Below are 57,457 nucleotides of genomic sequence, written 5' to 3'. Positions count from 1 at the left end.
GGACGGAGGCGGCCAGCCCCGCCAGTGCCTTCGAACGCGGGTCGTGGAAACGGGGAGGATCACCGATCGACAGCGACGCGGTCCCCTGCCCGCTCGAAGCCGTGCAGGTCACCGTGTACGTGCCGGTCGGCCTGGCGGCAATCGTCAGCACCGCGCGCCAGCGTTCGCCGTCCGCCTCCAGAGAGAGATCGTCGAGGCGCGCCGACACCGCGTGCCACTCCCCAAGCCCCTGGTCCTCCGCCCGCGAGGGTGCGCAGTCCACACCTGGTGCGTCCGGGCCGCTGACCTTGGCCCACACCATCTTTCCGCCCTCGGGAAGGTGCATCGTGACCGGTTGCCCGGACGTGACCCGCTGTCCGAGGTCACCTCCGAACGGAACCAGGAACAGCACCGCGACGGCGGCGAGCACACCGCCGGCGGCGATCAGCGCCGCGACGGCGTACCAGATTCGACGGGGCCGGAGCGGATCGACGGAGACGGCGCCCGGGGCAGGATTCATGGAGGCATGATCGCCGGTTGCCGATGGCCGTGCCATCCCCTTCGCGGGCGGGCAGCGGCGGCACCAGCCCGGGTTCTGCCCGCTCTGCGCCTTGACTCGTGCATTGGTAAGTCGTAGCTTACCGTTCGTGGCTACTTACCGAGCTGGTGATGGTTGGGACGCGCTGGGAGACCCCACCAGGCGCGCCATCGTCGCGTGCCTGGCCGAACGGCCCCGGGCCGTCGGCGAGCTCGCCGACGAGTTGCCGATCAGCCGACCGGCGGTGTCCCAGCATCTGAAGGTGCTCAAGGACGCCGGGCTGGTCACCGACCGCGCGGCGGGCGCGCGGCGGGTCTATCGGCTCAATCCGGCGGGCGTGGCCGCGCTGCGAGATCAGCTGGAGACGTTCTGGAACCGGGCACTGGACAGCTATCAGGACGTCGTCGAAGAACCGACCGAGGAGGAGCAATGACCCAGGCAACCGACGTGGTGATCCGACAGATCGTCGTCGAGGCGTCGATCGCGCGAGCCTTCGCCGTGTTCACCGAGCGGTTCGGCGACTTCAAGCCGCCCGAGCACAATCTGCTCGGCGCACCGATCGCCGAGACCGTGTTCGAACCGAAGGTCGGCGGTCACATCTACGACCGGGCCGCCGACGGCAGCGAATGCCGCTGGGCGCGCGTGCTCGCCTACGAACCGCCGAACCGGGTCGTGTTCAGCTGGGACATCAGCCCGCAGTGGCAGGTCGAGACCGAGCCGGACAACACCAGCGAGGTCGAGGTCCGGTTCGTCGCCGAGACCCCGCAGCGCACCAGGGTCGAACTTGAGCACCGCCACATCGACCGGCACGGCCCCGGGTGGCAGGCCGTCAGCGACGGCGTCTCCCACGACGAAGGGTGGCCGCTGTACCTCGCGCGCTACGCCGCGCTGGTCACGCAGGACAGCTGAGCGGGCCGGATGATCCGTAGCCGGCCGCCGTCGCCGAGGCGCGGCTGAGTCTCGCAGGAGCGGACCGACTGGCCGGTTGTCGCCGCGATCCCGGCCGAACCGGCCAGTCGGCTCCGTACCGCCCATCGCGGCGTTCGACACCCGGATTCGCGCAACCGCCAGTCGCGGCGAACGCGGCGGGATGAGTTGCGTGTGACCGGGAACCCGGTGCGCTGACATCAGGCGGCGGTCTCGGCGGGCAGCGGCCGCGGCCGGCACGCATCGACAACCTGAGGAGGTGTGGGTGACCGCGACATCACGGCGGCCGACGCCTGCGGATCCCCGGCCGGACATGTCCGTGAGACACGGGGTGTCCAGCGGCGCCTCTCGAGACCTGCCTCCCGAGTTGGGGCCCGACGCGGTCGGTGTGCTGGAAGGCCGGACGTTCATGTTCTCCGACGCCGCGGGGAACGTGCCGAAGGGCTCGATCGGCGGTCTCGTCCATGACGACACCCGGTTCCTCAACCAGTGGGTGCTGACGATCGACGACGCCCCACTGCTGGTGCTCTCCTCCGGGACCGTCGACGCCTACTCGGCGGCGTTCTTCCTGGCGAACGGCGACCTGCCCCACCTGCCCGCGAATCGGGTCGGCGTGCGCCGGCAGCGCTTCGTGGGCGACGGCCTCTACGAGCGCGTCGAACTGCGCTACTTCGGCACCGAGCCGACCTCGATCCAACTGCGCCTGGCCGTCGGGACCGACTTCGCCGACCTGTTCGAGATCAAGGGGTCCGGTCGTGACCGCACCCCGGACATCATCCGCCAGGACGGGCCGGACGGCTCGGCACTCGGATTCCACTACCGCAACGGCAGCTACGCCGCCTCGGTGAGCGTCGAGGCCGACCCACCGGCCGACCTGATCGAGGGCGATGCCCTGGTGTGGAACCTGCGCCTCGAACGGGGACAGCAGTGGGGCTGTGAGTTGAGTGTGCCGCTGCGGTGCGGCGGTGAGGACCGCCGACCCGTGGTACGCGGGTTCGGCGAGGCCTTCGATCATGGGCCGGAGGACCCGTCGACGCGATGGGGCACGGAGAAGCCGCGTCTGCACGCGGAGACGGATCTGCTGCGCGACGTCTACCACCGGTCGGCGATCGATCTGGTGTCCATGCGGCTCGAGAAGACCATCGCCGGCGAACCCGTTGTCCTCCTGTCCGCGGGTCTGCCGTGGTTCCTGACCGCCTTCGGCCGCGACACGCTGATCACCGCCTACCAGACCATGACCTGCGGCTCGGAGGTTGCCCGGGGAGCGCTGATCGTGCTGGCCCGGCATCAGGCCACCGTGTTCGACGACTTCACCGACCAGGAGCCGGGCAAGATCTTCCACGAGTACCGCTCGGGTGAGCTCAGCCGGCTCGGTATCAAGCCCTACCGTCCCTACTACGGCGGCGCCGACACCACGGCGCTCTGGCTGATCCTGCTGTCCGAGTACTGGCGCTGGACGCGGGACGCCACGCTGGTGCGCCGGTTGCGCGGCAACGCCGAGGCCGCGCTGCGGTGGATCGACCACCACGGCGACCGCGACGGCGACGGCTACGTCGAGTACGCCACCCGCTCCACCCAGGGCCTGGGCAACCAGTGCTGGCGGGACTCACCCGACGGTGTGCAGTACGCCGACGGGACGATTCCGGTTCTGCCGATCGCGACCTGCGAGACGCAGGGCTACACCTACGACGCGAAACTGCGCGTGGCGGAACTCGCCGACGGGCCGTGGGACGACCCGGCGCTGGCCCGGCGCCTCCGCGCCGAGGCCGCGCAGCTGCGCGAGAGGTTCAACCGGGACTACTGGATCCCCGAGCGGGGCGGCTACTACGCCATCGGCCTGGACGGCGACAAGCGGCCCATCGACTCGATGACCTCCAACATGGGTCACCTGCTGTGGAGCGGCATCGTCCCCGACGATCGCGCCGGTCAGCTCGCGCGACACCTCATGTCTCCGGAGATGTTCTCGGGATGGGGCGTCCGCACCCTGTCGACTCTCGACGTCGGCTACAACCCGATCGGCTATCACGTCGGCACGGTCTGGCCGCACGACAACTCCATCATCGCGGCGGGGCTGGCCCGTTACGGCTACCGGGAGGAAGCGAACCGGATCGCGATGGCGATGCTGGAGGCCTCGCAGCACTCCGACCACCGGCTGCCCGAGGCGTTCTCCGGCTACGACCGGTCCTTCGGTCGTCAGCCCGTGCCGTACCCCACCGCCTGCAACCCGCAGGCCTGGGCCAGCGGGGCACCGTTGCTGTTCCTGCGCACCATGCTCGGCCTCGAACCGGGCGAGGACCACCTCCTGGCCGACGCCCACGTCCCCGTCGAACTCGGACGGGTCGGCCTGCACGGCGTGCCGGTGGCCGGCCGGCGGTGGAGTGTCGACGCCACCGGTTCCGATTTCCGCATCTCGTCCGTCGACTAGGCCGCATACGGCAGCACGGAATACGCCAGCATCGACACCGCCGCCACCACCGAGAGAGTGCGCTGCCCGCCGGCCGCAAAATCCGACGACATCGGCGGCCGTCCCCGCCAGGATGGCCGGTATGGAGGAGGTGGAAGTCGTCGTCGCCCACAGCCAGCGCGCGACGCTGCGCGTCGGCGACGTGTTCCTGAAGGTCGACGGCGACCCGGCGCACGCCGACGTCGAGGTGCGGGCGATGGCCATGGCGCCGATACCGACCCCGGCGATCCTCTGGCGCGAGCCGCCCGTGCTCGCGATCGCCGCCGTGCCCGGCAGGGCGCTCGGCCTCCTCGGCGAACCGTCGGCCGCGTCGCCGGCGGCGTGGGCTGCGGCGGGTGCCGCCATACGGAGGCTGCACGACGCGCCGTTGCCGCCGTGGCCGGGGCCCAGCCTCGACGACGTAGCAGCGGAGCTCGACAGCGAGTGCGCGTGGCTGCTCGCCCACGCCGTTCTGCCCGCCGAGGTGATCCGGCGGAACCGGGAGATCGCCGAGGCCGCGCTCCGGCCGTGGAAACCGGTGTTCATCCACGGCGACCTGCAGATCACCCACGTGTTCGTCGACGGCGACAAGGTCACCGGCGTCATCGACTGGTCCGAGGCCGCCCCCGGCGACGCCATGTTCGACCTCGCCACCTTGACGCTCGGGCACGAGGAACGCCTGGACGACCTGCTTGCCGGCTACGGCGCCGGCGCGGACCGGGACGTGATCCGCGCCTGGTGGTCGCTGCGCAGCCTGGTGGCGTCGCACTGGCTGATCGAGCACGGCTTCGATCCGGACGCGCCCGGGTGCGAATTCGACGTGCTCAGATCCCGGATGCAGGAACCCTAGGCAGACTTTGGAGCCGTTGGGCCGGTCCACCTCGGACCGTGAAACCGTGACGCCCCGGGCACGGCTCCGCGACGTGGCCAACGTCCCGTCGGCCCACTCGTCTCGCCGGATCGGTAGTCAGGGCCGTTACGGGGTAACCCAGCGACATGAGCATGCCCCGCGCGGTGGTGATCGGCCAGCTGGCCCGCGACCTGGTCCTTCAGGTCGACCAGTGGCCGGAGGTCGGTCACGCGGCCGACGTCCGGGGGCGGCGCGAGATGCTGGGCGGCAAGGGCGCCAACCAGGCGGTGGCGCTCGCTCAGCTCGGCGTGACGGTGGCGCTGGTCGCCGCGGCCGGCGATGACGACGTCGGCGACAGCCTGCTCGCGCAGGCCAGCCGGGACGGGGTGGACGTCACACAGGTGGCCCGCCGCCGGGACACCCCCACCGGGCTGATCGTGGAGGCGCTCGACGGGGACGGGCGGTGGCGGTACCTGCAACACCTGCCCACCGAGGTGCTGCTCACCGTCGCCGACGTCGACGCCTCCGCCGAGCTGCTCCGCGCCGCGGACGTCGTACTCGTGCAGTTGCAGCAGCCACCCGCGACGGCCCTCGCCGCCGCGCGCCTGGCCCACGACGCTGGTCGGCTCGTGGTTCTGGACGGTGCGCCGGCCAGCGAGAGCGACCGTCCGGCGTTGCTCGCCGCGGCGGACGTCGTCCGCGCCGACGCCCACGAAACACGCTTGTGGACCGCGGCGCCCACCGACGACATCGACCGGGTGCTGACCGCGGCCGGTGACATCCTGGCGGCCGGGCCGGGGCTGCTCGCCTTCGGCGTGGACGCCGGGAACCTCTTCGTCTGGCGCAACCAGCGGTGGGGCGACGGACATCTGCTCGTCCCCCTGACCGATCAGACGGTGGTGGACACCACGGGAGCCGGCGATGCCCTGGTCGCCGCTCTGACGGCGGCGCTCCTGCGCGGCGACCCGCCTCCGGCCGCCGCCCGATACGCCGTCGCCGCGGCCGGGGCGACCGTCGGACATCCCGGCGGCCGGCCGAACCTGAACGCGGACGCGTTGCGCGCCCGGCTCGGCGACCGTGCGCCGGGGCCCGCATCGACAAGCCGGTGAGATCGCGGACGCCACGCGGCCGGTTGCATCTCGTTGAGCAGGCGATACGGCCCAGCCCGGTGACCTATGGTGAAAAGTCGGCGCGGCCACTGTCCGATGTTGGTACGACGCCGGCATCCAGATCAGGATCTCAGACCTTTCCCGTTGGCCAGCCGAAGGACGGACCGATGACCGAGAGAACGTCGCGGTGCCGCGTGCCGACGGCTCGGATCCACCGTTGAGATGGACTGGGCCGGATGGGCGTTGTTCGGGTTGGTCGCCACCGCGGTGCTGACCGCGGTGCTCATCACCGCTCAACTGGCCGGCCTCACCCGCCTCGACTTTCCCCTGGTACTCGGGACCCTCGTCACCGAGGATCCCGACCGGGCCCGGGTCGTCGGGTTCCTCATCCATCTCTGCGCCGGTCAGGGCTTCGCCCTCGGCTACGCGGCCACGTTCGCGCTGCTGCACCGCGCCACCTGGTGGATCGGGGCGCTGCTGGGGACCATCCACGTCGGGATCGCGCTGACGGTGCTCCTGCCCCTGCTTCCGGGTGTCCACCCGCGCATGGCCTCCCAGCGGGCGGGCCCGGCCAGCACGGCAGTGCTGGAGCCGCCGGGCCTGTTCGCCGTCAACTACGGCATCCAGACTCCCGCGGTCGTGGCTGTCGTCCACGTCCTCTACGGGGTGGTCCTCGGGGTGCTCCTGCAAGCCGATTGAGCCGCGTCGGACGTCTGGTGAGGAAGCGATCCCCATGAGCGGTGGGCACGACACGCCGGCGGCGATCAGCGACTACGGGCTGCTGGGTGACACCCGCACCGCCGCCCTCGTCGCCGGTGACGGGGGGATCGACTGGCTCTGCGTGCCCCGCTTCGACGGCGAGTCGCTCTTCGGCCGGCTGGTCGGGGGCCTCGAAGCGGGAACGTTCCGGGTCGGCCCGGCCGGACCCGCCACGATCGTCCACCGGCGCTACCGGCAGCACACCGCCACTCTGGAGACGACGTGGGCGGTAGGCGACAGTCGACTCACCCTCACCGAGGGGATGGTGGCCGAGGTCAGCGGCCGCCTGCTGCCCACGACACTGATCGTGCGGCGTCTGTCGACCGATGACGCGGCGGTCGACGCCGTCGTCGAGTTCGACCCCCGCTTCGGTGTACGGCACCGTCGGCCCCGGATCCAGCATCGGCGCGAGGCCCTGGTGTGCGAGTGGGGGTCCCTCGCGGTCTCGCTGGGCAGTGCGCCCACCGTCAGCGTCGAACCAGGTCGGCCTACCCGGATCAGGGTCAGCCCGGGCCGTCCGGTCATCCTCGTGCTGGCCGTGGCGCACCGCGAACCGCTGATTCACGTCGACCCGGCTGCGGCCTGGGACCTGCTGACCGAGGACGAGGACCGTTGGCGGGCCTGGACCGCCGAGATCGACCGCGCACTGCCCTTCCGGGAACACGTCGTACGAAGTCTGTTGACCCTGCGGCTGCTGACGTACTCGCCCTCGGGGGCCCCGGTGGCCGCACCTACAACGTCGTTGCCCGAGGATCCCGGCGGGATACGGAACTGGGACTACCGCTATGTCTGGCCCCGGGACGCCAGCATCGGCGTCAGTGCCTTCCTCAGCGTGGGCAAACCCGACGAGGCGCACGGTTTCCTCGCGTGGCTGCTGCACGCCAGCCGGCTGGAGCGGCCACGCCTGCCGGCGGTGCTCACCCTGCACGGGCGCCACGTGCCGGCGGAACGGGACCTGTCCGGCTGGCCCGGCTACCTCGGCAGCGTCCCGGTACGGATCGGCAACGGCGCCGCCGGGCAACACCAGCTCGACGGTTACGGCTGGGTGATCGACGCCACCTGGGCGTTCGCACAGGCAGGGCAGAGGCTCTCCAGCGAGACGTGGCGGGCGGTGCGCGGCTTCGCCGACGTGGTGGCCCGTTGCTGGCGGGAGCCCGACGCCGGCATCTGGGAGGTCCGCGAACCTGCCCAACACGTCCATTCCAAGCTCATGGGCTGGCTCGCGCTGGACCGCGCGCTGTGCATCGCCGACACGCACGCCCTGCCGGGCCGCCAACGTCGACGCTGGCAGAAGGCACGAGACGCCATCGCCAACGAGGTCCGGGCATCCGGCTTCGACCCCACGGCGGGCAGCTACATGCGCAGATACGGCTCGGAGGACCTGGATGCGGCCCTGCTCGTCCTGCCGCTGCTCAACATGGACAGCGTCGAGTCACCCCTCGTGCGGGGCACCATCGACGCCATTCGGGACCAGCTCTCCGCCGGCGGCCCGCTGCTCTACCGCTACCCGCCGGGGTCTGACGGCTTTCCGGGCACCGAAGGCGCGTTCCTGCCCTGCTCGTTCTGGCTGGTTCAAGCCCTCGCCCGCACCGGGCGCCGCACCGAGGCGGTCGAGTTGTTCGAGACCATGCTCGATTACGCCAGCCCACTCGGCCTCTACCCCGAAGAGCTGGACCCCGCGACCGGCGCACACCTCGGCAACTACCCCCAGACGCTGACCCACGCCGCGCTCGTCCAGGCCGCGCTCGCCATTCGCGACGCCCCCACGGAGCTTTGAAGGTTCGGCGTCACTTCCCTGCTGAAATCAGCGGTAAGTTTGCATTGGTGGTTCAACGATACGGTTTATGGCATGACTGCTGGTATCACCGACGCCGCCCACGTCGTCGACGCTCCTAACGTCCTCGGCCTGCTCCCGACCCGGCCACGGCTGCTCGCCCTGGGTGAGCCGACCCACGGCGAGGGCGATCTGCTCGAACTGCGGAACGATCTTTTCCGGCAGCTCGTCGAGCAGGAGGGCTACCGGACGATCGCCATCGAGAGCGACTGCCTGATGGGCCTGGTCGTGGACGGCTACGTCACCTCGGGCACCGGCACCCTCGACGAGGCCATGGAGCGCGGCTTCAGCCACGAGTGGGGCGCCTTCGCGGGCAACCGTGAGCTGGTGCGCTGGATGCGCGCGTACAACGAGGGCCGGTCACCGGCGGAGCGGCTGCGCTTCGCCGGTTTCGACGGCCCGCTGGAGATCACCGGCGCCGCGAGCCCCCGGCAGGCCCTCGCCGCACTCCACGCCTACCTCGCCGCCTGGGTCGACGCCGACCTTCTTCCCTGCGCCGCGGAGACGCTGGATCGCCTGCTCGGCGCCGACGACCGGTGGACCAACCCCGCCGCGATGATGGACCCGTCCCAGTCCGTGGGGCGGACGCCCGCGGCCGCCCAGCTGCGGCTGCTCGCCGACGACCTCGTCGCCCTGCTCGACGCGCAGACACCACACCTGGTCGCGGCGACCGGCCGGGAGGACTGGCACCGGGCACGCCTGTACGGGCGCACCGCCGTCGGCCTGCTGCGCTACCACGCCGCGATGGCCGACCCGTCACCCAGCCGCATGGCGAAGCTGCTCGCCGTACGGGATTCGATGATGGCCGGCAACCTGCTCGCCATCGCGGAGCGGGGCCCGGCGCTGGTGAACGCCCACAACGGCCACCTCCAGCGGGACAGGAGCAGCATGCGGATGGGCGGCCTGCCGGTCCAATGGTGGAGCGCCGGCGCGATCGTCAGCGCGCACCTGGGCCAGGAGTACGCCTTCCTGGCCACAGCCCTCGGCACGATCCGTGACCATGGCGTGGACGCGCCGCCTCCGGACAGCATCGAGGGGCTGCTGTACGCGCTCCCGCAGGAGCGGTACATCGTCGACCCCCGCCGTCTGGCCAGCGCGCTCGCCACCGTGACGCCCGCCGCCCGGGTCTCCCCCTGGTTCGGTTACTCCCCGCTCGATCCGGCCCACGTCAGCAGCACCGACGGCGTCGTCTTCGTCAAGGACGCCCGACGGAACCCGGCTCCCCCGGCGGTCGACTGACCAGGGCCGGTCCGGTCGACCTCGGTCGACTGGCCGACCCCGCCGTGCCGCTGGACGAGTTGCCGCCGCCCGCGTCGGCACCCGGGGCTCCGATCGGGTAGCCGGCGGCACGAAGCGCGGAGCCGGCCGACACCCACCGGAGCCGGCCGACACCCACCGGAGCCGGCCGGCTCCGACTGGGCCGCCCCTCGACCACCCTCGCTAGTTGCCCCGGTCGTGTGGGACGGTGACGGTGACGGTGCAGCCGACCGGCCGCCCGATCTCGTCGTGGCCGGCATACGTGAGGTGGTACACCCGGTCTCCCCCGTTCCCGGCTCGTTCGGCCCGGAGCCTGCCACTCGTGTCCGGCGTGCCGATGGCGAAGTCGGTGACGTCCGCGGCGTCACCCCCGCTCACGCCGGTCAGGGCGAACGCGTTCGGTCCGAGTACGCCGTCGTGCAGGTCCACGTTGACGTTCACGTCGACCAGCTTGTGGTTCGGCGGCCACAGGACCGGGCGGTCCGCCACACAGTCCAGCTGCCGCGCCGGCAACGGGTTCGCCAGGGTGGCGGTGGCGTGTCCGATGGTCGCGGTGAGCCGGCCGCCGGCTTCGTAGTACATGTGCGCGGTACGCCCGTCGAAGTAGAACGTCGGCGCGGCCGAGCGGCCGAGGTCGGGCGCGGTGGCCATCGAGTCGTGCACGACGCCGAGGTGGATCTCCTGGTCGAAGTCCTGCCCGACGTCCACCGCGTGCATGTTGCCGTCGGCGGCGTGGTAGATCACCAGGTTGTGGTCGTTCCAGCGCAGGAAGAACGGTCCCGAGGCGTTCGGGCCTTCGACGCCCTGCGGGGTCACGATCGGTTCGGGCTGCATGCTCCAGGTCCGCGCGTCGTTGGAGACCGCCCAGCGGATCCGCCGTGACACGGGCCCGGTCGGTCCCGGCAGTGCCGCGGTCGGGTTGTCCATGAAGAGCATCAGGTACCGGGTGCCCAGGCGCGGCACGGACTGCTCGAACACCCGGGCGTACGAGGTCTCGCCACCGGTCGTGTCGTTCCGGCTGATCGCCGTCCCGCCGTAGCTGAAGTGGATGCCGTCGTCGGAGGTCGCGTACCGGGTGATCGAGTTCTCGCCGTGGAAGTAGAGGAAGAGTTTGCCTTCGCCCTCGATCCACACCGCGTGCGGCGAGGAGACATGGCTGACCGTCGGGTAGTTCGGCAGCCAGGTGTTGCTGATCAGGGGGTTGTCGGCGTACTCGGTCCACGGACCGTTGATCGAGTCGGAGTACGCGAGGGCGATGCCGCCGGGGCGCTCGTGCGGCGCGTAGTACAGGTAGTACGTGCCGAGCGGGTTGGGGAAGTAGTCGGCGGCCCGGATGACGCTCGGGAAGATGAACTCGTTCGTCGGGTTGTAGGCGAGGGCGCCCTTGTCGAACGCGGTGCCCTGGTAGGTGAACTGGGGGAAGTCCAGCCCTGGTTCGGCGGCTGCCGGCTGGGCGCCGGCCACGGCGGCGACGAGCAGGCCGGCACTGGCGGCCGCCAGGACGGCGCGTCGGGACGATGGGGCGGGTGGTCTCGTCATGCGGCTTCCTCTTCGGTCGGTCGGATCGGCGGCACGAGCGGCCCGGGGTGACGCTCAGTAAGAACACAGGGGACACCGCTCGACGGATGCCCCTTGGCGTCGTCGAGCTAATACGTATTAGCACCTATGTTTCTCGAATGTTGCTCGCCGGGCGCCGGTTCTGTCAAGAGGCCGCTCGGTGTCCGCCAATCCGGCCGGGCCACCCGCCAGCCCGGTGGGGACCCTGACCGCTAATGCGCATTACTCCAGCGGTTTTACCGCGCCGAAATCTTGCGGCCACCCCTTGACACACGCCGCTTCACCCACGAGGCTCCTTGCCAACACGAGCGCTAATACGCATTAGCCGCACCGGAAGGACCCGCCGTGACCGCTCCCCCCAGACGCGTCACCCAACGTGACATCGCGCGGATGGCCGGCGTCAGTCAGGCGACCGTGTCGCTGGTGCTCAACAACCGCACCGACGCCGACGTCCGCATCGCCCCGGAGACCCGGGACCGGGTGCTGCGGGTCATCACCGAGACCGGCTACGCCGCCGACCCCGTGGCCCGCCGGCTCGCCTCGCGGTTCAACCGGATCATCGGCGTCTTCACGTACGAGCCCGCCTTCCCCAGCGGCAGCCGGGACTTCTTCCACCCGTTCCTGCTCGGTATCGAGGAGTACGCCGAGCGGGTCGGCTGCGACCTGCTGCTGCTCACCAGCGCACCGGTGGTGGACGGCCGGCGACGCATCTTCCACCACGACAACCGGCTACGCCTGGCCGACGGGTGCATCCTGCTCGGGCGCGAGATCGACGGCGCGGAGCTGCACCGGCTCAACCGGGACGGATATCCGTACGTCGCCGTCGGGCGCCGCGACGACGCCGGCGGGCCGGTCCCCTACGTCGGCGCCGACTACGCCTCGGCGGTGGCCCAGCTCGTCGAGGCGGCGCTGCGGCGCGGTCACCGCCGCCTGACGTACGTGAGCATGGGCGCCCCCGCGGAATCCTCCGAAGACCGGCTCCGGGGGTTCCGGGCCGCCGCGACGACCGCGGAGAGCGCCGGGCAGATGTCGGCGTCGGCCGGGGAGGCCGACGCGACCGTCGACACCCTGCTGGCCGACGGGACCACCGTCGTCTTCGTGGAGGACTTCGCCACGGCGGTCGCGCTGGAGTCCGCCGCCCGTCGGCGCGGCCTGAGCGTGCCCGGCGACCTGTCGATCGTGACCCTCGGCGATCCGACGTCCCCGGTCCCCACCGACATCGCGTTCACCGGATTCCGCATCCCCCGCGAGGAGATGGGCCGGCAGTCGGTCGAGGTGCTGACGGGCGTCATCGATGGCAGCGCCGCCGGCCTCCACCAGCGACTTCTCGCCTGCGAACTCGTCGAGGGCAGGACCCTCGGCACCCCTGATCCGGCGGTCGACCAGCGCTGAACGGTCGTCCGCGCAACTGGAAGGAAGCACGTGGTACTCATGCGTACGGACGTCCTCGTCGTCGGGGGCGGACTGGGCGGCGTCGCCGCGGCGCTCGCCGCGGTCCGGGCCGGCCGGTCCGTCATCCTGACCGAGGAGTTCGACTGGCTCGGCGGGCAACTCACCAGCCAGGCCGTCCCGCCGGACGAACACTCCTGGATCGAGCAGTTCGGCGCCACCGCCAGCTACCGGGCGCTGCGCAACGGCATCCGCGACTACTACCGTCGCCACTACCCGTTGACCGAACGGTCCCGGGCCTGGACGGACCTCAACCCCGGTGCGGGTTGGGTGAGCCGGCTCTGCCACGAGCCGCGGGTGGCCGTCGCCGTCCTCGACCAGATGCTCGCCCCGTACATCGGTTCGGGACGACTGCGGGTGCTGCAGCCGTACCGGCCGGTCGCCGCGGAGACCGACGGGGACCGGGTGACCGGCGTGACGCTGGCGCACCGCGACCGGGACGAGCGGATCGACGTGGTCGCGCCGTACGTCCTGGACGCCACCGAGACCGGCGAGTTGCTGCCGCTGACGGGCACCGAGTACGTCACCGGGTTCGAGTCGCAGGCGGACACCGGTGAGCCGAGCGCACCGGCCGAGGCGCAGCCGATGAACATGCAGGCGGTGTCGGTCTGTTTCGCCCTCGACCACGTCGACGGCGACCACACCATCGACCGCCCCGCGGGGTACGACTTCTGGCGCGACTACAAGCCCGACTTCTGGGGTGACCGGCTGCTGTCCTGGAAGTCGCCGCACCCCCGCACGCTGGAGATCGTCGAGCGCAGCTTCACCCCCAACCCGGACGACGACCCGCTGAGCGTCAACGCCGACCAACGCGTCAACCCCGGTGACGGCAACCTGTGGACGTTCCGGCGGATCGCCGCGCGGCGCAACTTCACCGACGGCGCGTACGGCAGCGACATCACGCTGGTCAACTGGCCGATGATCGACTACTTCGAGGGTCCGGTCATCGATGTGCCGAACGCTTCGTGGCACCTGGCCAAGGCCCGCGAGCTGTCGTACTCGGTGCTCTACTGGCTCCAGACGGAGGCGCCCCGGCCGGACGGCGGCACCGGCTTCCCGGGGCTGCGGCTGCGCGGCGACGTGACCGGCAGCGCGGACGGCCTGGCCCAGGCACCGTACATCCGCGAGTCCCGCCGGATCCGGGCCGAGTACACCGTGGCCGAGCAGGACCTGTCCCTGGCGGTCCGCGGTGACCACGGCGCGGTCAGCTACCCGGACGCGGTGGGCGTGGGCATGTACCGCATCGACCTGCACCCGTCGACGGGCGGCGACAACTACATCGACGTCGGCTCCTGCCCGTTCGAGATCCCGCTGGGCGCGCTGATCCCGCGGCGGATGGAGAACCTGCTACCGGCCGGCAAGAACATCGGCACCACGCACGTCACCAACGGCAGCTACCGGCTGCATCCGGTCGAGTGGAACGTCGGCGAGGTCGCCGGCCTGCTCGCCGACTTCTGTCTGGCGCGGGGCGAGTCCCCGCGTGCGGTCCGCAACACCCCCGGTCTGCTGGCCGATTTCCAGGACCGCCTCACCGCGGCCGGCGTGGAACAGCGCTGGCCGCGGATCGCGGGCTACTGAACACACACCCCCGGTGAGGAGAAGATTGTGAGAGCAGGAAAGGCCCTGCGCGGCGTCGCCGTGGCACTGGCCGGCGCGCTCGCCCTGACCGCCTGCGGCGGCGGTGGCGAGGCCGAGGACAGTGGCCCGGCGAAGCTGCGGATGACCGTCTGGTCGGCCAACGAGGCGCATCTCAAGCTGTTCAACGAGATCGCCGACGAGTACCGCACGAGCCACCCGGACGTGGCGGAGATCAAGTTCGATCCGCTGCCGTTCGACACCTACACCACGACCCTGACCACCCAGATCGCGGGCGGGAACGCGCCCGACCTCGCGTGGGTGTTCGAGAACTCCGCCCCCGACTTCGTCGCGTCGGGCGCGCTGCTGCCCCTCGACGACGCTCTCAAGAAGGCCGAGGGTTACCAGTACGAGGACATCTCCCCCGCCACGCTCAAGCTGTGGCAGAACGACGGGAAGCTGTACGCGTACCCCTTCTCCACCTCGCCGTTCGGGGTCTTCGTCAACACCGACATGGTCAAGAAGGCCGGGCAGAAGACCCCGGCCGAGCTGATCGCGGCCGGTCAGTGGACCTGGGACAACGCCCTGGCCACCGCCGCGGCGACGGCGACGAAGTCCGGCAAGGCCGGCATGGTCATTCGGGATTTCGACTACAAGGGCTGGGACAACCTGTCCACCTTCTGGGCCGGGTGGGGAGCCCAGGCGTGGAGCCAGGACGGCAAGGCCTGCGGCTTCAACAGCCCCGAGATGGTCGACGCGATGACCACGCTGCACCGGGCCACCTTCACCCAGAAGGCGCTGCCCGGTCCGGGCACGACCGCCGACTTCTTCGCCGGTGACTCGGCCATGACGATCACGCAGATCTCCCGCGCCTCGCTGCTGAAGGACGGCGGCTTCGGGTGGGACCTGGTGCCGCTGCCGGCGGGGCCGAAGGGGAACTACGCGGTGGTCGGCCAGGCCGGCGTCGGGGTGATGAAGAAGAGCCCGCACGCCAAGCAGGCGGCCGACTTCCTGGCCTTCCTCACCAACCCCACGAACTCGGCAAAGCTCGCCCAGTTCTTCCCGCCGCCCCGACAGTCGCAGCTGACCGCCGAGACCCTCGCCAAGACGAACCCGCAGCTCAAGCCGGAGCAGTTGCAGAAGGTCGTCATCGACGGCATCACCAGCGGCGTGGTCAAGCCGAGCCACTCCGGGCAGGCCGAGCTGAGCCAGCAGGTCCGCGCCGGGCTCGACCCGCTGTGGCAGCCGACCGCGGACGTCAAGGCCGTACTCGACGGCGTCTGCGCCAAGATCCAGCCACTGCTGGCGAAGTAAGGCCAACGATCATGACCCAGACGGACACCAGGGTGGGCTCGGCTGCTGCCGGGCCCGCCCCGGGCCCGGCCCGGCCGTTCTGGACCAGCCGCCGCCGGGACCAGCTCACCGGTTTCGTGTTCATCGCCCCGCAACTGCTCGGCAGCGCCGTCTTCGTGATCCTGCCGCTGATCCTCGTGCTCTGGTACAGCCTGCACGAGTGGAACGTGCTCGCCGGGACCTTCGACTTCGTCGGCACGGACAACTACACGGCTCTCGCCGATGATCCCAACCTCGGCGCGGTGCTGCGCGCCACCGGGCTGTTCTCCGTCGGCCTGGTGGTGCTGAACCTCGGCCTGGCCCTGCTGCTGGCCGTTCTGCTCAACCAGAGGCTGCGGGGCACGATCGTGTTCCGCACCCTGTTCTTCTCCCCGGTGGTGGTCTCGCTGGTGGCGTGGACCATCGTCTGGGGCTTCCTGCTCCAGGACAACGGCGGGATCAACGGGCTGCTCGACACCATCGGCGTGGACGGGCCGAACTGGCTGCGCGGCGAGAGCACCGCGATGGTGTCCGTGATCGTCGTGCAGGTGTTCAAGAACGTCGGCCTGAACATGGTGCTGTTCCTGGCCGCCCTTCAGGGCGTGCCGGCCGAGCTGTACGAGGCCGCGGAGGTGGACGGGGCGAGCCGGATGCGCCAGTTCTGGCGGATCACCGTTCCGCTGATCAGCCCGACGATCCTGCTGACCTCGATCATCACCGTGGTCGGGTCGTTGCAGGTCTTCGCGCAGATCGCGGTGCTCACCCAGGGTGGCCCCGGCACGTCGACGACGGTGCTCGTCTACTACCTGTACCAGCAGGCCTTCCAGTTCCACCACTTCGGCTACGGGGCCACGCTGTCGATCCTGCTGTTCGTCATCGTGCTCGCCCTCACCGTGTTGCAGTGGCAGATGCGCAAGAGGTGGGTCTTCCATGAGTCGTGACCTGTCCCGGCGGACCAAGCTGGTGCTCTACGGGGTGCTGCTGGTCCTGGCGATCCCGTTCGTCTTCCCGACCTGGTGGATGGTCACCTCGTCGCTGAAGCCGGTGGCGGACATCTTCGCCTTCCCGCCGCAGCTCCTGCCGACCAACCCGCGGTTCGACGCCTACCAGCGGGTGTTCGAGTTGCAGCCGTTCGGGCAGCAGTACCTGAACAGCCTCTACATCGCGCTGGTCGTCACGGTCGGCACGATGGCCGTCTCGGCGCTGGCCGGGTACGCGTTCGCGCGCATCCGGTTCCGCGGCCAGAACGTGTTGTTCCTTGTCGTCCTCGCGGGCCTGCTCATTCCCAGCGAGGTGACGATCGTGCCGCTGTTCCAGATGTTCTTCAAACTCGGCCTGGTCAACACCCACTGGCCGCTGATCCTGGTGCCGATCTTCGGCGCGCCGAGTGTCCTGGCGACGTTCATCATGCGGCAGTTCTTCATCAGCCTCCCCGGTGAGCTGGAGGAGGCGGCCCGGGTCGACGGGCTGGGCCGGTTCGCCACCTTCTGGCGGATCGCCCTGCCGCTGTCGCGGCCGGCGCTGGGCGCGGTGGCCATCTTCACCTTCCTGCACAGCTGGAACCTCTACCTGGAACCGATCGTGTTCCTCTCCTCTCCGGAGAAGTTCACCCTGCCCCAGGCGCTCACCCAGTTCGTCGACGCCTACGGCGGCCCCATGTGGGACGTCCAGATGGCCGCGGCGTCGATGACCGCGCTGCCCGTCCTGGTGGTGTTCGTCATCGCGCAGAAGCAGTTCGTCGAGGGTCTCGCGCACACCGGCCTCAAGGGATGACGACACCGGTTGTCGGCATCGACATCGGCGGCACCAAGACGGCCGCCGCGCTGGTCGACCGGGCCGGGCGGGTGTTGGAGCGCCGCGAGGCGCCCACGCCGGCCCGGTCCGGGCCCGAGGCCGTGCTGGACGCCGCCGCCCGGCTGGCCACCGACCTGCTCGGCGCGACCGCCGGGCCGGTGGGGGTGGGCACCGCCGGCACGGTCGACCCCGCGACCGGCGGCATCCGGTACGCCACCGACAGCCTGCCCGGCTGGACCGGCACCCCGGTCGCCGACGCGTTGGCCGCCCGGCTGGGTCGAGGAGTGCGGGTCACCAACGACGTGAACGCCGCCGCGCTGGGCGAATGCTGGGCCGGCGCCGGACGGGACCGCGCTCATGTGCTGCTGGTGGCCGTCGGCACCGGGTTGGGCGGCGCGGTCGTCCGCAACGGCCGCGTCGAGGCCGGTGCCCGTGGCGCCGCCGGCGAGGTCGGGCACCTGCCCGCCCCGGGGGCCGAACGGCTGCGCTGCGGCTGCGGCCGGTACGGGCACCTGGAGGCGATCGCCTCGGGCAGCGGACTGGCCGCCGCGTACCGCATCGAGACCGGCGCCCGCGTCAGCGGGCGGACGGTGGCGGACCGCGCGACGGCCGGGGACGAGGTCGCCCGGCGGGTCGTGGAGCGGGCCGGCAGCGCCCTCGGTGCGGCCCTGGCGGGGTTGGTGGCCCTGCTCGACCCGGACGCTGTCCTGGTTGCCGGCGGGGCGGCCGGCGCCCTGCTGCCCGCCGCGTCGGGCGCCTACTCGGCCGAGGTGCCGGCGGGCTGGGCCGACGTTGCGCTGCTGCCCGCCACGCTGGGCGCTGACGCGGTCGTGGTCGGCGCGGCCCGACTGGCCATCGACGAACATGACATCGAAAGGAGCACCGGGTGAGCGTGCTCGACGACCTGGCCGGCGGGCTGGTGGTGTCCTGCCAACCGCTGCCGGACGAGCCGGACGACCCGATGCGGGACCCGTACGTCCAGGCCCGGGTGGCGGCCGCGGTGGTCCGCGGCGGCGCGGTGGCGGTCCGGGTCAACGGACCGGACGACGTCGCGGCCGTACGCGCCGCCGTCGACGTTCCGGTGATCGGGCTGTACAAGCACGGCACCGAGGGCGTCTTCATCACCCCGACGGCGGCGCACGCGCTCGAGGTGGCGCTGGCCGGTGCGGACATCATCGCGATCGACGCCACCGACCGCCCCCGACCGGACGGACGCTCCTTCGCCGACACGGTCCGCGTGCTCCGCGAACGGACCGACGCGCTGGTCCTGGCCGACGTCTCCACCCCGGCCGAGGGCGTCGCCGCCGTCGAGGCCGGCGCGGACGCCGTGGCCACCACGCTGTCCGGCTACACCCCGGCCAGCCCACCGACTGACGGGCCCGACCTCGGGCTCGTGGCGCGACTCGTCGCCCTGCTGCCCGTGCCGGTGATCGCCGAAGGGCGGTACCGCGGCACGGACCAGATCGGCCGGGCCTTCGAGGCGGGTGCGCACGCGGTGGTGACGGGCAACGCCGTCACCTCACCGCTGTGGATCACCCGCCGGCTCGTGCCGAGCACCCCCCGCGCGGCGAGCGCCCCGAGAAAGAAGGAGTGAGGATGAGAAGGCGTACCCTCCTGGCCACCGGCGTGGCCGGGCTGAGCACCGTGGCCATCGGCCGACCCGCGTTCGCCAAGCCCGCCGGTCGGCAGCTGACCATGGCGCTGGTCCCGTTGGACGACCGGCCGGTCAACACCTACGCCCCGCAGATGACCGCCGCGAGCGCCGGCGCCCAGGTGCGGCTGCCGCCACGGGACCTGCTCGGCCGCTTCTTCACCCCCGGCGACGGGGCCGCCATCGCCCGCTGGCTCGGCACCACCGAGGGCGTCGACGGGTACGTGATCTCGGTCAGCATGCTCGCCTACGGCGGCCTGATCGCCTCCCGCACCGCCGCCCCGACCCTGGCGGCCGCCCTGGAGAACCTTGCCGCGATCCGCAACCTGCGCTCGGCCCGGCCGGGGGCGGTGATCGAGGTGCACGACACCATCCAGCGTCTCGCCATCACCAGCACCGGCACCGGGTTGGACGAATACCGCGACCTGCTGGTCACCTGGGCGAAGCTCTACGACCAGGTGGTGAACCTCGGGCAGGAGGAGCTGCGGGCCCAACTCGACGCCGTCCGGGCGCGGATCCCCGACCAGGTCGTGGAGGACTATCTCGCCGCGCGGGCCCGCAACCACCAGGTCAACCGGCTGATGGTCGAGTGGGTCGCCGACGGCACCATCAGCCACCTCGTGCTCTCCGAGGACGACACCGCGCCGGTCGGCCTGGCCCGAGCCGAGCGCGTGGAGTTGGAGGCGCTCGTCACTGAACTCGGCGTCGGCGATCGAGTGGAGATCTTCCCCGGCGCCGACGAGGTCGACGCATTGCTGGTCGCGCGCGTGATCGCAGCCCCCACGAAGCCCACCTACCGCGTGGAGTACGCGGGCGTCTCCGGCGAGGACTGGACCGCCCAACTGGAGGGCATCCCGTTCGCGGAGAACATCCGTCGGCACGTGACCGCCGTGGGGGGCCGGGTCGTCAGCGGCGACGCGGACATCGTGCTCGCCGTGAACACCCCGTCCTCGGCGCCCGGGCAGCGGGCCGCCGACCTGGACGCCTTCGTCGGACGGATCGGGACGCTGCTGGCTGCCGGCACCCCGGTCATCGTGGTGGACCCGCTCATCGTGAACAAGGCGGACCACGACCTGGTCGCGCGGATGGAGAGCCGCCTGGATCTCGCGGCGCTGCTGTCGTACTCGGGGTGGAACACCGGCGGCAACGCCCTCGGCCTGGCGCTCGGCCACGGCACCGCGCGGTGGGCGTACCTTCGCTCCTCCGGCAGCGGGTTCGGCGTGCCGGACCTGCGCGGGCCCGGCCAGGCGCACGCCGAGTACCTGCTCTACCGGCTCGTCAAGGACGACCCGTGGAAGAACGTCGTGCAGGTCGAGGCGTACGCGCACGCCCGGGCGCAGGGCTGGGACCCGCTCGCGCTCACCCCCGAGCAGAAGAGCTACTTCGACGGCTGGGTGCGCGACCGGCTGGTGCCGCTGACCGAGCGGTACTTCGCCGACCACTTCGCGGGGCACCGCATCGTGCTGGGCCACCGGGGCGCGAAGACGTTCACGGCGGCCCTGGCCGGCTTCGAGTCGGCGCGGGTAGAGCTGCCGTGGGACCGGCTCTTCGAGGTGATCCTGGAGCCTCGGCTGCGCCTGGCCTGACCGGGGCCGACGAGCACGCGGGCCGGCGGCGGGCGAACACGATCAGGGGACGCGTTCGCCCGCCGCCGCAATCCTGCTCGCGTACGCGTGACGGGATCGTCAGGCGACGGCGGTGGCCATCCGGCGTACCGCCTCGGTGATCAGCTCCGGTGCGGTGGCCAGATTCAGCCGCACGTGCCCGTCGCCGCCGGTGCCGAAGGCCGATCCGGAGTTGAGGGCCACCCGGCCACGCTCGAGGAACACGGTGGCGGGGTCGTCGCCCAGGCCCAGGGCACGACAGTCGAGCCAGGCGAGATAGGTGGCCTGACCGGGGCGGTGACGGATCGCCGGCAGGTGCTCGGCGAGCAGCCCGGCGAGGAGCCGACGGTTGTCGTCCAGGCCGGTCAACAAGGCGTCGAGCCACTCGCCGCCGTCGCGGAAGGCGGCGGTGTGGGCGATCACGCCGAGGTGGCTGGTGCTGACGCTGACCTCGTACGGAACGCGGGCCAGGTCGCCGGCGGCGGCCGGGCCGGCGACGAGCAGCGCAGCGCGCAGGCCGGCCAGGTTCCACCCCTTGGAGGCGGACATGAGCGACAGGCCGTTCTCCGCGCCGGGCACCGAGAGGTACGGCACGAAACGCTCCCCCGCGGCCAGCACCGGAGCGTGGATCTCGTCGGCGACGACCCGCACCCCGTGCCGCTCGGCCAGGCCGGCGACGGCGGCCAACTCGTCCGCGGTGTGGGTGACGCCGGTCGGGTTGTGCGGGTTGCACAGCAGGTACGCCGCTGGCCGCCCACCGGCCCGAGCCTGCCGGAACGCGTCTTTCAGTGTGCCGAGGTCGATCCGCAGATCCTCGCCGAGCGGCGCCTCCACGATCCGGCGGCCGGCGTGCGCCACGAACTCGTAGAACGGCGGGTAGACCGGGCAGTTGACGACCACCGCGTCCCCCGGCTCGGTGACCAGGCGCAGCGCCTCGACGACGCCGTGCATCACGTCGGGCGTCAGCGCGGTGCGCTCGACGGCCAGGCCGTCCCACCCCCACCGCCGCCGGGCGAACTCCGCCAGCGCCCGCGCGTACGCCGTGCCGGCGGTGTAGCCGGTGTCGCCGCGCGCGACGGCGTCGGTGATCGCCCGCGCGACCGGCTCGGCCAGCGGCACGTCCATCTCCGCCACCCAGAGCGGCAGCACGTCGTCCGGGTACTCCCGCCACTTGAGGCTCGTCCGTTGCCGAAGCTGGTCGATCGTGAGCTGACGAAGGGGATTCACCGCGTTCCGGACACCGCTCTGCACGCCACTCATGGCTGAAGCCTATTCCGCCGCCTCGAACGGCCAACTCAAGCAATGCTCAAGATCCGGCTCACGCGACCCGTCGATGCGAAGAACGTGCATACACTCACCGCACTCAGGTCGCCCACAGCCCGCACGCTCCTCTTACGACGGTGACCGTCGTCGTATCCAGGCTCGCCGTGGGTGAGCTCAGCACGGCCGTCCTACCTGGACCGGTCCCGTCCGTTCGTGGGTCGGCCACGGCATCAACCACAGGCCGCAAACAGAAGGAGGGAAGCATGCACCGCAGACGACTGCGCATCGCGCTTCTCGCGCTGCCCGCCCTGGTGGCGAGCGTCCTCACCGTGCCCGCGCCCGCGCCCGCAGGCGCGGATCCCGCGGATTCCGCAGCGACGGCGGGCTCGGGGCGTTCCCACCTCGAGGACCAGGAGTTGGTGCGCCCCGTACGCATCCAGCTGACCGGCGCCGACATGCTGGACAAGGTGGTCGCCGCCGGCTTCGACCTCGAACACGGCCTCCGGCGCGTGCCCAGCGGCATCGAGGGCGAGGCGGTGCTGACCGCCGAACAGACTGCCGAACTGAAGGCGATGGGCGTCAAGATCCTCGGCGACAACGAGGGCTTCGCCTGGAGCGAGGAGGCCGACGGCGGCATCCAGGCTCTCCGTACGCAAGCTGCCCAGCCGCTCAGCCACGAGGAGACGGTACGGGTCGTCCGCGCTGACTGGTTCACCACCAAGGGCCAGGGTTTCCTCTACGTCGAGGCGCGCACCACCGAAGGGCAGCAGGCCGACCCGATCGTCACGATGCAGCTCGAGAACGACTCGGGCCGCCGCACCCCGTTCGGCTTCGCCCGGACGATGAGCCGATTCGTCGACTCCGGGCAGTACATGTTCCACCGGAACCTGTTCAAGCTCGACGCGCGCCCGAACCAGATCCGGGTCACCAGCTCGACCGGCGGCGTCACCACCGGCGACGTCTCGGACTGGCTCGAGGACGCTCCGCCGCCGCTGACGGAGAACCGGGGCTACAAGTCGGACTTCGTCGACGGCTACCGCAACCCCCAGCAGCTCTACAGCCGCGCCAAGGAGATCGCCCGGCAGTACCCGGACATCGCCGAGATCGTCTACCTGCCGAACCAGACGAACGGCTACCAGCGCAAGGCGCAGGCCACCATCGGTGGCACCGGGCAGTCCGCGGTCGTCGTCAGCTCGGCGGCGTGGGGCCACGAGGGCGGCAACGACATCACCGTCGAGTTCGTGGACCGGCCGGGGGCGGACCTCCCGCTCAGCGTCGAGGTGGCGGGCAAGGCAGTGCGCGTCCTCCTCGCGAAGGACGCCTCCGCCGCGGTCGCGAGTACGGCTACCGAGGTGGCGGCGGCGCTGGAGACCCAGTCCCAGGGCCTCATCGACCGGTCACACCCGTACCGGACCAACGCGGGCACCGGCATCGTCGCGCCGACGTCCGGCCCGGTCGCGCTGACCGACTTCCTCGACCAGAAGCGCGTCGGCGCTCCGGAGGGCGAGGTGCCGCGTGGCCCGGTCACGATCCCCGTCCTGCGGATCGGTAAGCACCGCGACGGCCGGAACCCCGGCGTCCTGATCCAGGCGCAGGACCACGCCCGCGAGTGGGTGCCCGCGACGACGTCGCTGGAGTCGGCCGAGCGTCTGGTGCACAACTACAAGTCCGACAGGGAGACGAAGAAGATCGTCGAGAGCACCGACGTCTTCTTCATTCTGTCCAACAACCCGGACGGGGCGAACTACAGCTTCTACAACTTCGCCTCACAGCGCCGGAACATGACGAACCACTGCCCGGACGAGAACGCCGATCCGGCCCGCCGCAACTCCTGGGGCGTCGACCTGAACCGCAACTACCGGGTCGGGTCGGGTCACGACGGCTACGCGGGTGCGTCGACCAGCTGCGTCAGCGACACCTACCAGGGACCGGAGAAGCTGTCCGAACCTGAGGCGGCGAACATCATCTGGCTGGTCGAGAAGTACAAGAACATCAAGTTCATGATGTCGGTGCACTCCAACGGCGGCCAGCTGTTCTGGCAGCCCGGCGCCTACATCGCGGACGGGCGGATCACCACGCCGCGCCCGCCGCTGGGCGACGAGGCGTTCTACTGGCAGTCGGCGGGCAGGATCCTGTCGCAGGTCAAGGCGCACCGGGAGACCGTCGTGACGCCGGAGAACGTCGGCGGCTCGTCGGACGTCCTCTACTCCTCCGCCGGCAACGTGCGCGAGGACCTGTACCACACCTATGGGATCTACGCCTTCGGCTGGGAGGTCGGCGGCTCGGTCTACAACCCGGCCACTGGCAACTGGCAGGGCGGCTCGTTCCAGCCGGTGTGGGAGGGCGATCCCAACCTCGTCAGCGGACACGCCGAGACGATGGAGTACGCCAACGGAATCATGGAGATGTTCCGGGTCGCGGCGGACTGGGGCAAGGACAAGAAGGACCCGCGCTCCACGCTCGTTCCCGGCGGCGGGAAGTACTCCAAGCCCGTCGACGTGCGCTTCGAGACCAACGAGCCGGCCACGATCTACTACACGACGGACGGCAGCCGGCCCACGCTCCAGTCGCCGCGCTACGAGGCGACCGAGTTCCGGGAGCCGGGCGAGGTGTTCCACGTGACCGAGACGACGACGTTCCACTGGTTCTCCGTCGACGCGGCCGGAAACATCGAACAGAACTACGACCCGACGAAGAGCGACAAGCGCAACAACTACCGCAAGGCGACGATCACCATTCGCCAGAGGTAGGCGTCCGTCCGGTCCGGGCGGGATCGCCGGGACAGTTTTGCGCACCCAACTGGATTAGATTGATCCTCCGGTACAGGCTCTCCTCGGAGAGCCTGTACCGGCCTATGCACGGCGCGTCGCGTCGGTCTCGACCGGGGCCGTCGTTCTTGGCAACGACGATGAGGGGGAAGACGATGAGTGACGAGGTCACCCAGTACGTCAACAAGGCGCAGCCGTGGCAGATCGATGTCTGCGAGAAACTACGTGCGATGGTCCGCCAGACCATTCCGGATGTCGAGGAGCGGCTCCAGTACGGCAAGCCGCACTACCTCAAGAACGGGCACTACGCGGCCGTCATCGCGGTGGCCAAGGACAAGGTCTCGTTCATGGTGTTCAACGCAACGGACATTCCGGAGGTCAAGGGGTTCCTTCGGGCTCTGGGCAACGGTGAACGCAAAGCCGTCGACATCAAAGATGGGCAGAGCGTCGACTACGACGCACTTGCCCGCATCCTGAAAGAGACCACGGACGCCCTGTAGGCACTGCCGCCGCGGGCTGACGTCTCCGGCGACCACAGCAGTGATGCGACGGTCGCCGGACCGGCTGGCCGCGGGTGACCGCTGAGTCAGGACGGCAGCAGGCCCGCGGCCATCGCGGTCGTCACCGCCGCGGTCCGGTCGGTGACGCCGAGCTTCGCGAACGCGCGCAGCAGGTGCGTCTTCACGGTGGCCTCGGTGATGTGCAGCCGCAGCCCGATCTCACCATTGGACAGACCCTGCGCGACCAGCCGCAGCACGTCGACCTCACGCGGTGACAGGGTGGCCGGCCGGGGGTTGCGGAGTTGACGGAGCACCCGGCCGGCCACCGACGGCGCCAGCACGGTCTCGCCGCGGGCGGCGCCGCGGACCGCGTCCACCAGCTCGGCCCGGGACACGTCCTTGAGCAGGTACCCCGCCGCTCCGGCCTCGACCGCGCGCAGGATGTCCCCGTCCGTCTCGTACGTGGTGAGCACGACCACCCGCGTGCCGGGCGCCACGGCCAGCACCTCGGCGGTCGCCGCCGCGCCGTCCACCCCGGGCATCCGGAGGTCCATGAGCACGACGTCGGGGCGCACCGCCCGGACGGCGGTGACCGCCTCGACGGCCGAGGCGGACTCGCCGACCACCTCGATGTCCGGTTCGCCGGCGAGCATGCCGCGCACCCCGGCCCGCACCACCGGATGGTCGTCCACCAGCAGCACCGAGATCATCCGATCGGCACCTCCGCCCGTACCGTGGTGCCGGCCCCGGGGCTGGACGACACCCGCAGCGTGCCGGCGACCTGCTCGACCCGGTTCCGCATGCTGGCCAGACCGTACCCGTCGCCGGCCGGCGGGATGGTGAAGCCGCAGCCGTCGTCGCGGACCTCCAGCACGACGACGCCGTCCCGCCCTTCGAGGCGCACCTCGACCCGGCCGGCGGCGGCGTGCTTGCGCGCGTTGGCCAACGCCTCCTGGGTGACCCGTAGCAGGACCACCTCGACCGGGGTGGGCAGCGGACGCTGCGTTCCGGGTGTGGCCAGGGTGACCGGCACGCCGGTCTCGGCCGTGAACCGGTCCGCCACCCGCCGCACCGCCTCGACCAGTGGTGACCCGGCCAGCTCCGCCGGGGTCAGCGCGGCGACGAGTGCCCGCGCCTCGGCCAGGTTGGCCCGGGCGGTGGTCACGGCGAGGGCCAGGTGGCGGCGGGCCTGCCCGGTGTCGCGGTCCAACTCCGCGTCGGCCGCCTGAATCAGCATGACCACACTGGACAGTCCCTGGGCGATCGTGTCGTGGATCTCGCCGGCCAGCCGTTGCCGCTCGGCGTCGACGCCGGCCTGCCGGGACAGTCGGGCCACCTCGTCACGGGAGGCGGCCAGCTCGTCGACCAGCGCGGCCCGCCGGTCGGCGTCGACGAACAGGTGCTGCACCCAGCTTCCGGTCACCGACACCACGACGGCGATCATCACGGCCGCCAGCAGCGTCTCCCGGGCGTCCGGGCCGCCGCCGGAGCGCAGCCAGTCCAGCACCACCTGGACAGCGGTGAACACCACCACCGCGCCGACCGCGGACGCCGTCGGCAGCAGCATGAACGCCTGCGGCAGGAGCACGAACAGGGCGAACGACGCGGACGACGCCAGCGCCACCGCCGCCACGTAGAGCGCGAGGGCGACGCTTAGATAGAGGTACGGCTGCGAGCCCCCGACCCCGTACCGCATGAGCGCCCGGCCGAAGACGGCGTACCAGATGCTGATCGTGGCCAGCAGCGCGACGGACCCGACGCGGTACGGCACGGGTGGGGCGCTGGTCGCCACGGCGACCCCGATGGCGACGGTCAGCACCGCGAAGTAGGCGTCCCAGAGTGGGAACCGGGCGACCCACGCCGCCGAGGGCGGCGGATCGCCCGCGCTCACCGGTCCCGTCGGCCGCGCCAGCGGAAGGTGGTCAGACACAGCAGCAGACCTCCGATGCACCAGGCCGCGAGGATGAGCGCGGTCCGCCCGTGCTCCCAGTCGCGTACGACCTCCGCACCGAGAATCGTGTCGGGCAGCAGCGCCGAGCGGAAGCCCTGGGCCATCCATTTCAGCGGGAAGACCGAACCCAGCACCAGCAGCGGCTGCGGCAGGGCGCTGACCGGGGTGAAGAAGATGCCCGAGACGAAGGCCAGCACCAGGTACGGCAGTTGGGTCACCGCGCCCGCGCTGCGGGCCGAGCGGATCACGCTGCTCACCGCGATGCCGAGCAGCGAGCAGGCGGTGACGCCGAGCAGGAGCACCCAACCGAAGGTGAGCCAGCGCCCCGGATCGGTGGGCAGCCGCAGGTCGAACAGGGCCACCCCGACGGCGAGCAGCAGCACGATCTCGGCCGCGACCACGACCATCGTCTGCACCGTCTTGCCCAGGAAGTACGCGATCGGTGGCATCGGTGCGCCACGGAGCCGCTTGAGGGTGCCGTCCTCCCGGTCGCTGGCGATGCCGGCGCCGAGGTTGACGAAGGTGACGGCCGCTATCCCCGCCGCGATCATGCTGGGCGCCAGGTACTGGGCGGAGGTGACGTCGCTGCCCGGGTAGACCCCGGAGATGAGCGAGCCGAGCAGTGCCAGGGTGACCACCGGCAGGGCGAACGTGAAGGCCACCGCATCCCACTCGCGGAAGAACGCCTTCAGCTCGACGACGCCGCGGTGCAGGCCGAGCGTCACCGCGGACGGGTGGTTGGTGCCGCTGGTCATCGTCATGGCCGGTGTCCGATCAGGTCGAGGTAGACGTCTTCCAGGCTGGGTCTGGTCACGGTGAGCCCGGGGATCGGGCCGCCGAACCGCCGGGTCAGCTCGGCGATCACCGTCGCCGGGTCGTCGGTCCGGCGCTCGCCGCCGGACCACCGCACCGTGACCTGGTGGCCGGCCCGCTCGGCGAGGGCTGTCGGCGGGTCGTCGGCGACCACCCGGCCGCTGGCCAGCACCACCACCCGGTCGGCGAGGGTTTCGGCCTCGTCCAGGTAGTGCGTGGTGAGCAGGATCGTGGTGCCGCCTCCGGCCAGGGTTCGGATCAGCTCCCAGAACGCCCGCCGGGCGGCCGGGTCGAAGCCGGTGGTCGGCTCGTCGAGGAACACCAGGCGGGGGTCGCCGACCAGACCGACGGCCACGTCCAGCCGGCGCCGCTGGCCGCCGGAGAGCTTGCGGACCCGGGTCCGGGTCCGGTCGGTCAGTCCGACCACCTCGATCACCTCGGCCGGGTCGCGGGGCGCGGGGTAGTAGCGGGCGAAGTGCCGGACCGTCTCGCCCACGGTCAACTCGCCGAGGTCAGTGGCCTCCTGGAGCACGATGCCGATGTCGGACCGCCAGTCCCGGGCGGCCCGACCGAACCGGCCGACCCGCGCCGGGTCCACCCCGAGCACGGTCACCTCGCCGCCGTCGCGGCTCCGGTGTCCCTCCAGGATCTCCACGGTGCTGGTCTTGCCCGCGCCATTGGGGCCGAGCAGGGCGACCACCTCGCCGTACGCGATGTCCAGGTCGATCCCGGCCAGCGCGGCGCGCCGGCCGTACCGCTTGTGCAGTCCGCGTACCCGGACCGCGGGGGATTCCGTCATGTCCCGATGCTCCGCCCGCCGAGCCCGGTCGCGGGACGACCGGTCGGTCGAGGGCGGGTGTCCACCGGTCGACGGACAGAATGCTCGCCAGGGTCACCGCGGCCGGGGGCTCGCAGCCGCCACGTCCTGGGCCGGCCCGTGCTGAACGCCAGGGTCGGCGGCCTGCGGCGCTGCCGCGCCGCGGGCGATGCGGACACTCGGCCGTCCACGACACCGTCGCAGACGACAATTTCGTAGGCGCCGGCCTGATCGTCGCCCACCTCGCCGAGCGCGGGCACCGGCGCATCGCCGACATCGAACTTCACGAGACCAATCCGGTACGGCTCACCGAGATGCCGAACGTCGTACGCGCTGACGGCTACCGCCACGCCATGGGGCAGCCGACAACCTCGCCGGGCGCGCTCAGAACGAGCGGAGCTGCTCGCGGAACCAGGCCCGGTCAGGGTTCACGACAGCCCGACCGCCGAGCACGACGGTGGGCACGGTCTCGTTGCCGTCGGCCACCGCCCGGACAGCGGCGGCACCCGCCGGGTCGCGCCAGATGTCCACCCAGTGCGCCCTCCGGGCGAGCCGGCCGAGGGAGAACCGGAGCTGAAGGCAGTAGCGACAGCCGGGGCGCCAGTACACGATCGGCCTGCCGTCCGCGGCGCTGGCCCGCTGCGCTTCGGCGGCGTCCATTGAGCGGGGAAAGGCCCGCGGCGACAGCAGCAGTGCCAGTGCCAAGAAGATCAGCAACTCGACGCCGCCGACGACGGGCAAGCCGGCGGCCAGTTGCGCCACCAGGACCAGCACGCCGCACGTCGCCATCAGGATCGTCAGGGTCCACCGCCGCAGCACGTCGAGGACCCTACCGCCAGATACCCGGATGGGCCGTCTTCGCTCGCCATCCACGACGCAGAACGTGTCCCCGTCAACCCGATCAGAACCTGAGTCGGCGCTCAGCGCGCCACGGCCGCGGGCGCCGAGCACGGCCGTGGGCCGGCGGGAAGGGCCTCACGCCCGATCCTCGGGCGTCGCAGCGCCTCCTCCGGGCATGATCTCGCTGACCAGCGAGATCAGGGCGCGCGCGGCCGTGCTCACGGGACGGTCGACCGGAGTGGCCAGGAAAGCCCCGGTTTCGCCGGTCGCCGCGTCAGCGACCGTCGCGCGGATGCTGCGGCGGCTCCAGAACGTCCGATGGTGGCGGTGGCTTCTTCGGGCCCAACCCGTACCGCACCGCCCAGAACGCGATGCCCGCCACGATGACGGCAATCAGAAAGACGCATGCTATGCCGCCGGTGATGCCCATAGCGGAAAATTACCGTGTTGCACGCAGTGGGGGACTCGGTTTCCAGGACCGGGGCTGACAACTCGGGCGGCCGGGGCTGAGCACTCCCCCAACCGTTTCCGCCCGACCGTCGACGCGTCGCCCCGGCGTTCACCGACCACCAGTCCGCGAAGGCTCGGGGCACGGCAGCTACCCGGCGACAGCGTGCGTCCGGGACGACGTCGAGCGGTCCCTCAAGCGGCGGACCAGGGCCGGTCTCCCGTGCGGGGAGACCGGCCCTTGGCCTGCTGCGGGCTCGAACCGCTGCCCTCTGATCGTTCTACGGCCGCTCGGAGACGACCGGCGCCTGCGGGTTTGTCAGGCGCTGAGCTTGCTGGCGATCTTGACGACCCGCTGGGCCATGTGGTCGAGGGCGTTGAGCTGGGCGTCGCCCAGCGGAGCGTCGTTGCCGCCGCCGGTGACGTGCGAGACGCCGTACGGGTTGCCGTCGCCGAACTTCAACGGGTCGGTGTAGCCGGGGGCGACGACCAGACCGCCGAAGTGGTGGATCGTGTTGTAGAGCGCCAGGAGCGTCGACTCCTGGCCGCCGTGGGCGGTCATGGATGCGGTGAAGCCGGCGTACACCTTGTCGGCCAGCAGCCCCTGGCCCCACTGCGGGCCTAGGGTGTCGATGAACTGCTTCAGCTGGCTGGAGACGTTGCCGTAGCGGGTGGGGGTGCCGAACAGCACGGCGTCGGCCCAGACGACGTCGTCGGCGGTCGCCTTTGCCTCGCTCTTCGTGGCGTCGAAGTGCTGGCTCCAGGCGGCGTTGGAGGCGATGGCCTCCTCGGGTGCAAGCTCCGGAACCTGGCGCAGCCGCACCTCGGCGCCGGCCTTCTCGCCAGCCTCGGCGAGCCGCCTGGCCATGGCGTGGACCGTGCCGGTCGAGGAGTAGTAGATGACGGAGAGCTTGGTCATCGGAGGGGTCCTTTCAAAGGTAGTTGCCGCTGAGAAATTTGATTCGGCAACAAACTGACTGTAGCAACGCCAGCGGCGCCGTCGCCACCGGGCCCGACTGGGCGTCGCGACAGCGAACCGGGCTCGGACACGGACGCGCCCCACGGGCCTGAGCCCGCTTGGTGGCCGCTGCAGGGCCGGATTTCGTCGTGTCCGACGATGCTCACCTGGGTTGTTCGTCCCTGTTCCCAGCCAGAGCAGGCCTAAGCAACGCCTGTGGCGCGATTCGTCCCACCTGAAGAAGGCCGGGCCAGCTCGAAGCAGCCGGTCACCGCGGAGCTTTTTCGTCAGCTACTCGTACGGTGCAGCTAGTTCTGGGTCAGCGAGCGCAGGCAGATGCCCACGCTCCATCAAAGCGAGGGAAACTCAGGCGTTACCGGTGGCCGGCGACGCGCAGCGACTCGGCAGCTGTCAAGAGAGCGGCACCGAGGAGCACCGTGTCCTTCAACAGGAATTGCCCCAGCTGAGAAAGGCTGAACTTCCCCTGCCCTTCCTGCCGAGTTCCGGGTGCCGTGGCCAGGAAACTGAGCGTGGTGAGGAACATCCCCGCCGCCCCGAAGCTGCCGATCGCCGACGCTCTGGGCGCAAAGGGCTTCGCGGCGATCAGAGAGCCCACGGTGATCTCCGTGACACCGATGAGTCGGTTGAGCTTTCGTGCGCCCAGCTTCGTCCGGAACCGCGAGAACAGCGGACTCGAGGTGACCAGGGGCTCATCGTTCTCGACCTCGTACTGCTTGAATTTGAGCGCACCGATCCACAAGATGTTCGTCGCCAGTGCGGAGCGCAGGACCGAGAACCCCACGGAAGCGAGGTCATCGGCCAAGGCATGTCGTGTGCCCATCGCTCGCTCCTAGTCGCTGTGTCGACGGTCGGCGTGCCGGGGACCATTACCCGCTGGGGTCCGCCACACACACCGAAGGGCTTCACCGGCGAGCATCGACGTTTCGACAGGTCATCCGCGCCGAAGTCATCCGTGATGCCCGGCGGCGGCTGCCGGGTTTAAGTGTTGAGTCCGGATCTGCCGGTCGTTGGGCGAAACAAGATAGGCCCATGAAACGCATCTTCCAGGCCAGGCCGCCGGTGCCGACCGAGGAAGCCCATCGGACCACGCCGTTCGAGGTGTTCTTCGACCTGGTGTTCGTGTTCGCATTCATCCAGGTGGCAACGTTCACGGCACAGGCGCCGACGCCACTCAGGCTGGCGCACAGCCTTGTGCTCCTGCTGCTGCTGTGGTGGCCGTTCACCAACTACGCCTGGTTGGCCAACCAGGTCCGCGCCGACGTGGGCCTGGTCCGCGCCGGAAACACCGCTGTCATGGCCGCGATGTTCGTGGCCGCCCTGGTCCTCCCCCAGGCGTGGCGGCACGACAGCCAGTCACTGGCCGCGCCCATGACCCTGGCCCTCGTCTACATCGTCATCCGGGCGGTGTATCTGGCCCTCGTCTGGCACATTTCGGCCGGTAACGCGCGGCTACGCGCTTCGCTGCGCTTGCGGCTCATCCCGGTCTCGCTGGGCTTTCCTGCTCTGCTTCTCGGCGCGGTGTTCGGCGGCGCCACGCAGACGCTGTTGTGGACCGCGGCGTTCCTCATCGACTGCGTCGGCGGCCTGTTCATCGCGGTGTCTGCCGGACGCGCTCCGTTGCCAAGCCCCGGCCATTTCGCCGAGCGGCACGGCCTGATAGTGATCATTGCTCTGGGCGAGTCGCTGATCGCGGTGGGCGTCGGCGCCGGATCGGCGGTCATTCGTTGGCCGGTCCTGATCGCTGCGCTGCTCGCCCTGACCACGGCGCTGACTCTGTGGTGGCTGTACTTCGAAAACGCCGCCGCACCCGCCGGTCAAGCCCTGGCGCGGATCCCCGTTGCCGACCGGACTCGGACAGGCAGCATCGCCTACAGCTTGACTCACTTCGTGCTCATCGCCGGGATCATCTACCTGGCCGTCGGCATAGAGGTGGTGCTCGCCCACATGACCCACCACCCGCCCCGGCGGCCCGCTGGGACCTCGCTGGACTGGACTTCGACCGCAGCTCTGCTCGGCGGCCCGGCCCTCTACCTCGTTGGTCGGGCCCTGTTCCTTCGACTCACCGTCCGGCACACCCCACCCGCCCCGATCCTCGCGGCCGGCATCATTCTCGCGCTGCTGCCGGTCGCCCGACACCTTCCCGCCCTCGCCGCCCTCGCTCTAGTCGCCATCATCCTGATCGCCCTGGTCTGCTACGAACGGATCACTTGGCAACCAACTGCCGCGGCGAAATGACCACGTATCCAGGCCTGGCGAACCCGAATACCGGCAATCTGGTCAAGTTCCCCGCTGCCGCTGAACACCTCGCTGACGCGAGGACTTCCTCGCGTTCACTTGTTTGCTCCGTTGATTCCCCCCTTGTTGTTTCCTGGCCGCAGCCAGGTCAGCCGCGGTGATGCGCGTGACGTACCCACGTATGTCAACGAGTGTTGACATGGCTGTCCTCCGGCGCACCGCCCGTGACGCAGCGCCGAGCAACTCTCAGCAGCAACTTGCCACAATGAGGACCGTATGGTCCGGGCAAAGATTCGCCCTATTGATGATCCCGCGGACATAGCACCCGTCCCACCAAGCTGGCAGGGCATCCGCTCGTCCTTCACCATCACGTCAATGCGACATCGCGCTGAATGGACTCCAAGGTCCCATCCTTCGTAGATTATTTAGCGCGCGCCGATGGATACACTTGACCGATGGGCGACGAGCAGGTGGCTGCGCCGACGAAGCAGCGGAGGATCAGCCAACGGGGCATCGCGACCCGAGAACGGATCCTCGAGGCGGCGAACCGGCTGATGTTCGTGCGCGGGGTGAACGCGACGACCCTTGACGACGTCCGCGAGGCAAGCCAGACGAGCAAGTCGCAGCTTTACCACCACTTCGCGGACAAGCAGGAGCTCGTGCGCGAGTTGGTCAAATATCGAGGCGCGCTTGTGCTTCAGCGTGAGCGCGCAGGGCTCGAACGACTGAGATCGTTCTCAGGGCTGGTCCGGTGGCGTAACGCGCTGGTCCAGGCCAACTCACTGAACAACGGCAAGTACGGGTGCGGCCTCGGGTCGATGGCTGTCGAGCTGTCTGATCAAGATGAGCAGGCTCGATCGATGCTGTCGGAGACGTTTGCGGCATGGGGAAAGCTGATCAGTGATGGTCTGCACCGGATGCGGGACAGCGGCGCACTGCGCCAGGACGCCGACCCGGAGAAGTTGGCCACGGGGTTGATGGCAGCCTTGCAAGGCGGCTACCTGCTGGCGAACGCCGCGCACAACGTCGAACCCATGGAAGTTGCTCTGGACATGGCGCTGGACCACATCAAATCGTTCCTCTCGGAGCCGTCCGGCGAGCCGACCCGTTAGTTGAACCCTGTTCATCAGACTGGTCACGGCGGGTGCGAGCAGAGGAAGCACGGAGCCAATCGTGGTTCGACGTATGGCTCGCATCTCGTCCAGTCATCGGTATCGGCCGTCGTAGCGGACTCGGCTCCGGGCATCCGTGAAGCTGACGCCCACTCGCACGCCGTCCTCGACGATCCACCGAACCGTGTACGTCGCCCGGTACGTTGGCGGCCAGAACGAAGCGAAGGTCCCGTCACCCGTAACAGACCACTCGCCAGCCGACGGTGTGCCCCTGTCGACGTAGGTCGTTCGACCCTCTGCCGTGAACGATTGTGTGGCGCCGTCTTGGAACACGAACTGTGCAGCGGTCAGGGCGGCGATCATGTCCGCCGCATCGACGGGCTGGCCATCGACAACGTCCCCACCGGAGGGAACAGGGTTCATCAAACTCTCCTGACATCGGACAAGACCTGGCCCGCGGCCATCTCGCACCGGCTGCAACATGTCGACGACCAACTCGGAACAGTCCCTAGCCGCGCCGCATGGACTCCATAGTCCTTTATACTCGCGCTGCGGAGTTATCCGCCAGATGGGGTACGCACCGCCACGACCGCCAGTCCCCCTGTTGACCCCACCCACTGGCGGCCAGTGGAGGGATTTGCCGGCTGGCGCCACGCCAGCCTATTCTGGACGTCATGGTCCAGTCAATATACTCCGGACTGCGGGCGACTACGGTCCCAACGGGTGAAATCTCATTACCGGGGCACTCGCAGACGATGACGTCACGGGCGGGGTGGATCACCGGCCGAGCGGAAGCACGGGCAGCAACGGGATCGCGGCCGCCTGGCCACATGGGGAGGGACGCATGGCATTGATCACACGCGGTTTCGGGGGCCGCAGACGCGACGACACGGACCTCCCGCCCGGCCAGTACCGCACGGACGACTTTCCGGTGCTGTCGGCGGGACCGACACCGCGCATCGGCCTCGACCGGTGGGAGCTCGCCGTCGTCACCGAGACCGGCGAGCGGAGCACGTGGTCATGGGCGGAGTTCACCGCCCTTCCTGCCGAAGAACCGACCGTGGACATCCATTGCGTGACGCACTGGTCGAAGTTCGGCACGCGCTGGCGAGGCGTCTCGGTGGACACGCTGCTGGCCGACGTCGAGACGACGGCCGAGTACGTCGTCGCCCACTCCTACGGCGGCTACACCACGAACCTGCCGCTCGAGGACCTTCTCGACGGCCAGGCCTGGGTGGCGTACGAGTTCGACGGTGAGCCGCTGGTTCCGGTGCACGGCGGGCCAGCGCGTCTCCTCGTTCCTCACCTGTACTTCTGGAAGAGCGCGAAGTGGCTGCGCGCTCTGGAACTGCGCCTCGACGACGAGCCTGGGTTCTGGGAGACGGCCGGCTATCACAACTACGGGGACCCATGGCGCGAGCAGCGATACCTGTCAGACTGACCTGGCAGCCGGCGACCGTCGCCGCCACCCGCGCGGAGACTGCGACGGCGCGGACCCTGGTCCTCGACGTCGACGGCTGGACAGGTCACGTGCCAGGCCAGCACGTCGACGTCCGGTTGACGGCTCCCGACGGCTACACGGCGTACCGCAGCTACTCGATCGCATCCGCCCCGGGGCCCGACCGGCTCGAGGTGACCGTCCAGGCGGTGCCCGACGGTGAGGTCTCGCCGTACCTCGTCGACGTTGCAGAACCGGGTGACCAGCTCGAGATCCGTGGGCCGCTCGGCGGCTGGTTCGTACGCCGACCCGCCGATCCGCGCCCGGCGCTGCTGATCGGCGGCGGGTCCGGCGTGGCACCGCTGATGTCGATGGTGCGCGCGGCGACGAATCCCACCAGGCTGCTCTACTCGACGCGATCCCCTTCCGATGCGCTGTTCACGGCGGATCTTGCCGCTGCACAAACCGCAGGCGATGGGCGCATCGCCGTCACACACGTCTATACCAGGGTCGCGCCTCCTGGTTCGCCGGCTCCACCCCGACGACTGGACGCGGACGCCCTCGCTCGCGTCGCCTGGCCCCGCGATGCCGACGCTGTGGCGTTCGTCTGCGGACCCACCGGCTTCGTCGAGACCGTTGCCGACCTCCTCGTCGACATCGGCCACGATCCCACGAACATCCGCACTGAACGTTTCGGACCCACCGGAGGATGAGCATGCCGACCAACGTCGGAGCCGACGACGCACCCTGGGTGGACGGCAACGCCCTCGCCGGGCCGCTCGGCGAGATCATGGGGACCGACCTCACCGTTGCCGAGCTCACCTGCGCCGGGTGCCGGACGACCCGTCCGCTGGCCGCGATGCGCGTGTTCGACCGAGCGCCCGGCCTCGTCGCCCGGTGTCCCGGCTGCGAGGACGTCGTTATGCGCGTGGTGCGCACGGCCGGTCGTGTCCTGGTCGACCTGCGTGGGTCGCTCGTCCTCAGCCTGCCGGTGCCGACTGCCTGAGCGCTGAGAATCCGCTCAATCGTGACGCATCCGGACATGCCCACGTCTCCGACATCGGTCACCCAACAGTCCGGGGCGGGATAGTCCTGCCGCTTCATCCGACCTGACTGGGCACTCCCAGGTCGCTGACCAGACGCGAGATTCTAGGTGGGCGCCGGCGACGAGTACCGCGATGCACTCGGCAAGCTCGTCGACGTCAGGCTGGAGCCGCGCCAGTTGGCCGGGGCGGGGCAAGGAGTGCTGGTGGTCTCCGGCGGGCGGGGGCTGCGGACGCGTACCGGCACGTCCGCAGCTCAACCGCCGTTACGTTCCGAGGGTCAATCGCGGCTGACCATGATTCGACCCCGGGTTGACGCTGATCCACAAGGAGGGCTGCCTCCCACTCCTTACGGACGAACGCGGATGACCGTCTTCCCGGTGATCCGCTCGGTCGAATTGAAAGCGGCGACGGCGTCGTCGAGGGTCGCGGCCCTGCCGATGTTCGTCCGCAGTCGTCCGTCCCGCACCCGTCGGACGACCTCACCCAGGTGAGCGCGGTCGGGCTCGACGACGAAGTCGACCGCCAGGCCGTCGGCGGGCCGCGCCTCCGGCGGGCCGACGACGGATACCAGCGTTCCTCCGGCTCGAATCAGGCCTGCGGACCGCTTCCCGATGTCTCCGCCGATGACATCGAACACCAGCTCGACTCCGCCGACGTCTTCGAGGACATCATTCTCGAGGTCAACGAACTCCTGCGCGCCGAAGTCGAGCGCCGTCTGACGGTCGGCAGCGCGCCCGGTGCCGATGACGTAGGCGCCGAACTCGCGTGCGAGCTGCGTCACCATCGAACCGACTGCGCCGGCCGCGCCGTGCACGAGGACGCTCTGACCCGCCCGAAGGCGGCCGTGCTCGAACAGTCCCTGCCACGCGGTCAGGCCCGAGATCGGCAGGCTCGCGCCCACCGTGAAGTCGACGTCGCCGGGAAGCGGCGCGAGGTTACGCGCCTCGACGGCCACATACTCCGCCAGGGTGCCGTCGCGGGTCCAGTCCGTGAGGCCGAACACCCGCTGCCCCACCGACAGACCCGTGGTGCCATAGCCGAGAGCGGTGACCACCCCGGCCAGCTCGTGCCCGGGGATCGACGGCGTCCGGTCACGACCGAGGCGATCGGTCCAGGTCGAGGGCCACGCCAACTCAGTCGGGACGAATCCCGACGCATGGACCTGAACAACGACGTCGTTCAGCGCCGCGTCCGGCTCGGGCCGCTCCATTAGCGTCATCCCGGCCATTCCCGCGGCCTCGTCCGTCACTACGATCGCCTTCATCCGGCGCCTCCCTGTATCCAGTCCTCGTTTGCACGGGCACGAGGTGCACGTTTCGTTTCACCAGCATCAGCGGCGTCAGGCCTCGGTGTCTCACCACGTTGATCGGTAGCGGTTGTGGCGCGAGAGTGTCGAGGAACGAGCGCGACAGCGAAGTCGTCGGTGATGCGGCGCCGGGGTCGAGGCTCCGCCAGCGCGACCCCGGCGTTACGTTTCGAGAGTCAGTTGCGGCCGGCCACGGTGCCGCCGTCGACCTCGACGATGGCGCCGGTCATCCAGCTCGACTTCACCGACAGCAGGGATGACACCGCTTCGCGATCTCCTCCGGACGGCGGGCCCCGACCTTGTCCTGGTCGCGGCCCGTGATCACGGCGGTGCCGCCCCCCGCGACGACCTGGTGGGCCGTGGCGAGACCCATGCCGCTTCCGCCGCCGACGACCACGACCTTACGGCCCCCGAAACCCTCACTCACGACAGTTGGCCCCTTCCCCACCCAATCGCGGTGTGTGTTGGCCGCACCCGGCGCCCCGAGAGTGACACGACGTCCGTGAACTCGACGCCGGTAGGCACGTCGGACAGTTCGTCGCCAGCGGAGGCACCCCGTCGGCCGCCCCGAACCTAGTCGCGGTAGAACTGGTCGGTCAAGTCCACTCTTGGGATCACGCCGGTGCTACTGTGGCGGCGACATCTCCGAGGCCACCCGCCACAGCGACGCCACCTAGCCGCGAACTTTCAATAGTCATCCCGGACTTGATGGTCCAAGGAAGCTGAGGGCCGCGGGAATACAGCCGGCCCGCAGGGTGTCTCTACAGGTGCGTTTCGCCTCGTTCCCCAGTTCCACGCCGAAAGGCCGGGAAGGGAGAGCTGTGCCCCAGCAGACCCACTACCACAAGAACCCGGACGCCGTTTCGCAGCTTGACCCGGAGCAGTACCGCGTGACCCAGGAGAACGGCACCGAGCGGCCGTTCGCCAACGCGTACTGGGACAACCACGAGCCCGGCATCTACGTCGACGTCGTGTCCGGCGAGCCGCTGTTCGCATCGGTCGACAAGTACGACAGCAACTCCGGCTGGCCGAGCTTCACGAAGCCGATCGCCAAGACGAACGTCGTCGAGAGCAAAGACTCCAGCCACGGGATGATCCGGACTGAGGCCCGCTCGCTGCACGGGGACAGCCACCTCGGCCACGTCTTCAACGACGGTCCCCGCGACAAGGGTGGACTGCGCTACTGCATCAACTCCGCGTCGTTGCGGTTCATCCACCTCGACGACCTCGCGAACGCGGGGTACGGCGAATACCGCACCCTGTTCACGAGTGGCAGCAACACTGACACCGACGACAAGTAAGGAGACGATGTGACCACCGAAAAGGCGATCCTCGCCGGCGGCTGCTTCTGGGGCATGGAGGAGCTCTTCCGCCACCAGCCCGGCGTCGTGTCCACGCGCGTCGGCTACAGCGGCGGCGACGTCCCGAACGCCACCTACCGCAACCACGGCACCCACGCGGAGTCCATCGAGGTCGTATACGACACCGAGAAGACCGACTTCCGCGCGCTGCTCGAGTTCTTCTTCCAGGTCCACGACCCCTCGACGAAGAACCGCCAGGGCAACGACATCGGCATCAGCTACCGCTCGGCGATCTTCTACACCAACGACGAGCAGAAGCGGGTCGCCGAGGACACCATCGCCGACGTCGACGCCTCAGGCCTGTGGCCCGGCAAGGTCGTTACCGAGGTCACCCCGGCAGGCGACTTCTGGGAAGCTGAGCCCGAGCACCAGAACTACCTGCAGACCTACCCCAACGGTTACACCTGCCACTTCCCCCGCCCCGGGTGGAAGCTCCCGAAGCGGGCGACGGCCTGACACCTCCGGCGCGCGGATCCCGGGTCCGCGCGCCGGCACGGGGCCGAGGCGTGGACGAGGAGTCAGCCGGATGGGTGCAGGCTCTTGATTCCAGATGCCGGGGCATGCCCGTCACCGGGCTTGCGCACCTGAGGACGCGATACGCGACCTACGCCAGCTATCAAGGCTGCTGGGACTCGCGGATGCGGCTGTCCAGCTACGTGGACATCCCCACACCGGTGTTGTCGTTGTGACCTCCAGGAGGTCATCACTTGGATACCAAGATCCAGAACGTCCGACTGAACGCCACGTCAAACGAGCAACTCATGGCTCTGGCAAACGCCGGGGCCGCAGCTTTCGGCCATACCGCCACACTCCAGGTGGAACCGGCACTGGCCCAGCTTCTGCGGTTACGCGTCGCACAGATCAACAATTGCAGCTACTGCCTTCTGGTGCACCACGCCGCTGCCCGTACCGCCGACATCCCGCCATCCAAGATCGAGACCCTCACCGCGTGGTGGGAGACGCACCTGTTCACCGAGGAGGAGCGAGCCGCGCTGGCCTACGCCGAGGCGTTGACCCGAGCCGCCGACGCCACCGTCAACAACCGGTTCCAGGAGGCACACGACAGGATGACCACGCACTTCACGCAGGACGAGATCCTGGAGATCGTGGGCGTTGTGATCAACATGAACGTCTGGACGCGACTCAAGCTCGCCGAAGGTGCCATGCCCACGACCGCGCCTCCCGTGTGAGTTGATACCCGGCCCTGTCGTCGCAAGAGACGTGCAGCCGTCCGTTCTGCCTGCTGCCGACCTCGAACTCGGCCTGCCCCCCGAACTGGCAACTGTCGCGCGGATTCCGCCGCACCGTGCTGCCGGGAGCTACCGCGGCGACCCCTCGCCAAACACGCCCTGCTCGACCTTGAAAGCGCCGTATGACCAACGCACCTCCGCGGTCACCGGCACCCACGGTCAGCCGGACCCCCGAGGAGCCGGCGTACCTTGGCGACTGCGCGCGCCGCGCACCGGTGCACGGTCCACCGCGCGCAGCGTAGTCGAAGTTTGATTCATCCCGTACCGCCTTTCGGCAAACAATTCCTGAGGTTCGTCTGCGCAACCTAACGTGAGTGTCATCCCTTCCACTCAGGTCGGCCGGCGCGGACAGCCAGGGGACCTGGATGCATCAAAACGGAGGCGGCATGGACAACTGGTTCATCACAGAGGCAGTGTCACGCAGTGCAGAATCCGAAACGGATCGGCGGAGGCTGGCGGCCTTGGTAGATCCAGGGGTGTGCAAAGCCGACCCGGCGGGTGGTGGCTCGCCGAGCGACGCGGCTATCCTCAACTTCGCCCTCAACCTCGAATATCTCGAAGCTGAGTTCTATCTTCGTGCGACGACGGGATCCGGGCTGCCTGACGACATGACTACCGGCGCCGGGGTGCGCGGCGAGGTGTCCGGCGGAGGATCAGTCAACTTCAGCAGCAACTTCGTGCAGAGATTCGCGAAGGAAATTGCGTCCGACGAGATGCAGCATGTGGCTTTCTTGCGATCCGCGCTCGGCAATGCGGCTGTTGCCCGTCCCGCGATTTCGCTGGACACGAGCTTCACTGCGGCGGCGACTGCCGCTGGGCTGATCAAGCAAGGCGAAAGCTTCGATCCGTACGCGAACGATCTCAACTTCCTCTTTGCGGCGTTCCTCTTCGAAGACGTCGGAGTTTCGGCCTTCAAAGGATCCGCGTCACTGTTGTCGAACAAAACGTACCTTGATGCGGCAGCCGGTCTGCTGGCCACCGAGGCATATCACGCGGGCGTTGTCCGATCCGCGCTCTACAGCGCCGGACTGGCCGAAGACACAGTATTTGACTCGGTAAAAAAGATCTCCGACGCGCGTAACAGTCTTGATGGTCCGGCCGATGACGATCAGGGTGTCGGCACGGCGGCGGACCCGAATTTCATCCCCACGGATGAAAACGGGATGTGCTACGGCCGATCGGCCCAGTCCATCTTGAACATCGTGTACTTGAGCCCGACCTCGGCGGCTTCGGGTGGCTTCTACCCAGCCGGCATGAACGGCGAAATCGCGGTGAGCGCCGGAGCAGCGTGAGGGTTCACGTCGCCCGAACTGGTCCCTTGAGCAAGTCCACGCAGAAACGCTTGTGGTGGTCGCCGCCTTGACAGCTCGGGAAGACGCCCGGCTTGCGGGACAACCGGTCGTGGTCCGACCGCCGCAGCGCCGTCGTGGAAAGATCCCCGCGTGCGGGGACGACGCCTTCAGGCCCCTCTGCGCATACGCATAGCCCGGAAGACCCTCCGTGTGTGCGGGGACGACGCCCGGGTCGGCCGATACAGGTCCGAAAGGCCCCCGCGCGTGCGGAGGTCTTCCGATGTAGCTGTTGCTGCCGCGGATGCTGGCCCCGCCCTCCCTGCAAGCGGGGTCTTCCCTACGTAAGCCCGGCCGCGGGCGTTCGCCTGGCGTCGTCCCCGCACGCGCGGGCAGCTTCTTGTCGGACACATCGTCAACCACCGCCCCGCCACACCTCGCGCCGAGCACGACCAGGCCGCGCATCATCCGCAACGCCAACCGCGCCGCCCCGACACGCACGCAAAACCAATAGCCGCCCGGCAGGTGCAGCTAATGCTGGTCAGCAGCCGTCAACGCCTGGACCTGCTTGGTCTCGACCGCGCCGGTCGACTGCGGCCTGTCCGTGGCATCCGGCCACGGAGCCTGCGCAGAAATCGTTTGGCGGATCACGGCGGCCGCTGCTAGTTTTCCGGAGGCCGTGCGAGAGACCGAGGAGGTGGTACCCGTGAACGTTTCGACATGGGTGCTCCCCTCTGGGGTCACGGTCGGGCGATAGGTCGTCCGGGAGCGCCGTTCACGAGCACTCCCGAAGGGCACGACCATGCGATTCACTTCTGAACGGCGCCTCGATGACAGCGTCCTCGAACGGGAATTCACCCTCGGCGAGATCCCCGGCATCCTGTGGACGCCCGCGTCCGCATCCACACCGGTCCCGCTGATCCTGTTCGGCCACCCCCCGCTCGGACTGCACAAGATGTACCCCCGCCTGGTGGCGCGGGCCCGGCACGCCGTGGCGGAGGGCTTCGCTGCGGCCACCATCGAGCTCCCCGGGAGCGGTGACCGGCCCCGTTGGGCCGCCGCCGAGCAGGCCCGCGCCGACCTCCGCCGGGCGATGGAGGCCGGCGAGCCGGTCACCGCCGAGATCATCGACGCCCTCATCCTCCCGCTCGTCGACAAGGCGGTCCCGGAAGCGCAGGCCGCCCTGGACGCCCTCCTGTCGCTGCCCGAGATCGGCGGCCCGGTCGGGTACTCGGGGGGAGTGATCTCCGTCGGCATCCGGCTCGCGGTGGTCGAGCCGCGCATTGTGGCCGCCGGCTTCTTCGCCGGGAGTTTCGTGCCTCGCATCATGTTCGAGGAGGCCCGACAGGTCACCATTCCGCTGCATGTCCTGCTGCAGTGGGATGACGAAGGAAACGACCGGCAGGCGGCGCTGGACCTGTTCGACGCCTTCGGCTCCAAGGAGAAATCGCTGCACGCCAACATGGGCGGACACACCGGTGTCCCGCAGTTCGCAGGGGAGGACGCGGCCGGGTTCTTCGCCCGGCATCTGCGCTAGCCGCAGGCCGGGGCCCCGCCGCCAGACCAGCAAGCGGTAGGCGGCGCCGGCCAGCACGCCGCTCATCGAGGGCAGGCCCCGGCCCTCCTCGATGGCGGTGGCCAGTAGATGCACAACCGCCCCGATCGCGGCGGTACCGGCCATAGGCGGTACCGGCCGGTCGGGGCGGAGGTGTGCTCGCGGGCCAATGGGGCTCGGCGTCGCAGTGCGAATCGGGCCGCTTGGAGACGGCGGGATACCCGGGTCTGGGGCGGGAACGGGTTCGGCCAGCGCGGGCGATGCAGGACCTGCCGGCCGGTACCGCCTACGCCGTGTTCACCGGCATCGGCACGAGCGGCGCGATCTCGCTCGGAATCGTCCTGCACAGGGACCCGGTCAGCATTCCGGCCGCTCCACCGCGCTGGCAATGATCACCGGCGGCATCATGCTCGCCTGGATCACCAGTTCCGACCGATCACTCGGCGAGTCCACACTTCGGGTCGACCGTCGACAACACGATCAGCATCGAGGATCATGCATATCGTGTCTACCCGAGCCGCCGACGGCCCGCCGGTCGCCGCGAGCGACGACCACAGCCCGGCCCCCACCCCGACCCGTGACCGCTGGGCCCGGTGGCGCTGGCTACGCCACGAATGGACCGGCGTCATGGTCGGTGGCGTGCTGCTCGCGGTGGCGCTGACCTGGCCCACGATGCGGCACCCGGCCAGCACGGTGCCCGGCGACCTCGGCGACCCGACGTTGCAGGCGTGGCAGATCGCCTGGTCGGGCCACGCGCTGGTGAGCCAGCCCCTCGACCTCTGGCACTCGAACACCTTCTACCCGGAGAGGTACACGTTCGCCTACAGCGACACCCTCCTCGGATACGCCCCGATGGGCGCGCTCGGCTCGGGCTTCGAGGCCGCACTGGTCCACTACAACATCATGTACGTGCTGGCACACGCGTTGGCGTTCGTCGGGGCGTACGCGTTGGTTCGCCAGCTCGGGGCGGGCCGGTGGGGCGGCGCGGTCGCCGGGCTCGCGTGGGCGTTCGCGCCGTGGCGGTTGGCGCACGCGGGTCACCTGAACATCCTGTCCAGCGGTGGGATCGCGTTGTCCCTGGCGATGCTGGCGCGCGGGCACGGCTGGTCGTTGCGGCACGGGTACCGGCCGGAGCGACGCCGACCTGGGTGGGCGTTGGCCGGTTGGGTCGTCGCCGCCTGGCAGGTCAGCCTGGGCTTCGGCATCGGGCTGCCACTGGTCTACTTCCTGCTCGCCGCGGTGCTGGTGGCCGCCGGCTGCTACGGCTGGTCGTGGTGGCGGCAGCGGACGAGAGTCCCGTTCGGCCGCCGGTTACTGCTGGCCGATCTGGCCGGGGGGCTCGTCTTCGGCGCGGTGACGCTGCTCCTGGGGCTGCTCTACCTGCGGGTCGTCGACCTCAATCCGCAGGCCGTGCGGTCGCTGGACTGGACGGAGATGTTCTCGCCGCCGCCGATCGGCTTCATCACCGCGCCGGCGGACTCCTGGTTGTGGGGTGAGCGGCACGCGGCGGCCCGGGCACAGCTGTCCTGGCCCCCGGAGATGGCGTTGCTGCCCGGGATGGCCCTGATCGGGATGGCCATGGCGGGGCTGTTCGTCTCGGTGTATCCGGTCCGGCACCGGGTCGCGTTGGCGCTGGGCGTCCTCGGGACGGTGCTGCTGGGCCTCGGCGTCACGCTGGGCGGCGATGGTGACCCCGGCTACCTCACGCTGTCGCGGCACCTGCCCGGCTGGGACGCGCTGCGGACGCCGGGCCGGATGATGCACTGGACCAGCCTGCTGCTGGCGGTGCTGGCGGCCGGGCTGGTGACGGCGATCGCCGAGTCGGGGCAACGCTCCCCCACCCGGAGGCGCACGCGGTTGCTGACGCCGGCGCTTCTCCTGATACCGCTGGTCCTGGTCGGGCTGGAGGGGGTCAACCGGACGCCGCACCTGGTGGTGCCGCGGCCACCGGCCGCGATGCGGGTGGCGCAGGAGCCCGTCCTGCTGCTGCCGATCGGCGGCACGAACGACCTGCACTACATGCTGTGGACGACCGACGGGTTTCCCCGGGTGGCGAACGGGCTCGCCGGCTTCGAGCCCGCCACCCTGGCGCAGACCCGGACGACGGCGGCCACCTTCCCCGATCCCGGCAGCGTCGCCTACCTGCGCGGAATCGGCGTCCGGTCGGTCGTGGTCCTGCCCGACCGGGCCGTGGGGACGCCGTGGGAGGGCATCGCGGCCCGGCCGGTCGACGGACTGGGCATCACGCGGGAGGAGCTCGACGGTGCGCTGGTCTACGACCTCGGGTGACGGCTCTCCCGATACGGGCCGGGCGGGGTGACGACGTGCGGCTGTCGGTAGTGGTCCCCTGCTTCAACGAGGAAGCGTCGGTGGAAGGGCTGCACCGGGCGGTGACCGCCGCGCTGGCCGAGCTGTCCGACGTCGATGTCGAGGTGGTCTACGTCGACGACGGGAGCGCGGACGGCACCCTCGTGGCGCTTCGCCGGCTGGCCGCCGGCGACCCGTCGGTGCGGTACACGTCGCTGAGCCGGAACTTCGGCAAGGAGGCGGCGATGCTGGCCGGCCTGGAGCGCGCCACCGGGGACGCCGTGGTCATTATGGACGCCGACCTGCAGCACCCGCCGCGGCTGCTGCCCGACATGGTGGCGTTGTACCGCCAGGGTTTCGACCAGGTGATCGCCCGCCGAGACCGGCATGGCGACCGGTTCCTGCGGATGCTCGCCTCGCGATCCTTCTACCGGGTGGTCAACTGGTGGATCGACGTACGGCTGCTGGACGGCGCGGGTGACTTCCGGCTGCTGTCCCGGCTCGCGGTGGACGCCGTGCTCGCCATGCCCGAGTACAACCGGTTCTCCAAGGGACTGTTCTCCTGGATCGGGTTCCGGACGGTCGTGGTCGCGCACCGCAACGAGACACGTCGGGCCGGTCGAAGCCGGTGGACGTTCGGCAAGCTCTTCAACTACGCCTTCGACGGTCTCCTGTCGTTCAACAACCGGCCGCTGCGACTGGCCATCTACGGCGGCCTGTTCCTCACCCTGATCGCGCTGGGATACATGATCTGGGTGGTCGCCGACGCCGTCGAGAAGGGCATCGACGTGCCCGGCTACACCACCATCATCGTCAGCGTGATCGGTCTCGGCGGGATCCAGATGATGATCCTCGGCGTCGTCGGGGAATACATCGGCCGGATCTACTACGAGACCAAACGCCGCCCGCACTACCTGGTCCAGGAGACGGAGGACCTGCTGACGGAGAGCGGGCAGGCCCCGCGCGTGCCGGCCCGGCCGGTGGACCCCGTCCGGCAGCGGATGCCCGCCCGGGAGGAGCCCTCCCGGCACGACCGCCTGCGTCGCGCCGCCGACCGGTCCGTGCGCGGCGACGCGCCGTAGCCGCCGGGCCGGCCCGAGCCGTCGTCAGTCCTACGCTCGGTGCGGTGGCCACTGGAAGCCGAGCTGTTCCGCGGCTTCCCGGCTACCGCCGGCCAGCCGGTCCTGCCTGCGCGGGTCGCGGTCACAGAGTTCTTTGACGATGTCGTCGGCGACGGTCGCCGGCTCGCCCGCGGGAACGTCGAGAACGGCCACGAACTGGAGCCACGGTTCGGCGCCGCCGGTCTGACGCCGCGGGAAGAGGTACGACACGTGGATGCGTCCGCGGTCATTCGGACGGGCTTCCATCCAGCCGGGGTGGCAGTCCCATCTGCCCAGCAGTTCGGGTTCGTCGCTCAGTCGCCCACGCACGAGGCGGGCCACGGTCCGCTCGTGCCACTCCCAGGTGCGGTCGGATTCGGCGCGGGCGATCTCGGCGTCGTACTGAGCCGCGTCGAACGTGAACACCGGCACGGTGAGGTCAGAGTCGTCCGGGTTCCGCCAGTCGCGCCACACGACTTCGTCGCCGCGTCGCTGGATGGTGACGTAGAGAGCGCCGCAGCAGCCCTCGGTGCACCCCGCTTCGGCCAACCGCACCTCGTGTGGCTCGACGTCGGCGTGGAGCCGATGGGCGGGACCGAGAAGGTACTCGGGCGGCTCGGCCGGTCCGAGGGTGAACGTCTCCACGACGATGGGCCGATCGTCGATGAATATTCTCGTCTCCACGGCACCGGCATACTCCGGGTCAGCTACTGCGACCCGGATCGACATTCGGCTGGTAGCACCGCCCATGGTGAGTCCTATCGGTTGTGGCGGCCGGTACGTCGTTCGAGCCCAGACAGCCCAGTGCGCTCGGTGACAGGCCTTGGGATCGGCAGATCGTTGAGCAGTTTCCAGGACGTCAGCCCAGGCCGGCTGAGCAAGGAGCCGATCGAGCCCCGATCTCACCCGGTCCAGATCCTGGCGCTGCCACCTGAGGGTCGCCGCCTGGCCGATGGCGAGGTCCGACAGCAGTCCAACGATCAACGCGTACCGGTCGAGCGTCGCGGTCATGACCGGGGCTGCGTACGCGAAGCGAGTGATCGCGGTGCGCGCGTCGCGGTACGCGCGGAGCTCGGCGTTCCCTGCGGCCCGCTGGGTCATCGCCAGGAGCACCCGCCCAACCTGCTCGACAACATCCTCGTTGACGTCGTCAGCCGCCACCCGGTCGGCGATATTGACGGTCTCGGCGATCGGGCGAGCGGCTGTCACCGACCGGCCGTCGAGTCTGATGCCGTGCTCGAGCAGCCAGTCGAACGTCGCCGGCTCCGCGAGGGCGCACAGAGCTGCGACCGCCTGCGCGTGCCGCCACCGGTCCGAGCGCTCGGCCAGCCAGACCAGATCACCCGCGGCGCCGGGAACATCGCGCAGAACCCGGATGGCCAGCTCACCAAAAGGACTGCTCAGCAGCCCGAGGAGGCGAACCGGGCCGGCATCGTGAGGCTCGGCGACGCCAGTCAGCAGCGCCAGTCCGACACTCACCGTGCCACGCTGTCGACCACCGTAGGCGAGTTCCCGGCCCACCTGTCGCCGCCATCGCGGATCGACGTCAGCGACCGCCTCCAGAAGTGGGACAACCACGCGGTGATCGACGCGCATTGACGCCAACGCCTCAGTCAAGCGTTTCCCAGCAGCGGCGGGTGAAGGTACAGCCTGGTGAACCGACGTCACCAGGTCGATGAGAAGCCGCTTACGGTCGCGGTACGACGCGCCGATCGATGAGGCGCTTGCGACGTGGTCGGGGTCCGGGTACGGCCGGCCGCCACTGGGGAGCGGGCCGTCGGGATGGGCGGCGTGCGCGGCGGTGGCGTGATTGAGGATCGTCGGCAGACCGAGCGCCTCGCGCTCGTCGACGTCGCTCACCAGGTCGGGCGGAACTCGATTCTGATCGTCATGTCGCACACCCTGTCACGGGTGCCAGATCCTCGGCAAGCCGAGGTCTTGCGGCAGACCGACGGACTGAACGAATCGACGGCATGGAGCATGCGCCGAATAGACGACGGTCGGGGCAGGACGGTGGCGCCGGTCCGTCGACCGGCGCCACCGCTGCTCTGCTCCAGGGTCAGCGCCGCCAGGCCGGCCGCTCGGCGTTGGTGACCGCCCGCAGCAGCCATTCGACCGGCCCGTACCGGTGGCCGCGCAGCCAGTACGCGCTCACCGCCAGTTGGGCGGCGAAAATGCCGGCCGCGATGGCCAGTACGCCCAGCGGGGCGATCCGACCGACCAGGCCGAATCCGACACCGGTGAAGAGCAGCACACAGACCAGGGACTGGCCAAGGTAGTTGGTCAGCGCCATCCGCCCGCCCGGGGCGAGCGCCGCGGCCACCCGCCGGCCGGCTCCGGTGTGAAAGAGCTGGAGCATGCTGGCCGCGTATGCGGCGGCCAGGGCGGGGCCGGTGGCGGTGGTGAGGGCGAGCCCTTCGACGGTGGCGATACCGCCCAGCCCGACAACTGTCATCGCACCAGCCAGGCCGATCGGGTAGCCGATCAACTGGAGCAGCCGCAGGCCGCGGCGGTATGACGATACGTCGGCGAGGATCCGGCGGCGTCCGGCGGCCAGCCCGAGCAGGAACATGGCGAAGGCGACCGGTGCTTGGAGGACGATCGTCCCGGCCACCATCGTCGGCAGGGTGCGCAGGTGCTCGGCGATCACCGACGAGGGACCGCCCGCCAGCGCCTCGGTGGTCTGCTGTCCGGCGGTCAGGGCCGCCGCCTGGTCGACCGAGGAGACGCTGGCCAGCGCCAGAGAGGCGAAGAACAGCACCACCAGCCCGATCAGGACGCCGGCCAGGATGAGCGCGGTGCGCGGCCGGATCCGCTGTACGGCGAGCAGCACCAGCCCGAGCACCGCGTACGTGCTGAGGATGTCGCCCTGGAAGAGCAGCAGTGCGTGGATGCCGCCGAGGACGAAGAGCCCGGCGAGCCGGCGCAGGAAGCGGGGGCGGAACGCGGCGCCGTGCCGGTTGGCCGAGTCGAGTTGCAGGGTGAAGCTGTAGCCGAACAGGAACGAGAACAGCAGGTAGAACTTCATCTCGAAGAGCAACGCCACCGCGGTGTGCACGCCGTGGTCCAGGCCGCTGTCGTAGGCCGGATCGAGTACCCGGTGGAACGCGAACCCCGAGGCGAAGTACCACACGTTCACCACGAGGATGCCGAGCAGCGCGAAGCCGCGCAGCGCGTCGACGTCCAGGATTCGCCGCACGTCACGCCCCGGACCGGAGCGCTCGCGCTCGCCGGGCCGGGGCTGTCGGTCCGTTTCCCGCTGATCGTTGCTCGCTGCGGCGTTTCGCATCTTCGTCATCGCTCTACCTCCAGTGACCCGTGCTCCCTGTGGTTCCGAAGTGGACCGACCGTAACAACCACTTGCACGCTTGTGCAATACGTTTGTGCAACACGCTTGTCTGAGCCACCCGTGCAACAAGCTGGTAGACTGCTCGCATGGGCAACAGGGAAGACCTGCTCGACGGGGCCAAGCAGTGTCTGCTGGAGAAGGGTTACGCAAGGACCACCGCCCGCGACATCGCGGCGGCGGCTGGCGTGAGCACCGCAGCGATCGGATACCACTACGGGTCGCGCGAGGCGTTGCTGAACACGGCGATGTTCCAGGCCCTGGAGGAGTGGGGCACCCAGGTGGGCCAACTCATCGCTGAGCGGGTGGCGACGGTGACCGACCCCGCGGAACGGTATGAACGCGAGTGGGAGGGCGTGATCACGTCCTTCGTGACTCACCGACCATTGTGGATCGCCACCATCGAGGCGTTCCTGCAGTCGGAGCACAACCCCCAGCTACGCGAGCAGCTTGCCGCCGGTCAGCGGGAGGGCCTGCGCAGCCTTACGGCCGGGCTGACCGGCCGAGCGGTCGATGAGGTGTCCGAGCATGACGTTCGCACCGTCGGGGCGGTACAGACCGCTCTGATCTCCGGGTTGATGTTCCAGTGGGTCAGCGACCCCGACCACGCCCCGGCGAGCGCCGAGGTGATCGCAGGACTCCGCGCGCTCGCCCAGCTCGCCACCCGCCGCCGAGATCCGGCGGGTTCGACCTCATCGGGCTGAGCCGCACCCGGCCGCTCTGACTCATCCTTTGACGGTGGGCCGACCTCAACACATCTGAAAGGTCTCACGGGCGACGACGGCGCGCGGATCGCCGCGCCCTCCCGGCCAGTGGCGTCGTCACTCGCCGGGGCGGCCACTCGTCAGCCAATCAGCGAGCTGCCGACCGGTCTCCTCTCCGAGCGCAGCCGCCGCTCGCGCCGCCAGCGTGACCAGTTCGGCGTGTTCCGTCGCGGTGACCTGCAACTCCGGCCGAGGAGCAGATCGCCAGGCGGTGAACGCAGCATCGCGGGTGATCCGGGTGGCATCGGCCTTGCCCCGCTCGGCCAGGCGTGGGTCCACGTCGGCGGCCAGGATCAGGGCCGCCCGCAGCTCGATGCCGACGCCACGGCCACGCAGGAGCTTGTAGCCGGCCCGACGCAACTCCGCACGGCCATCCCGGAGCAGGTCCCACGGCAGGGCCGGTGGCAGAGCGCCGGCGACCGGGCGCAGCGCCAGGGTCACCTCCCGCACCACCGCCGGCGACGGGTCTCGTACCAACGCCACCAGCTCCCCCGCCACGACTGCGTCCAGCAGCCGCAGACCCCGTACCGCCTGGGCACGTACCCTCGGCCGCTCGTGGCCGAGCAGCCGAAGCAGCAACGGGCCGTCCGCCACGGAGCCGGTCTCGGCGAGTCCGGCGATCGCCCCGACAGCCGGCTCGTCGGTGTCGACGCCTCTCCGGTAGTGCTCCCGCGCGTCCGTACCGAGGCGGCGGGCCGCGTCTCGGGCCACGGCCCGCACCAACGGCGCGCCGTCATCCAGGTACCGGACGACGTCGGCGTCCTGGCCCACCCGCACCAGCCCGGTCAACGCCACCACCCGTACCTCGGCCCGAGTCGACCGCGCCAGCCGGCGTAGGACATCGTGGCGGCGAGTCCAGACCGCGTCACGGCACGCCGCCTCCGCCGCCCGCGCCCGCACTCGCACATCCGGATCCGACTCGGCGAGGGTCACGAGTTCCGGCACACGCAGCCGACCCTGCGCCAGCACGACGTCGAAGACGAACCGCCGCTCCCGACGATCACCCGAGCCGAACAGGCCGCGCCACGACTGCTCCGTCGCAGCCAACACCGCTGCCCGCACCTGGATGACCGCGAAGCCAGCGCGCAGACGCGCCTCAAGGCGCAGCGCCATCGGCAGAACGGCGGGCAGGTAGAGAGCAGCGCCGTCGGCGAGCGACACCGCGAGCCCGGCCCGCGCCCGATCCCGCACCGGCCCGACCCAATCAGCGGTACGCACCACCAGGAACGGCATCACCTCCGCGTACGGGCGGGCAACCATCGCCGCGACCGCACGCTCCCGGATCCGCCCGTCACCGTGCATGCTCGCGAGCGCCGTCGCCACCGGCCCCGACGACGCACCCGAGAACCGTCCCGCGACCCGCCGCCACGCGGGCTCCCGGTACTGGTCGTACCACGGTGCCGACCGCGCGTGCTCGTCGAGTCGAACCACCAACCGCGGTACGCCGGCCACCAGCCCCAATGCCGACCGCGCCAGCACCTCATCGCCTACGGCATCGACCTTGAGCAGCGCGTCGACCAAACGGTCAACCGCGTCCCATTGGCCTGCTCCGGCGTTTCCGACAGCAACTCGCACCGCCCCAAGCAGCCGGTCCTGCCCGACCATCGAGGGCGGGAGGACCTGACCGTCGCGTCTGCCCCAGATCACCCCGACATCCTGCCCTGCCAGCCAACCCCATCGAACTGCATTTCCGGGCCAGTCAGTCCCACCCAGCCGTGGACCTGCCAACCTCGAACATCCACTACGGATGCGTCGGCGTGTTCTGGGAGTTCGGCGAGACGACGCTGCAGGACGGGGCATCGCAGGTGGGCATCGATGACCCGGCAGGACGTCGCCCTCGCCAGGCGCAGCGGCGATCGGATGCGTGCGGCGTCCTCGCTGCACGCCGTCTCCGACGTCCTCACCCCACGGCGACCGGGCGCCGCCGACGCCATGAGGGACGCGATTGGCCTGCTCGAACCGCTCGGCGACCGCCGCCTGCCGGAAATGCAGGACATCCTCGCCGGGCTGGAGCAGAACGATCCAACACAAATCCAACATCTGTCAGGCACGCTCTTGTCCCTGATCGGCGCCGCCGGTCACCCCACACGAACAGGAGCGTCACATGCGCACGAGTCCCCGAGCCCCTCGAATCACCGCACGGCGACGGGTGGCGGCTGGCGTCGCGGCCGCGGTGCTGGGCCTGTCGACGTCGCTGGTCACCGCGACCGCGGCGCAGGCAGCCCCAGCCAACTGCCAGAACGGCCAGATCGTCGGGCTCTACGCCAACTGGCCGAACAGCGCCATGTCCTGGTTGTCCGTGTGCGCCGGCACCTTCACCGTCAACAAGAGCGGCGACCTCTTCGAGTCGAACAACTGGTCCGGCTGGTTCCAGGTCGGAAGCCGGAAGACACTGTTCTGCGACAACCAGTCGCTGTGGGTCACCGGCACGCCCGGCCAGAACGCCGTGGTCAGCAAGGTCTACGTCAGCGTGACGCGCATGCCCGGTTGCTGAGGTCGCCACGAGGGACCGCGGTGGGGTGAGCCCGAGGAGGACCCCCACCGCGATGGCTCACGTCTACAAGCCGGGCAGATCTCGAGAAGATGCCGAACGGCCTCGCCGCGATCGCCCGGGCGCGGACTCGTTCGCCCAGAGGACGTGTCGGCGTGACCGCTGACCACGACCGCCTTGCACGCTCAGCTCTGCCGTCAAGCAAGCTCCAGGCGTCGAGGCTCATGCTCAATCATCCTCGCACGGTCAGTTTGGACGGTGCCTGGCCGACCACAGTCGCCGATCAGCTCGACGAGGTGAGCTGGCGTGAGACTGGTCGCGAAGGACGGAGCGGCGCGGTCCGAGGCCGTGCCGCTACCCCTGCTGACCCGCGTTGACCGATAGATCGGGCACGGGTCGGCATGCCGGCAGTTCGTCCGAGTCCCTTCATCGACTGATGCCTCTACCCTCCAGGTATGGCCGGGATTCGCCTCGCGTGGCTCGCTCTGCCTCTGCTGGTCGTCCTTGTGTTGGTCGTCGTCGTGGCACTACGGCGTCGGCGCAGGGCGTCGTCCCTGGCGGACAGCAGGAAAATGGAACTGGTTACCGCGCGGAAGGCGATCCGCCAGAGCGCTCGCGAGAGCCGTCGGCGTCGCCGTGGCAGTCTTCGTGGTAGGGGCGGTGGTGGTGACGCGGGTCAGGCTCTCAGCGCTGGCGTGACGAGTGAATCCGGCGGCACCCCATAGTCTGCTTGCTCGTCTGTGCGCCTGCTGCGGGTGCGACCAGCCACCCGGCACCCGGCACCCGGCACCCGGCACCCGGCACCCGAGACTGTATGGCGTGCGACCGGAAGCGTTCGTGGCGGCAGCTCGCAACCAGCGGGGAGGTCCACGACCGCTTCACCGGGCAGACAAGGAGGGTCCGCTCCGACCAGCTGACCCCGTTGGTCGATCTGAGCATCGTCAACGAGTTGGACGTCATCGCTCAGATGCCGTCGCTGCTCGATATGCACCAGGCTTATTTCCGCGAACTGTTTGCCGTTTGGGCGCCCGTCACGTCTTCGGCCGTCCGCAGCGAGGCGGGACGCGTCCTCGGGCGGTAGCTGCTACTGCTTCAGCTGCCCGCGTTGCCGCTCGACAGCTGAGCTGACTCGTCCTACCACGCCCGATTGGGCCACCCGGACAAGATCGTTCAACCGCCGGGCCAGCACTACGAATGACGGACCAGCTAGATAAGCAGTTAAGACACGCGAGGCATCCCCGACGGTTACGGTCAGCAAAGAAGGGCCCCCGCGTCACTCAGTGGAGCCCGGAGCGAAGCCAGCTCCTTCCACAGCGGCTGGGCTGAGGATGACACCCGTCGATGAGGGAGAGAAGATGACCACCGCCGCTTCCCGTACCGGCACACCGACGGTCGTTCTCGTGCACGGCGCCTTCGCCGACAGCTCCAGTTGGAGCGGGGTCGTGGCCCGCCTTTTAGCCACAGGAATCGCGGTGAAGGCGGTGTCCAATCCGCTGCGTGGGATCACGGAGGACGCCGCATACGTCGCGAGCCAACTACAGCAGATCGAGGGGCCGGTACTCGCCGTGGGCCACTCCTACGGCGGGGCCGTCATCACCAATGCCGCCTCGCGCGCTGACAACGTCGTCGGTCTTGTCTACGTCGCCGCCTTCGCGCCCGACGAGGGCGAGAGCCTGATGGATGTCGAAGGCAACTCAAAGGACAGCGTCTTGACCGCGGTGCTGCTGCCGGTGCAGTACCCGACCACGTCGGGCACCGAGACTGAGTTCTACATCGACCCGGCGAAGTTTCACGACGCGTTCGCCGCCGATGTCGCCGAAAAGGACGCCGCGGTCATGGCGGCAACCCAGCGCTCTGCCTCCTCGCTGGCATTCTCCACACCCACGTCGGACCCCGCCTGGAAGAAGCTGCCCTCCTGGGCCATCGTCGCCACCGGGGACAAGGCCGCTGGCAGCGATGTCCTGCTCCAGATGGCCCAACGCGCCGGCGCCACGATCACCGAGATCGACGCCTCCCACGTCGTCATGGTCACCCAAGCCCAAGCAGTCACCGACGTCATCATGCAGGCCCTCGACGGCCTCTCCCGCTGAATGGAACGCGCCCGACGACGGGCAGTGAAGCAGCGTTCCACGACGTTGCGCTTCTTGTAGATCACCTTGTCGAAGGCCGGTGGCCCAGGCAGCCACGGAACCGGAGGCAAATGCACTACGGGTGCAAATCCCACTCGGCGGGAGCAGCTGTGGGACCTGGCGAGACGGCGCAGGTGCGCGAGCCCGGGGTGGACGAACAGCATCGACACGGTCCGGGATACGGTTCAAACTCCACGCCGCTGATGGTTGATTGATTGACGCTCACTCATGTAGCTTCTCGTGTCATGCCGAGCAGTACGGGGGCTGGGCAATGAGCGAGCTTCTCGTGCATTCTCCATTTCGGCGCGATTTCGCAGCGTTGACGACGCCCGGTGCCCGATGAACGCCGGCGGCCAGCGCACCGACACCCGGGGCACGCCCGTTCGGGTGACCGATCTGGTTAAGCGGTTCCGCTCGGGTGACGAAACGATCGTCGGCGTGGACCGGATCACCCTCGACGTGCCGGCGGGCGCCACCGTCGCGGTGACCGGCCGGAGTGGTTCGGGCAAGTCCACCCTGCTGCACCTGATCGGCGCGATCGAACGCGCCGACGAGGGCCGCATCGAGGTCGACGACGTGGAGGTGACCCGCCTGTCGGGCAGGCGGCTCGCCAAGTACCGCAACGGCATCGGTTTCGTCTTCCAGCGCTTCCACCTGCTGCCCGCGCTCTCCGCGCTGGACAACGTTCTCGCCCCCCTGGTGCCGACCCGGCCCGGGTTCGACGAGGTGGAAAGGGCCCGGAACCTGCTGGCCGAGGTGGGGCTGGCCGGCCGGGAACGCGCCATGCCCGGGCAGCTCTCCGGCGGCCAGCAGCAGCGCGTCGCCATCGCGCGGGCCCTGGTCGGTCGGCCCCGGCTGCTGCTGGCCGACGAACCGACCGGCAACCTGGACTCCGCCACGGGCGCCGGAATCATCGACCTGCTCTGGCGGCTCCGTGACGAGCACGGCATGACCCTGCTCATGGCGACCCACGAGGCGTCGCTGGCGGACCGCTGTGACCGGACCGTCGGGATTCACGACGGACGGATTGTCTAGCGCCGACGTACTGGCGCGCAAACGGGGGTGAGGCCATCAGGAACCGACAGCGTCACGAATTCGTACGGCACTCACGACAGGTCGATCGGAGGGAGTGGAAACGGTACGAATGCTCGAAGCGGCAGCGGACCGGATGCTCAGCATGTCCGTTCCGAAGCTGACGGCACAGCCAGAGCGGAGAAGCCCCCACCCATGTTGCGGATGGTCTGGTCACAACTGCGGCACACGCCCGGCCGGAGCCTGGCGGTGTTCGCCGCCGTGTTGGTTGCGACCACCGGGTTCACCGTGCTCACCGGCGTCGCCTCCACCTCCCGGCTGGTCGCCCGCGGTTCCATCGACGGTCAGTTCCGGCCGTCGTACGACATCCTGGTCCACCCGTCAGTGCCCGACGCGGGCCTGCTGCCCCAGCACCGGCCCACAGCGGCCTACGGCGGCGTCACCATGGACCAGTGGCGGCGGATCGAACGCATCCCCGGCGTCGAGGTGGCCGCTCCGCTGGCCATCCTGGGCCTCGCCGACATCCGACCGGACCTGCGGGTTGACGTGACCGACCAGATCGACCGGACGGCCGACCGGCAGATCATCGAGATCGCCCCCCGCATCAGCGCGGACCGTGGGCTGAGCACCCTCGCCGCCGCCCCCACCTACGTGTACGTG

Annotated in this window: 52 protein-coding genes and 1 pseudogene (1 of these 53 cut by a window edge); 37 read left to right on the top strand and 16 right to left on the bottom strand. The window is 69.9% G+C overall.

Annotation, left to right across the window (positions count from 1 at the left end; all coding sequences use genetic code 11):
- On the bottom strand, positions 1-499 hold the 5' portion of the coding sequence (locus tag EAD89_RS11915; protein WP_121675731.1) for a hypothetical protein. The gene continues 71 nt to the left of window position 1, outside the view; the window shows 499 of its 570 coding nt (coding positions 1-499); it begins with the start codon at positions 497-499; its stop codon lies off the left edge, out of view.
- Positions 500-626: 127 nt separating this feature from the next.
- On the opposite strand from EAD89_RS11915, the gene EAD89_RS11910 reads away from it, so the two are divergent.
- From EAD89_RS11910 to EAD89_RS11875, 8 genes are all read left to right on the top strand, one after another.
- Positions 627-950 (top strand): helix-turn-helix transcriptional regulator, encoded by a 324-nt coding sequence (locus EAD89_RS11910; RefSeq protein WP_199723445.1) that lies wholly within the window; start codon positions 627-629, stop codon positions 948-950.
- Positions 947-1,426 carry an SRPBCC family protein gene (locus tag EAD89_RS11905; RefSeq protein ID WP_121655097.1) on the top strand — a complete coding sequence of 160 codons (480 nt, stop codon included), beginning with the start codon at positions 947-949 and terminating at the stop codon, positions 1,424-1,426. The genes EAD89_RS11910 and EAD89_RS11905 overlap by 4 nt, the downstream gene beginning before the upstream one ends.
- A 331-nt stretch (positions 1,427-1,757) precedes the next feature.
- Entirely contained in the window at positions 1,758-3,869 is a 2,112-nt protein-coding gene (locus tag EAD89_RS11900) for a glycogen debranching N-terminal domain-containing protein (protein WP_121675730.1), read from the top strand.
- A gap of 121 nt (positions 3,870-3,990) precedes the next feature.
- Positions 3,991-4,737, top strand: a complete 747-nt coding sequence (locus EAD89_RS11895; RefSeq protein WP_121675729.1) for a phosphotransferase family protein — start codon at positions 3,991-3,993, stop codon at positions 4,735-4,737.
- 146 nt (positions 4,738-4,883) lie between these two features.
- Complete coding sequence (locus tag EAD89_RS11890) at positions 4,884-5,846, top strand: PfkB family carbohydrate kinase (protein ID WP_121675728.1); 963 nt, start codon at positions 4,884-4,886, stop codon at positions 5,844-5,846.
- Between the two features lie 222 nt (positions 5,847-6,068).
- Positions 6,069-6,545 (top strand): hypothetical protein, encoded by a 477-nt coding sequence (locus EAD89_RS11885; RefSeq protein WP_121675727.1) that lies wholly within the window; start codon positions 6,069-6,071, stop codon positions 6,543-6,545.
- A gap of 34 nt (positions 6,546-6,579) precedes the next feature.
- A complete protein-coding gene (locus EAD89_RS11880) occupies positions 6,580-8,382 on the top strand; it encodes a glycoside hydrolase family 15 protein (RefSeq protein WP_121675726.1) in 1,803 nt (600 codons plus the stop codon).
- A gap of 72 nt (positions 8,383-8,454) precedes the next feature.
- Positions 8,455-9,678, top strand: a complete 1,224-nt coding sequence (locus EAD89_RS11875) for an erythromycin esterase family protein (RefSeq protein WP_121675725.1) — start codon at positions 8,455-8,457, stop codon at positions 9,676-9,678.
- 201 nt (positions 9,679-9,879) lie between these two features.
- On the opposite strand, the gene EAD89_RS11870 is transcribed toward EAD89_RS11875, so the two are convergent.
- Complete coding sequence (locus EAD89_RS11870; RefSeq protein WP_199733485.1) at positions 9,880-11,235, bottom strand: hypothetical protein; 1,356 nt, start codon at positions 11,233-11,235, stop codon at positions 9,880-9,882.
- A 363-nt stretch (positions 11,236-11,598) separates the two neighbouring features.
- Here EAD89_RS11870 and EAD89_RS11865 point away from each other — a divergent pair, with 363 nt between their 5' ends.
- Genes EAD89_RS11865 through EAD89_RS11830 form a run of 8 tightly spaced genes read left to right on the top strand, consistent with a single transcriptional unit; the run spans position 11,599 to position 20,640 of the window.
- Positions 11,599-12,645 carry a LacI family DNA-binding transcriptional regulator gene (locus EAD89_RS11865; protein WP_121675724.1) on the top strand — a complete coding sequence of 349 codons (1,047 nt, stop codon included), beginning with the start codon at positions 11,599-11,601 and terminating at the stop codon, positions 12,643-12,645.
- A 39-nt stretch (positions 12,646-12,684) separates the two neighbouring features.
- Positions 12,685-14,280, top strand: coding sequence for an FAD-dependent oxidoreductase (locus tag EAD89_RS11860; protein WP_121675723.1), 1,596 nt, complete (start codon positions 12,685-12,687; stop codon positions 14,278-14,280).
- A gap of 27 nt (positions 14,281-14,307) precedes the next feature.
- Positions 14,308-15,591, top strand: a complete 1,284-nt coding sequence (locus EAD89_RS11855) for an ABC transporter substrate-binding protein (protein WP_121675722.1) — start codon at positions 14,308-14,310, stop codon at positions 15,589-15,591.
- An 11-nt stretch (positions 15,592-15,602) separates the two neighbouring features.
- On the top strand, positions 15,603-16,550 hold the full coding sequence (locus EAD89_RS11850) for a carbohydrate ABC transporter permease (RefSeq protein WP_121675721.1): 948 nt from the start codon (positions 15,603-15,605) through the stop codon (positions 16,548-16,550).
- Complete coding sequence (locus EAD89_RS11845; protein ID WP_121655108.1) at positions 16,540-17,382, top strand: carbohydrate ABC transporter permease; 843 nt, start codon at positions 16,540-16,542, stop codon at positions 17,380-17,382. The genes EAD89_RS11850 and EAD89_RS11845 overlap by 11 nt, the downstream gene beginning before the upstream one ends.
- Entirely contained in the window at positions 17,379-18,293 is a 915-nt protein-coding gene (locus EAD89_RS11840) for an ROK family protein (RefSeq protein ID WP_121675720.1), read from the top strand. Before EAD89_RS11845 ends, EAD89_RS11840 begins: the two co-directional genes overlap by 4 nt.
- On the top strand, positions 18,290-18,997 hold the full coding sequence (locus EAD89_RS11835) for an N-acetylmannosamine-6-phosphate 2-epimerase (RefSeq protein ID WP_121675719.1): 708 nt from the start codon (positions 18,290-18,292) through the stop codon (positions 18,995-18,997). The genes EAD89_RS11840 and EAD89_RS11835 overlap by 4 nt, the downstream gene beginning before the upstream one ends.
- A gap of 2 nt (positions 18,998-18,999) precedes the next feature.
- Positions 19,000-20,640, top strand: coding sequence for a DUF4127 family protein (locus tag EAD89_RS11830; RefSeq protein WP_121675718.1), 1,641 nt, complete (start codon positions 19,000-19,002; stop codon positions 20,638-20,640).
- Between the two features lie 99 nt (positions 20,641-20,739).
- On the opposite strand, the gene EAD89_RS11825 is transcribed toward EAD89_RS11830, so the two are convergent.
- The gene (locus tag EAD89_RS11825) at positions 20,740-21,918 is read right to left on the bottom strand and encodes a MalY/PatB family protein (protein WP_121675717.1); all 1,179 of its coding nucleotides are present in this window, start codon (positions 21,916-21,918) and stop codon (positions 20,740-20,742) included.
- Between the two features lie 266 nt (positions 21,919-22,184).
- Here EAD89_RS11825 and EAD89_RS11820 point away from each other — a divergent pair, with 266 nt between their 5' ends.
- Positions 22,185-24,671 (top strand): M14 family metallopeptidase, encoded by a 2,487-nt coding sequence (locus tag EAD89_RS11820; RefSeq protein ID WP_121675716.1) that lies wholly within the window; start codon positions 22,185-22,187, stop codon positions 24,669-24,671.
- Positions 24,672-24,844: 173 nt separating this feature from the next.
- Entirely contained in the window at positions 24,845-25,189 is a 345-nt protein-coding gene (locus EAD89_RS11815) for a DUF1801 domain-containing protein (RefSeq protein WP_121675770.1), read from the top strand.
- Between the two features lie 86 nt (positions 25,190-25,275).
- Here EAD89_RS11815 and EAD89_RS11810 read toward each other — a convergent pair whose 3' ends face one another.
- The 8 genes from EAD89_RS11810 to EAD89_RS11780 all read right to left on the bottom strand — a co-directional run bounded on the left by EAD89_RS11810 (position 25,276) and on the right by EAD89_RS11780 (position 31,856).
- On the bottom strand, positions 25,276-25,899 hold the full coding sequence (locus EAD89_RS11810; protein ID WP_121655115.1) for a response regulator transcription factor: 624 nt from the start codon (positions 25,897-25,899) through the stop codon (positions 25,276-25,278).
- Positions 25,896-27,119: a sensor histidine kinase gene (locus EAD89_RS11805; protein WP_233578539.1), complete on the bottom strand. Its 1,224-nt coding sequence runs from the start codon at positions 27,117-27,119 to the stop codon at positions 25,896-25,898. The genes EAD89_RS11810 and EAD89_RS11805 overlap by 4 nt, the downstream gene beginning before the upstream one ends.
- Positions 27,077-27,901, bottom strand: a complete 825-nt coding sequence (locus EAD89_RS11800) for an ABC transporter permease (RefSeq protein ID WP_121675715.1) — start codon at positions 27,899-27,901, stop codon at positions 27,077-27,079. The genes EAD89_RS11805 and EAD89_RS11800 overlap by 43 nt, the downstream gene beginning before the upstream one ends.
- Entirely contained in the window at positions 27,898-28,752 is an 855-nt protein-coding gene (locus EAD89_RS11795) for an ABC transporter ATP-binding protein (protein ID WP_121675714.1), read from the bottom strand. The genes EAD89_RS11800 and EAD89_RS11795 overlap by 4 nt, the downstream gene beginning before the upstream one ends.
- 402 nt (positions 28,753-29,154) lie before the next feature.
- Complete coding sequence (locus tag EAD89_RS11790; RefSeq protein ID WP_199733484.1) at positions 29,155-29,589, bottom strand: glutaredoxin domain-containing protein; 435 nt, start codon at positions 29,587-29,589, stop codon at positions 29,155-29,157.
- A gap of 295 nt (positions 29,590-29,884) precedes the next feature.
- Complete coding sequence (locus EAD89_RS30455; protein WP_158610733.1) at positions 29,885-30,040, bottom strand: hypothetical protein; 156 nt, start codon at positions 30,038-30,040, stop codon at positions 29,885-29,887.
- A gap of 336 nt (positions 30,041-30,376) precedes the next feature.
- Positions 30,377-30,976 (bottom strand): NAD(P)H:quinone oxidoreductase, encoded by a 600-nt coding sequence (wrbA, locus tag EAD89_RS11785; RefSeq protein ID WP_121655119.1) that lies wholly within the window; start codon positions 30,974-30,976, stop codon positions 30,377-30,379.
- 412 nt (positions 30,977-31,388) lie between these two features.
- Entirely contained in the window at positions 31,389-31,856 is a 468-nt protein-coding gene (locus EAD89_RS11780; protein WP_121675713.1) for a YkgB family protein, read from the bottom strand.
- Positions 31,857-32,065: 209 nt separating this feature from the next.
- Here EAD89_RS11780 and EAD89_RS11775 point away from each other — a divergent pair, with 209 nt between their 5' ends.
- Together EAD89_RS11775 and EAD89_RS11770 are read left to right on the top strand one after the other, a co-directional pair.
- Positions 32,066-33,271, top strand: a complete 1,206-nt coding sequence (locus tag EAD89_RS11775; RefSeq protein ID WP_121655121.1) for a low temperature requirement protein A — start codon at positions 32,066-32,068, stop codon at positions 33,269-33,271.
- A gap of 455 nt (positions 33,272-33,726) precedes the next feature.
- Complete coding sequence (locus EAD89_RS11770) at positions 33,727-34,383, top strand: TetR/AcrR family transcriptional regulator (RefSeq protein ID WP_121655122.1); 657 nt, start codon at positions 33,727-33,729, stop codon at positions 34,381-34,383.
- A gap of 93 nt (positions 34,384-34,476) precedes the next feature.
- Here EAD89_RS11770 and EAD89_RS11765 read toward each other — a convergent pair whose 3' ends face one another.
- The gene (locus EAD89_RS11765; protein ID WP_233578533.1) at positions 34,477-34,806 is read right to left on the bottom strand and encodes a hypothetical protein; all 330 of its coding nucleotides are present in this window, start codon (positions 34,804-34,806) and stop codon (positions 34,477-34,479) included.
- Positions 34,807-35,227: 421 nt separating this feature from the next.
- Between EAD89_RS11765 and EAD89_RS11760 the strand changes: the two genes are divergently transcribed.
- From EAD89_RS11760 to EAD89_RS11750, 3 genes are read left to right on the top strand one after another with little or no spacing between them, the layout of a single operon-like run.
- Complete coding sequence (locus tag EAD89_RS11760) at positions 35,228-35,824, top strand: sulfite oxidase-like oxidoreductase (protein WP_121655199.1); 597 nt, start codon at positions 35,228-35,230, stop codon at positions 35,822-35,824.
- A complete protein-coding gene (locus tag EAD89_RS11755; RefSeq protein ID WP_121675712.1) occupies positions 35,794-36,534 on the top strand; it encodes a ferredoxin reductase in 741 nt (246 codons plus the stop codon). Before EAD89_RS11760 ends, EAD89_RS11755 begins: the two co-directional genes overlap by 31 nt.
- Positions 36,531-36,827, top strand: coding sequence for a DUF6510 family protein (locus EAD89_RS11750; RefSeq protein ID WP_233578532.1), 297 nt, complete (start codon positions 36,531-36,533; stop codon positions 36,825-36,827). The genes EAD89_RS11755 and EAD89_RS11750 overlap by 4 nt, the downstream gene beginning before the upstream one ends.
- A 386-nt stretch (positions 36,828-37,213) precedes the next feature.
- Here the strand turns inward: EAD89_RS11750 and EAD89_RS11745 are convergent, their stop codons facing one another.
- Positions 37,214-38,131 (bottom strand): NADP-dependent oxidoreductase, encoded by a 918-nt coding sequence (locus EAD89_RS11745; RefSeq protein ID WP_121675711.1) that lies wholly within the window; start codon positions 38,129-38,131, stop codon positions 37,214-37,216.
- An 863-nt stretch (positions 38,132-38,994) separates the two neighbouring features.
- Between EAD89_RS11745 and msrB the strand changes: the two genes are divergently transcribed.
- From msrB to EAD89_RS11705, 8 genes are all read left to right on the top strand, one after another.
- Positions 38,995-39,474: a peptide-methionine (R)-S-oxide reductase MsrB gene (msrB, locus tag EAD89_RS11740; protein WP_121655126.1), complete on the top strand. Its 480-nt coding sequence runs from the start codon at positions 38,995-38,997 to the stop codon at positions 39,472-39,474.
- A 9-nt stretch (positions 39,475-39,483) separates the two neighbouring features.
- Positions 39,484-39,990 carry a peptide-methionine (S)-S-oxide reductase MsrA gene (msrA, locus tag EAD89_RS11735; RefSeq protein ID WP_121655127.1) on the top strand — a complete coding sequence of 169 codons (507 nt, stop codon included), beginning with the start codon at positions 39,484-39,486 and terminating at the stop codon, positions 39,988-39,990.
- 251 nt (positions 39,991-40,241) lie between these two features.
- On the top strand, positions 40,242-40,724 hold the full coding sequence (locus EAD89_RS11730; protein WP_199733483.1) for a carboxymuconolactone decarboxylase family protein: 483 nt from the start codon (positions 40,242-40,244) through the stop codon (positions 40,722-40,724).
- A gap of 446 nt (positions 40,725-41,170) precedes the next feature.
- Positions 41,171-42,076 carry a ferritin-like domain-containing protein gene (locus tag EAD89_RS11725; protein WP_121675709.1) on the top strand — a complete coding sequence of 302 codons (906 nt, stop codon included), beginning with the start codon at positions 41,171-41,173 and terminating at the stop codon, positions 42,074-42,076.
- A 799-nt stretch (positions 42,077-42,875) separates the two neighbouring features.
- Positions 42,876-43,610, top strand: coding sequence for an alpha/beta hydrolase (locus EAD89_RS11720; protein ID WP_121675708.1), 735 nt, complete (start codon positions 42,876-42,878; stop codon positions 43,608-43,610).
- Between the two features lie 278 nt (positions 43,611-43,888).
- The gene (locus EAD89_RS11715; protein WP_199733482.1) at positions 43,889-44,020 is read left to right on the top strand and encodes an SMR family transporter; all 132 of its coding nucleotides are present in this window, start codon (positions 43,889-43,891) and stop codon (positions 44,018-44,020) included.
- Positions 44,021-44,123: 103 nt separating this feature from the next.
- Complete coding sequence (locus tag EAD89_RS11710) at positions 44,124-45,917, top strand: hypothetical protein (protein ID WP_368666357.1); 1,794 nt, start codon at positions 44,124-44,126, stop codon at positions 45,915-45,917.
- Positions 45,918-45,952: 35 nt separating this feature from the next.
- Positions 45,953-47,017 carry a glycosyltransferase family 2 protein gene (locus tag EAD89_RS11705; RefSeq protein ID WP_121655133.1) on the top strand — a complete coding sequence of 355 codons (1,065 nt, stop codon included), beginning with the start codon at positions 45,953-45,955 and terminating at the stop codon, positions 47,015-47,017.
- A 30-nt stretch (positions 47,018-47,047) separates the two neighbouring features.
- Here EAD89_RS11705 and EAD89_RS11700 read toward each other — a convergent pair whose 3' ends face one another.
- The gene (locus tag EAD89_RS11700; protein WP_121675706.1) at positions 47,048-48,895 is read right to left on the bottom strand and encodes a hypothetical protein; all 1,848 of its coding nucleotides are present in this window, start codon (positions 48,893-48,895) and stop codon (positions 47,048-47,050) included.
- A gap of 199 nt (positions 48,896-49,094) precedes the next feature.
- On the bottom strand, positions 49,095-50,333 hold the full coding sequence (locus EAD89_RS11695; RefSeq protein ID WP_233578528.1) for a DUF418 domain-containing protein: 1,239 nt from the start codon (positions 50,331-50,333) through the stop codon (positions 49,095-49,097).
- Positions 50,334-50,470: 137 nt separating this feature from the next.
- Here EAD89_RS11695 and EAD89_RS11690 point away from each other — a divergent pair, with 137 nt between their 5' ends.
- Positions 50,471-51,085, top strand: a complete 615-nt coding sequence (locus EAD89_RS11690; protein WP_121675705.1) for a TetR/AcrR family transcriptional regulator — start codon at positions 50,471-50,473, stop codon at positions 51,083-51,085.
- Between the two features lie 117 nt (positions 51,086-51,202).
- Here EAD89_RS11690 and EAD89_RS11685 read toward each other — a convergent pair whose 3' ends face one another.
- Positions 51,203-52,666: a hypothetical protein gene (locus tag EAD89_RS11685; RefSeq protein ID WP_233578518.1), complete on the bottom strand. Its 1,464-nt coding sequence runs from the start codon at positions 52,664-52,666 to the stop codon at positions 51,203-51,205.
- Between the two features lie 583 nt (positions 52,667-53,249).
- Here EAD89_RS11685 and EAD89_RS11680 point away from each other — a divergent pair.
- The 5 genes and pseudogenes from EAD89_RS11680 to EAD89_RS11655 all read left to right on the top strand — a co-directional run.
- Positions 53,250-53,639: a hypothetical protein gene (locus tag EAD89_RS11680; protein ID WP_147458793.1), complete on the top strand. Its 390-nt coding sequence runs from the start codon at positions 53,250-53,252 to the stop codon at positions 53,637-53,639.
- Positions 53,640-54,558: 919 nt separating this feature from the next.
- Entirely contained in the window at positions 54,559-54,717 is a 159-nt protein-coding gene (locus EAD89_RS30450) for a hypothetical protein (protein WP_158610732.1), read from the top strand.
- A 274-nt stretch (positions 54,718-54,991) separates the two neighbouring features.
- Positions 54,992-55,726, top strand: a complete 735-nt coding sequence (locus tag EAD89_RS11665) for an alpha/beta hydrolase (protein WP_121675701.1) — start codon at positions 54,992-54,994, stop codon at positions 55,724-55,726.
- Between the two features lie 378 nt (positions 55,727-56,104).
- Positions 56,105-56,800 (top strand): ABC transporter ATP-binding protein, encoded by a 696-nt coding sequence (locus EAD89_RS11660; protein ID WP_121675700.1) that lies wholly within the window; start codon positions 56,105-56,107, stop codon positions 56,798-56,800.
- Positions 56,801-56,992: 192 nt separating this feature from the next.
- A pseudogene (locus EAD89_RS11655) lies at positions 56,993-57,457 on the top strand (ABC transporter permease); the annotation flags it as partial.

The sequence above is a fragment of the Micromonospora sp. BL4 genome (assembly GCF_003667505.1).
GTDB lineage: Bacteria > Actinomycetota > Actinomycetes > Mycobacteriales > Micromonosporaceae > Micromonospora.
Note: the sequence above shows the minus strand (reverse complement) of the source record. Positions and strands in the feature narration are given on the sequence as shown.

Bases quoted from the DNA above. Each gene is read 5' to 3' on its own strand.
- EAD89_RS11905 (WP_121655097.1), top strand. From the start codon at position 947: ATGACCCAGGCAACCGACGTGGTGATCCGACAGATCGTCGTCGAGGCG.
- EAD89_RS11900 (WP_121675730.1), top strand. From the start codon at position 1,758: ATGTCCGTGAGACACGGGGTGTCCAGCGGCGCCTCTCGAGACCTGCCT.
- EAD89_RS11895 (WP_121675729.1), top strand. From the start codon at position 3,991: ATGGAGGAGGTGGAAGTCGTCGTCGCCCACAGCCAGCGCGCGACGCTG.
- EAD89_RS11890 (WP_121675728.1), top strand. From the start codon at position 4,884: ATGAGCATGCCCCGCGCGGTGGTGATCGGCCAGCTGGCCCGCGACCTG.
- EAD89_RS11885 (WP_121675727.1), top strand. From the start codon at position 6,069: ATGGACTGGGCCGGATGGGCGTTGTTCGGGTTGGTCGCCACCGCGGTG.
- EAD89_RS11880 (WP_121675726.1), top strand. From the start codon at position 6,580: ATGAGCGGTGGGCACGACACGCCGGCGGCGATCAGCGACTACGGGCTG.
- EAD89_RS11875 (WP_121675725.1), top strand. From the start codon at position 8,455: ATGACTGCTGGTATCACCGACGCCGCCCACGTCGTCGACGCTCCTAAC.
- EAD89_RS11870 (WP_199733485.1), bottom strand. From the start codon at position 11,235: ATGACGAGACCACCCGCCCCATCGTCCCGACGCGCCGTCCTGGCGGCC.
- EAD89_RS11860 (WP_121675723.1), top strand. From the start codon at position 12,685: ATGCGTACGGACGTCCTCGTCGTCGGGGGCGGACTGGGCGGCGTCGCC.
- EAD89_RS11850 (WP_121675721.1), top strand. From the start codon at position 15,603: ATGACCCAGACGGACACCAGGGTGGGCTCGGCTGCTGCCGGGCCCGCC.
- EAD89_RS11845 (WP_121655108.1), top strand. From the start codon at position 16,540: ATGAGTCGTGACCTGTCCCGGCGGACCAAGCTGGTGCTCTACGGGGTG.
- EAD89_RS11840 (WP_121675720.1), top strand. From the start codon at position 17,379: ATGACGACACCGGTTGTCGGCATCGACATCGGCGGCACCAAGACGGCC.
- EAD89_RS11830 (WP_121675718.1), top strand. From the start codon at position 19,000: ATGAGAAGGCGTACCCTCCTGGCCACCGGCGTGGCCGGGCTGAGCACC.
- EAD89_RS11825 (WP_121675717.1), bottom strand. From the start codon at position 21,918: ATGAGTGGCGTGCAGAGCGGTGTCCGGAACGCGGTGAATCCCCTTCGT.
- EAD89_RS11820 (WP_121675716.1), top strand. From the start codon at position 22,185: ATGCACCGCAGACGACTGCGCATCGCGCTTCTCGCGCTGCCCGCCCTG.
- EAD89_RS11815 (WP_121675770.1), top strand. From the start codon at position 24,845: ATGAGTGACGAGGTCACCCAGTACGTCAACAAGGCGCAGCCGTGGCAG.
- EAD89_RS11810 (WP_121655115.1), bottom strand. From the start codon at position 25,899: ATGATCTCGGTGCTGCTGGTGGACGACCATCCGGTGGTGCGGGCCGGG.
- EAD89_RS11800 (WP_121675715.1), bottom strand. From the start codon at position 27,901: ATGACGATGACCAGCGGCACCAACCACCCGTCCGCGGTGACGCTCGGC.
- EAD89_RS11795 (WP_121675714.1), bottom strand. From the start codon at position 28,752: ATGACGGAATCCCCCGCGGTCCGGGTACGCGGACTGCACAAGCGGTAC.
- EAD89_RS30455 (WP_158610733.1), bottom strand. From the start codon at position 30,040: ATGGGCATCACCGGCGGCATAGCATGCGTCTTTCTGATTGCCGTCATC.
- wrbA (WP_121655119.1), bottom strand. From the start codon at position 30,976: ATGACCAAGCTCTCCGTCATCTACTACTCCTCGACCGGCACGGTCCAC.
- EAD89_RS11780 (WP_121675713.1), bottom strand. From the start codon at position 31,856: ATGGGCACACGACATGCCTTGGCCGATGACCTCGCTTCCGTGGGGTTC.
- EAD89_RS11775 (WP_121655121.1), top strand. From the start codon at position 32,066: ATGAAACGCATCTTCCAGGCCAGGCCGCCGGTGCCGACCGAGGAAGCC.
- EAD89_RS11770 (WP_121655122.1), top strand. From the start codon at position 33,727: ATGGGCGACGAGCAGGTGGCTGCGCCGACGAAGCAGCGGAGGATCAGC.
- EAD89_RS11765 (WP_233578533.1), bottom strand. From the start codon at position 34,806: ATGAACCCTGTTCCCTCCGGTGGGGACGTTGTCGATGGCCAGCCCGTC.
- EAD89_RS11760 (WP_121655199.1), top strand. From the start codon at position 35,228: ATGGCATTGATCACACGCGGTTTCGGGGGCCGCAGACGCGACGACACG.
- EAD89_RS11755 (WP_121675712.1), top strand. From the start codon at position 35,794: ATGGCGCGAGCAGCGATACCTGTCAGACTGACCTGGCAGCCGGCGACC.
- EAD89_RS11750 (WP_233578532.1), top strand. From the start codon at position 36,531: ATGAGCATGCCGACCAACGTCGGAGCCGACGACGCACCCTGGGTGGAC.
- EAD89_RS11745 (WP_121675711.1), bottom strand. From the start codon at position 38,131: ATGAAGGCGATCGTAGTGACGGACGAGGCCGCGGGAATGGCCGGGATG.
- EAD89_RS11725 (WP_121675709.1), top strand. From the start codon at position 41,171: ATGGACAACTGGTTCATCACAGAGGCAGTGTCACGCAGTGCAGAATCC.
- EAD89_RS11720 (WP_121675708.1), top strand. From the start codon at position 42,876: ATGCGATTCACTTCTGAACGGCGCCTCGATGACAGCGTCCTCGAACGG.
- EAD89_RS11715 (WP_199733482.1), top strand. From the start codon at position 43,889: ATGCAGGACCTGCCGGCCGGTACCGCCTACGCCGTGTTCACCGGCATC.
- EAD89_RS11710 (WP_368666357.1), top strand. From the start codon at position 44,124: ATGCATATCGTGTCTACCCGAGCCGCCGACGGCCCGCCGGTCGCCGCG.
- EAD89_RS11695 (WP_233578528.1), bottom strand. From the start codon at position 50,333: ATGACGAAGATGCGAAACGCCGCAGCGAGCAACGATCAGCGGGAAACG.
- EAD89_RS11690 (WP_121675705.1), top strand. From the start codon at position 50,471: ATGGGCAACAGGGAAGACCTGCTCGACGGGGCCAAGCAGTGTCTGCTG.
- EAD89_RS11680 (WP_147458793.1), top strand. From the start codon at position 53,250: ATGCGCACGAGTCCCCGAGCCCCTCGAATCACCGCACGGCGACGGGTG.
- EAD89_RS11665 (WP_121675701.1), top strand. From the start codon at position 54,992: ATGACCACCGCCGCTTCCCGTACCGGCACACCGACGGTCGTTCTCGTG.
- EAD89_RS11660 (WP_121675700.1), top strand. From the start codon at position 56,105: ATGAACGCCGGCGGCCAGCGCACCGACACCCGGGGCACGCCCGTTCGG.